We start from the raw sequence: 56,369 nt of genomic DNA, 5'->3' as shown, positions 1-56,369 counted from the left end.
TGGAGCAATGGCCGGCTGCTGCGTTCGAAAGGCTTTTTCTGGTTGGCCAGCAAGTACCAGGAAGCCGGCAGCTGGTCGCAGGCAGGCGGCATGATGCGCCATGGTTTGGCGGGTCGCTGGTGGCGTTTCGTGCCGCGTGAGCAGTGGCCGCAAGATGAAGAGAACCTCGAAGCGATCCTCAAGCAGTGGACGGTCGAGGCTGGCGACTGCCGCCAGGAGCTGGTGTTCATCGGTCAGAACATCGACTTCGCACGGTTATCCACAGAGCTTGAAGCATGTTTGCTGACGGATGAGGAGATGGAACCGGGTCCGATGGCCTGGTTGCGCCTGGAGGATCCGTTCGGCCCCTGGTATGAAGAGGCGGCAGCATGAAGGCGGCAACTCGGCTTGTGGATATCCGCCAGGCGTTCGGTGAGTCGCCGCAGGTGATGACCGAAATCCTTCAGGATGGCGTCAACCTGGCCGTGTGGCAGCGACGCTTGCCGGCGCAGGTCGAGGACTTCGCGGCCCTGGTGGTCAACCTTGGCCAGACGATGTCGGATGAGCGAGTGATGGAGGTGGATGAGCGGGAGGCACCGGTGTTGCATCGCTTGCTGCCCGAGGCGGCGGACCTGCACGGTTATGAAGGCTTCGTGGCTGACGTGTCGTGGCTGGTGGCGGCCTATACCTGCCTGCTGGGCGCGCGCCGCGTGGGCTTGCGGCTGAAGGTGCTCGACGGGGCGATGTGTCCGCGCTTTCATGTGGATCATGTCCCGCTGCGCCTGCTGACTACCTATGTGGGGGCGGGCAGTGAGTGGCTGGAAGAACGCGACATTGACCGCAATCGCTTGCAACTGGCGGAAGCACCTGTGGATAACATTCGGCGCTTGCAGGTGGGCGATGTGGCCTTGCTCAAGGGGGAGAAGTGGCTGGGTAACGAGGGCGCAGGGCTGGTGCACCGCTCGCCGCCGACGCCGCGGGGTGAGAAGCGGCTGTTGTTGAGCCTTGATTGGTTGGGTTGAGGGTTTTGCCCGCGAAGAGGCCAGTAAAGGCAACATACCTGCATCCACGATAGACTTGCTTCACGTCCACCTCGATCTCGAACCATGTTGCAGCACATTCCCACCTACGTCATCGCCGGCCCACTGGGCGCAGGCAAGACCAGCCTGATTCGCCACCTGCTCGGCCAGCGCCCGGAAAAACAGCGCTGGGCGGTGCTGGTCAATGAGTTCGGCCAGATCGGCCTCGACGCTGCCCTGCTCAGCACAGACGAGGACGGCGTCGCCATCGGTGAAGTCGCGGGCGGTTGCCTGTGTTGTATCAACGGGGCGCCGTTTCAGGTCGGCCTAGGGCGTCTGCTGCGCAAGGCCAGGCCCGACCGGCTGTTCATCGAGCCCTCCGGTCTCGGTCATCCCGTGCAATTGCTGGAGCAGTTGAAGCAAGCACCCTGGATCGGTGTGCTGGATGTACAGCCACTGCTGATGGTGCTGGATGCTGTGGCGCTGGCGCGGGGAGAACCGCTGCCCGACGCGCAACAGCAGGCAGTGGCGCAGGCGGGGTTGTTGATTTTCAACAAGTCAGGGGCTGTGGATGACGCTCAGCGGCTGTTGATAACTGCGCAATTTGGCGGAAGCAGGGCGGTCTGGACGGATCATGCTGTTCTCGCCCTGGACAAGCTGCCCATTCTGCCCACAGAGGTTTTCCCCCCGGCGAGTCTTTCCAGCCTGCCTGTGGACAAGACTCCAGTCAGCTTGGCTACCCTGTGGACAGATCCGCGCGAGCCCATCTGCCAGGCGCAGCAAGGTGAGGGCGGGTGGAGTGTTGGCTGGCGCTGGCACCCGAGCCAGCGCTTCGATGAGGCTGCATTGCGTGGCGTGCTCGCGCAATGGGCGTGGCGGCGGGCCAAAGGGGTTATCCACAGCGCTCAGGGTTGGCAATCTTTCAACGGCCTGGAGGGCGGTGTGCCTGAGTGGCGTTCGAGCGAATGGCGCAGGGACTCGCGCATCGAGCTGATCTTCGATCAGCCCCAGCCGTTGCAGCCCCTTCAGGCCGCCATCGAGCACTGTCGCGTAAACGGCTGATCAGTTGCGCCAGCGGTTGTGCTCCTGGCGCCATTGCTGCATTTCGATGACGTTGTCGGTGCGCGGCGGGGTCTTTATCTCGAACGGGTAGGGCGCCAGTTCGATCTGTACGGTATGGGCACCGAACTGGGTCACGGTGCCAGGGTGACGCTGTTCACCGGTGACGGTGAACTCGAAGGCATAGACCCGTGCCAGGCGCTTGCGGCCATTGGCATCGCGCACGAAGGCGATACGCTTGAGGGCCACGGCGTCGTCGAGCAGCTCCAGGTCGAGTTTCGCGCAATGCTGCTTGACCCGTTCCAGCGCCTTCTCACGCAAGCCATGGTTGTGCCACAGCCAGGCGCCAGCCGTCGCCAACAGCATCAGGACGAACAGGTTCTCCAGGGTCAACATTTGCATATGCTCCAGACAGGTGGCTTCAGCTTAACTGCGTCCCTGGCCTGTCGTACAGGTGGCTTTCGGGTTCATACTGCTCGACTTTCAGTTATCCACACAGCTTCGGAAATCTCCTGCATGAAACGTACACCGCACTTGCTCGCGATCCAGTCCCATGTGGTCTTTGGCCATGCCGGAAACAGCGCCGCGGTGTTTCCCATGCAGCGCATCGGCGTCAATGTCTGGCCGCTCAACACCGTGCAGTTCTCCAATCACACTCAGTATGGCCAGTGGGCTGGCGAAGTGCTTGCTCCGGCGCAAATTCCTGCGTTGGTGGAAGGCATTTCCAATATCGGCGAGCTGGGCCACTGCGATGCAGTGCTGTCGGGCTACCTGGGCAGTGCCGAACAGGGGCGGTCGATCCTGGCCGGCGTCGAGCGGATCAAGGCGGTCAACCCGCGAGCGTTGTACCTGTGCGACCCGGTGATGGGCCATGCCGAGAAGGGCTGCATCGTGCCCCAGGAGGTCAGCGACTTCCTGCTCAAGGAGGCGGCGTCGGTGGCCGACATCCTCTGCCCCAACCAGCTTGAGCTCGACAGTTTCTGTGGTCGGCATGCGCAGTCGCTGGAGGATTGCGTGGTCATGGCGCGCAGCCTGCTGGAGTACGGGCCGCAGGTGGTGCTGGTCAAGCACCTGGCGTACCCGGGGCGCGGCGAGGATGCTTTCGAGATGCTGTTGGTGACCCGCGAACAGAACTGGCACCTGCGCCGTCCGCTGCTGGCGTTTCCGCGCCAGCCAGTGGGGGTCGGTGACCTGACCTCGGGGCTGTTCCTGGCGCGGGTACTGCTGGGGGATTCGTGGCTGCGGGCCTTCGAGTTCACCGCGGCGGCGGTGCACGAAGTGCTGCTGGAAACCCAGGCCTGCGCCAGCTACGAGTTGCAGCTGGTGCGGGCGCAGGACCGTATCGCCCATCCGCGGGTGCGCTTCGAGGCACAGAGCCTAGATCACTCGGTCTTCAGGTCCTGATAGCGCTTCTCCAGCTCCTGGCGGATCTGGCGGCGCTGCTGGCCTTGCAGGAAACGGCGCTTCTCTTCGCTGTTCTGTGGCTGACGTGGCGGCACCGCAACCGGACGGCGATTGTCGTCGACCGCGACCATGGTGAAGAAGCAGCTGTTGGAGTGGCGAACGGAGCGCTCGCGAATGTTCTCGGTCACCACCTTGATGCCCACTTCCATGGAGGTGTTGCCGGTGTAGTTGACCGAGGCGAGGAAGGTCACCAGTTCGCCGACATGCACCGGCTCGCGGAAGATCACCTGATCCACCGACAGGGTCACGACGTAGGTGCCGGCATAGCGGCTGGCGCAGGCATAGGCCACTTCGTCGAGGTACTTGAGCAGGGTGCCGCCATGTACGTTGCCCGAGAAGTTGGCCATGTCCGGTGTCATCAGGACAGTCATGCTCAGCTGGGCGTTTCCAGGTTCCATAGTGTGCTCACGGTGAGGTTGCGCTGAAACGGGGCGGGTATCTGCAGACACTTCTGTTCCCCTCTGTTGAGGTTTCCCATCCTGGAAACGGACGTCGCTCGACGGTCCGTCGTCACGCCGATCATGCCATTACCCCGCGCGCTTTTGCCGATCTGTTTCTACATATTGCACCGGCGTTTGACGAGCGGACGCGATGTTACCCTGAGTACGCCCATGCAACATGGGTGTTCCACCCTTCAACACAATCTGTACTAGCTGCTCGATCGGGGATGCCTGGCAGAGGAGCGGTCTGCCCCCCGTGCGTAGAGAAAAGGAGTGCCACGCCATGCATGCCATCAGTTTCATCCAGGATCTGGCCGTGATCATGCTGGTCGCAGGGGTGGTAACCATTCTTTTCCACAGGCTGCGCCAACCGGTGGTGCTGGGCTACATCGTCGCCGGATTCATCATTGGCCCGCACACGCCGCCATTCGGCCTTATCCACGACGAAGACACCATCAAGACCCTGGCCGAGCTCGGGGTGATCTTCCTGATGTTCTGCCTGGGCCTGGAGTTCAGCCTGCGCAAGCTGTTCAAGGTGGGGGCGACTGCCTTCATCGCCGCCTTCCTCGAAATCGTGCTGATGATCTGGATCGGCTTCGAGATCGGCCGCTGGTTCGGCTGGAACACCATGGACTCGTTGTTCCTCGGCGCCATCCTGGCGATTTCCTCGACGACGATCATCGTCAAGGCGCTCAACGACCTGAAGATGAAGAACGAGCGGTTCGCGCAACTGATCTTCGGCGTGCTGATCGTCGAGGACATCCTTGGCATCGGCATCATTGCCCTGCTTTCAGGCATCGCTGTCAGCGGTTCGGTCAGTTCCGGCGAGGTGTTCTCCACCGTCGGCAAGCTGTCGCTGTTCATGATCGTGGCGTTGGTCATCGGCATTCTGCTGGTGCCGCGACTGCTGGCCTACGTGGCGAAGTTCGAGAGCAACGAGATGTTGCTGATTACCGTGCTGGGGCTGTGCTTCGGCTTCTGCCTGCTGGTGGTGAAGCTCGAGTACAGCATGGTGCTGGGCGCCTTCCTGATCGGTGCGATCATGGCCGAATCGCGCCAGTTGCTGAAGATCGAGCGCCTGATCGAACCGGTACGCGACCTGTTCAGTGCCATCTTCTTCGTCGCCATTGGCCTGATGATCGATCCGCAGGTGTTGATCGACTACGCCTGGCCGATCGTGGTGATCACCCTGGCTGTAGTGTTGGGCAAGATGCTCTCCTGCGGCATGGGCGCCTTCATTGCCGGTAACGATGGGCGCACCTCACTGCGTGTGGGGATGGGGCTTTCACAGATTGGCGAATTCTCCTTCATCATCGCTGCGTTGGGCATGACCTTGCAGGTTACCAGCGACTTCCTCTACCCGGTCGCAGTGGCGGTCTCGGCCATCACCACCTTGCTCACGCCTTACCTGATCCGCGCCGCGGACCCCCTGTCGATTCGCCTGGGCAAGGTGGTGCCGCAACGCCTGTCGCGGGTGTTGTCGTTGTATGGCGAGTGGTTGCGCAACATTCAGCCTCAAGGCGAGGGTGCGATGCTGGCGGCGATGATCCGGCGCATCCTGCTGCAAGTGGGGGTGAACCTGGCACTGGTGATCGCGATCTTCTTCAGCGGTGGTTACTTCGCGGTACGCATCGGCACGTGGCTGAGCGAATGGATCGGTGATGTGGGGCAGCAGAAGGCAGTGATCTGGGGCGCCGCATTGCTGTTGTCTCTGCCGTTCCTGATCGCCGCTTATCGCAAGCTCAAGGCGCTGTCGATGCTGTTGGCGGAGATGGGCGTCAAGCCGGAGATGGCCGGGCGTCACACCCAGCGCGTGCGCCGCGTGATTGCCGAAGTGATTCCGCTGTTGTCGCTGCTGGTGATCTTCCTGCTGCTGTCGGCACTGTCGGCGAGCATCCTGCCGACCAACGAGCTTTTGCTGGTCATCGCCGTGGTCGCGGCCGTGGTGGTTGCGCTGTTGTGGCGTTGGTTCGTGCGCGTGCATACGCGCATGCAGATCGCCCTGCTGGAAACGTTGGAGAACAGCCGCGATCACTCGCATTGAGGAGTAATCGCTCCCTGCGCAAGACTTCATGGTAGTCCGAGGGGATCAGGCGGTAACGATGTCGCCAGGCGCAGAAAGCCTGGCGATTCTACGAGTACTTAATGGCTATATGCCATTTTTTCGTGGTCGGGTTCAGCTTTCCAGCCAGACGTCCCGCGCCCAGTGCCACACCGACTCCCAGCTTTCCTCGGCAACGATCTCGTCATCGCCATCCCACAGCACCACCGTCCCGTCTTCCTCGACGCAGTAGTAATTGTCGCCGTCCTGGCAAAGGGGGATCAGGTCGCGTGGTACGCCGGCATCCCAGGCATTGGCGGCAACATCAGGCAGGTAGGTGTGCGACTGCGGGTCGGTGACAGTGACCGGTTCGAGGGATCCATAGACCACGTCACTGACGGTCAGCAGGAATTCTTTGAAAACGAACGGAATGTTGATGAACAGCTGTTCTTCGATTTCGACCAGTTGGTCTTCGTCGGGAAGCTCCAGGGGCACCGGTACTGGCTCATTGGCTTCACGGAGTTGTTCGATCACTTCTTCCACAGTTCACTTCCTCTTACCTTGATGACAACGCTGCGCGTTATACCCTAGTAGCCCAGTATGGCAAAAGCAAAAACCCCGGGACAGGCCCGGGGTTTTTCTGTGAAGCGCGTCAGAATCAGCCGTTCTGGCGGATACCGGCGAGCATCCAGGGCTGGTTCTCGCCCTGTGCACGCTCCATGTGCCAGCTTTCGCTGAAGGCCTCGCCCTGATCGAAGCGCGAGTTCTTCGATACGCCACGGAAGGTCAGGGTAGCGATGGTCTTGTCGGCACGGTCGTCGACGCCTTCCAGTTGCACATCGAGGTCGTCGATGTAGGTGGACTGGAAGCCATCACCTTGCTCGGCACGCTCACGCTTGAGGAACTCGAGCATTTGCGGGGTGACGAACTCGGCGATCTTGTCCATCTCGTTCGCATCCCAGTGCTGTTGCAGCGTCTGGAAGTGGTTGCGGGCAGCGGCCAGGAAGCTCTGCTCGTTGAACCAGGCCGGGGCGTTGATGACCGGCGCAGCGGCGACAGGTGCGGCCGAACCACCGAAGATCGATTGCGCAGGCTGTTGCGGCACTTCACGCTGGTAAGGGGCGTGACCGGCGGCTGCGGCAGCTTGCGGCTGCTGCTGGCGACGGCGCGCAGCGATGAAACGGAAGACCAGGAAGGCGATCAGGCCCATGATCAGGAAGTCGAGGATCTGCATGCCCTGGAAGCCATCGCCCATGAACATGGAGGCGAGCAGGCCACCGGCGGCGAGGCCGGCCAGTGGGCCCAGCCAGCGCGAAGCACCGCTGGCAGCGGCCGGAGCGCGGCCTGGAGCGGTCGGCGCGGCGGCAGGCGTGGTAGGGGAGGCCTGGCGGGTCTGGTGCATAGGCGCAGCGCCCGAGCTCTTGCCGCCGCCGAAGCGCTTGGCGTTGGCGTCGAGGCTCAGCGTCAGGCCGACGCAGAGCGCCAGTGCGATGCTAAGAAAACGTTGCATAAGATGGGATTTCCCGTTTTGTGGATTGCACGCGCGTCATGGTGCACATGATCTAGGAGACATGGCTAGCGCAAGAATGTTTCGAGCTTTTGCCTGAGCGTGTAGGCAGCGTCTGAATCTGGCGTCTGAAAGAGCATCGCGGGACGAGTCACGAGCGACTCGTCCTCAGAGCGCTTCCAGCTTGGCATACCCCAGCATCAGCCACTTGCTGCCTTCGTCGAAGTTCACCTGCACGCGTGCCTGTGCCCCGGACCCTTCGAAGTTGAGGATGACCCCTTCACCGAACACCGAGTGTTGCACGCGTTGGCCCAGGCTGAAGGCGGTCTGCGGGATGCTGGCGTTGGCGAACAGGCTGCTGGCCTGGGTCTGCGCACCGCCGAAAGGACGGCTGACCGAATTGGACAAGCGCACTTCCTGAACCAGGCCTGCCGGGATTTCCCGTACGAAACGCGACACCTTGTTGTACGTCTCGCTGCCATAGAGGCGCCGGGTCTCGGCGTAGGTCATGATCAGCTGGCGCATCGCGCGGGTGATCCCGACGTAGGCCAGGCGGCGCTCCTCTTCAAGACGACCAGGCTCTTCCAGGCTCATCTTGTGCGGGAACAGGCCTTCTTCCATGCCGACCAGGAACACGTAGGGGAATTCCAGGCCCTTGGCGCTGTGCAGGGTCATCAGCTGCACACTGTCTTCGTGCTCGTCTGCCTGGGCGTCGCCGGCTTCCAGCGAGGCGTGGCCGAGGAATGCCGACAGCGGCGAAAGGTCGGCGTCTTCTTCACTGGATTCGAAGTTGCGCGCAGCGCTGACCAGTTCCTCAAGGTTCTCTACCCGGGCCTGGCCTTTTTCACCCTTTTCTTCCTGGTGGTAGATGATCAGCCCGGACTGCTCGATGACGGTCTGGGTCATGGTGTGCAGCGGCATCTCCGTGACCTTGGTCGCAAGGTTCTCCATCAACTCGATGAAGCCGCCCAGGGCGCTGGCAGCACGGCCTTTGAGCGCTTTGGCGGCGAGCAGCTGGCACATCGCATCCCACATCGACAGCTGGCTGTGGCGGGCATGTTCGCGGATGGCTTCGACCGTCTTCTCGCCGATGCCGCGCGGCGGCACGTTGATCACCCGCTCGAGTGCAGCATCGTTGCCGCGGCCTTCGAGCAGACGCAGGTAGGCCATGGCGTTCTTGATTTCGGCGCGTTCGAAGAAGCGCTGGCCACCATAGATGCGGTAGGGGATGCGCTCACGCAGCAGGGCTTCTTCGAGCACTCGCGACTGGGCGTTGGAGCGATAGAGGATGGCGATGTCGCTGCGCGAATTGCCGTCCTTGATGATGCGCTCGATGCTTTCGACCACGTAGCGTGCTTCGTCGTGCTCGTTGTATGCCGCGTACAGGGTGAGGGGTTCGCCTTCGCCCAGGTCGGTCCACAGCTCCTTGCCCAGGCGCCCGCTGTTATTGGCGATGAGGGCGTTGGCAGCCTTGAGGATGCCACTGGTGGAGCGGTAGTTCTGCTCCAGGCGGATCAGCTCGGCGTCGGGGAAGTCGGCGGTGTATTGATGGATGTTCTCGATCTTCGCGCCGCGCCAGCCATAGATCGACTGGTCGTCGTCGCCCACCGCCATCAGGCTTTCGCCACCGCCGGCCAGCAGGCGCAGCCAGGCGTACTGCACGGCGTTGGTGTCCTGGAATTCGTCCACCAGCAGGTGGCGGAAGCGGCGCTGATAGTGCTCGAGCAGGCCGGGGTGGTCGCGCCACAGGTCGAGGGCGCGCAGCAGCAGTTCGGAGAAGTCGATGACCCCGGCGCGCTCGCAGGCCTGTTCGTAGGCTTCGTAGATGCCGCGCATGGTGGCCAGGAACAGGTCGCCGCTGGCCTGGATGTGCTGCGGGCGCAGGCCTTCGTCTTTTTGCCCGTTGATGAACCACTGGGCCTGGCGTGCCGGCCAGCGCTGCTCATCCAGCCCCATCTCGCGGATGACACGCTTGATCAGCCGCTGCTGATCGTCGCCGTCGAGGATCTGGAAATTCTGCGCCAGGCGCGCTTCCTGCCAGTGGGCGCGCAGCAGGCGGTGGGCCAGGCCGTGGAAGGTGCCGACCCACATGCCAGCCGGGTTGATGCCCAGCAACTGTTCGATACGGTGACGCATCTCCGCGGCGGCCTTGTTGGTGAAGGTCACCGACAGAATCGAATGCGGCGAGGCCTGCTCGACCTGGATCAGCCAGGCGATGCGGTGCACCAGCACGCGGGTCTTGCCGGAGCCGGCGCCAGCGAGCACCAGTTGACGCCCACGCGGGGCTGCTACGGCCTGGCGTTGGGCATCGTTGAGGGAGTTGAGCAGTAGGGAGAGGTCATCAGTGTGCATCCGGCCATTCTAGGTTGGCGCGGGGGCTGCGGGCAAATGCTCGGGCATTTGTGAAATCATGACATACAGCAGTTTGGCCTGGCCTTGCGCTTGTGTATGCTCCGTGCACGTTCGCGGCTGACCATTATAAGAACACTGCCATATGACCCAGAATTGCATGGTGATCGACGCATCACCCGAATCGACAAGGAGCGTTCGCAGGCAATTCGCAACCCAGCTCTCCATCGAGCGGACCCGCCTGCTTTACCAGGGCTCGTTGCTGCCCACCCTGTTCATGTTGCTCAACGGCCTGCTTTGCGCCTGGCTGCTGTGGAGTCCTGCCCGCTACCTGCTGGTCGGCGTGTGGATGGTCTGGTTGCTGGCGCTGGTGGCTTTGCGGGTGATCCAGGTGGCGGCTTTCGATGCGGCCACGCCGGCGCGCCAGGCCAAGCCGACCTGGTGGCGGATGTTCCTGGGTGGGTCGGCCTTCAGTGGCCTGACGCATGCCTGTGCTGCACTCGCGCTGGTGCCGGTGGACAGTTTCGTCCAGCAGGCCTGGGTATTCGGCCTGCTGGGCGCAGCGGCGCTGTCGGCGAGCGTCGCCTATGCGGTCAGCCTGCCGGCCTTTCTCAGCTTCGTGTTACCCGGCCTGTTGCCGCCGATCGGATTTCTGTTCTTCTATCAGGACGGATTGCAGCGCGGCTGGGGCTGGCTTGGCCTGATCCTGCTCGGCGCCCTGATGGTAGTGGCCTGGCAGGTCAATCGTCTGATCGAGCGCGGTCTGCTCCGACGCTTCCAGAACCAGGCACTGATCGAGCATCTGCAGGGTGCGCAACGCCATGGCGAGCAACTGAACCAGGCCCTGAGTGCAGAGATCCGCCACCGTCGTCATGCCGAAGAGCAATTGCGCCAGGCTCAGGCCGGCCTTGAGCTGCGGGTGAGCGAGCGAAGCCGTGAGCTGGCGCTTGCCACCCAGGCCCTGGGCGCCAGCGAGCAGCGCCTGGCCCTGGCGCTGGAGGCCAGCGAGCTGGGGCTTTGGGACTGGGACCTGCAAACCGACGAAGTCCATCACACTCAGTTGCATGCCTTGTTCGGCCTGGAGCCTGGACAAGTGCGCTCGGTGCTTGCCGACCTCAAGCCGCGCCTGCATCCCGACGATCTGCCGCTACTGCGGCGCACACTGGTCGAGCACCTCAAGGGCCGCAGCGGCGACTATCGCGTCGAATACCGGGTACGCCACACGCAAGGCCGCTGGTGCTGGATCGAGGATCGGGGGCGAGCGGTCGAGCGTGATGCCGACGGCAAGGTCCTGCGCATGCTGGGCACCCGCCGCGACATCACCGCACAGAAGGAGCAGGAAGAGCAGCAACGGCTGGCTGCCACCGTGTTCGAAGCGGCGAGTGAAGGCATCGCCATCCTCGACGCGCACTACCAGTTGCTGGCGGTCAACCAGCGGTTCTGCGATCTCACCGGTTACGGGCGCGAAGACCTGATCCTGCGTGACCTGCTGGAGCTGCCGTGCAGCCGCGACGCCCGCCGGCACAGCCAGTCGATTCTCCAGGCCCTTGAGCAGCAGGGGCGCTGGCAGGGCGAGCTGGTCGAGGCGCGCAGCAATGGCGAGCTTTACCCGCAATGGCTGCAGCTCAATGGCGTGCGCGATGGGCGGGGCAATATCAGCAATATCGTGGCGTTCTTCACGGACCTGTCGGCGCGCCGCGAGTCGGAGGAGCGCCTGCGCTACCTGGCCCACTACGATGACCTCACAGGCCTTGCCAACCGCGCACTGTTCCGCCTGCGCCTGCACGAGGCGGTGCAGCGTGTGCGCCTGAACGGCCGTAGCCTGGCGCTGCTGCATGTCGACCTGGACCGTTTCAAGCTGCTCAATGAAAGCCTGGGGCATGAGCTGGCCGACCAGTTACTGAAGAAAATGGCCCAGCGCCTGGCCAATGCGGTGCCGGAGGCCGACACCGTGGCGCGAATCTCCGGCGACGAGTTCGCCGTGCTGTTCGATGGCTACAGCAATCTTTCCAGCCTGGTGCGGGTCACCACACGGCTGCTCGACAAGCTGCGGGTGCCGCAGCGGGTGGGCGGTCATGAGGTGGTGATCAGTGCATCGGTGGGCATCAGTGTGTTGTCGGAGGCCACTTTCGACCTCAACGCCCTGGTCAGCCAGGCCGACATGGCCAAGCAGCATGCCAAGCACCTGGGGGGCGACAGTTTCCAGTTCTATACCGAAAGCCTGCGTGCCAGCACCCTGGAGCGCCTGCAACTGGAGAACGATCTGCGCAAGGCTCTCGACGAGAACCAGTTGCGAGTCTACTACCAGCCCAAGCTGTGCCTGCGTTCCGGCCGTCTGCATGCCGCCGAGGCGCTGGTGCGCTGGCAGCATCCGCAATGGGGCATGGTGCCGCCGGGCGAGTTCATCGGGCTGGCCGAAGAAACCGGGTTGATCGCGCCGATGGGTGAGTTCGTCCTGCGTCAGGCGTGCTGGCAGGCCTGCGAATGGCTGCGCCAGGGCAGAGAGATCCGTGTTTCGGTCAACCTGTCGGTCTACCAGTTGCGCCAGGGCAAGGTGGTCAGCCTGGTGCGCCAGATGCTGCAGGAGACCGGGCTGGCACCGCACCTGCTGGAGCTGGAACTGACCGAGAGCCAGTTGCTCGACAATGTCGAGCACATCATCGCCACCTTCCAGCAACTGCACGCATTGGGCGTGAAGCTGGCGATCGATGATTTCGGGACCGGCTACTCATCGCTGAGTTACCTCAAGCGCTTTCCGGTGGACTACGTGAAGATCGACCAGGCGTTCATTCGGGGTCTGCAGGAGGGCAGCCAGGATGCCGCGATCATCCGGGCGATTATCGCCATGGCCAAGAGCCTGGGGCTGGAGGTGGTGGCAGAGGGCGTGGAAACCCAGGAGCAGCTGGCATTCCTGCGTGAACAGGGGTGCGACGAGGCTCAGGGTTACCTGATCAGTCGACCGATCGATGCCGCAGCGTTCAAGGCGTTGCTGGAGCGCTCGCGGGGATGACCTGCGCCCCGGCGGCAAGTGCCGGGGCAGGGGATGGTCAGAGGTGCCAGTGTCGGCCCTGATGCGCCAGGAGGCTGTTGGCCTGCTCTGGCCCATTGCTGCCTGCCGGATAGGTCCGCGGTGCCTGGAAGTGTTCTTCCCAGCCCTTGAGGATAGGGTCGATCCAGGCCCACGCGGCCTCCACTTCGTCACGGCGCATGAACAGTGTCGAGTCACCATCCAGTACATCCAGCAGCAGGCGCTCGTAGGCTTCCCAGCGGCGGGTCTGGGCGAAGGCCTGAGCCAGGTTCAGGTCCAGCTCGACTGGCGCCAGGCGCATGCCGCGGCCGGGGCTCTTGGTCATCATGCGCAGGCTGATGTGCTCGTCGGGCTGCAACTGGATCAGCAACTGGTTGACCTGGCCGCCCGCGAACAACTCGTGGGGCACCGGTTTGAACTGGATGACGATCTGCGACGAGCGCCGTGCCATGCGCTTGCCGGTGCGCAGGTAGAACGGCACGCCGGCCCAGCGCCAGTTCTCGATATGGGCCTGCACGGCGACGAAGGTTTCGGTGTCGCTGTCGTTGTCGACATCTTTCTCGAAGTAGTAGGCCGGCACTTCCTGGCCGCCGATCTTGCCGGCGCTGTACTGGCCGCGCACGGTCTTGTCCTGCACGTCCTGGCCGGTGATCGGGCGCAGCGCACGAAGGATCTTCACCTTCTCGTCGCGGACCGCCTCGGCCTCGAACTGCGCCGGCGGCTCCATCGCCACCAGGCAGAGCAGTTGCAGCAGATGGTTCTGCAGCATGTCGCGGGTAGCGCCGGCGCGCTCGTAGTAGGCGCCGCGGTTCTCGACCCCGAGGGTTTCGCAGACGCTGATCTGCACATGATCGACCTGGCTGTTGCGCCATACAGGCTCCAGCAAGGCATTGGCGAAGCGCAGGGCCATGAGGTTCTGCACTGTCTCCTTGCCCAGGTAGTGATCGATGCGAAAGACCTGGGACTCGTCGAATACCGCGCCGATGGCTTCGTTGATCGCCGTGGCCGACTCCAGCGAATGGCCGATGGGTTTCTCCAGCACGATGCGCGCTTCGTTGTCGGCAAGGCCGGCCAGGCGCAGGTTGTTGGCGATGGACACGAACAGGTTGGGGGCGGTGGCGAGGTAGAAGATTCGGGTCAGGCCACCGGGCTCGCCAAGGTAGCGGGCCAGGCGTCCGAAATCGGCACCCTGGGAGGCGTCCATGGCGAAGTAGTCCAGGCGTGCCGAGAAGCGCTGCCAGACCTCCTCGTCGAAGTCGTTGCGGGAAATCTGCGCCCTGCAATGACGCTCGCTGAGCTTGAGGTAGTCGTTGCGCGGCAGGGGGCGGCGGGCCAGGGCGATGATCCGCACGGCGTTGTGCAGGCGACCCTCGCGGTAGAGCTGATAGAGCGCCGGCAGCAGCTTGTGCAGGGCCAGGTCGCCCGTGCCGCCGAAAACCAGAATGTCGCAAGGGATACTCAAGCCACCACTCTCCCATGTTCGTTTAGCTGGGCGGTCAGCCGGTCATGTAGTATAACTACAAGATAGCTACATCCCGGCCAGCCGATCATAACCGAGTCCAGCCTGTGAATCTGTTGCAACATATCGCTCAATCGCGCCACCTGCTGCGCAAATCGGAACTGAAAGTGGCCGACCACGTGCTGCTCGATCCGGCTGCCGTCATGCACAGCTCGATGGCCGATCTTGCCCACAGTGTTGGTATCAGCGAGCCGACCATCGTGCGTTTCTGCCGCGCCATCGGTTGTTCGGGCTTCCAGGACCTCAAGCTCAAGCTGGCGCAAAGCCTGGCGGCGGGCGCCAGCTTCGGCCAGTTCGCCATCCATGAAGACGACTCGGTCGCCGACTACAGCCTGAAGATTTTCGACACCACCTTGCACACGCTGATGGAAGTGCGCGAGCACCTCGACCCGCAGGCGCTGCAGCAGGCGGTGAGTGCCATGGCCCAGGCGCAGCGCGTGGAATTCTACGGCTTCGGGGCTTCCGGCGCGGTCGCCGCCGATGCCCAGCACAAGTTCTTCCGCCTGCTGCTCAGTGCCGCGGCCTATTCCGACCCGCACATGCAGGCGATGTCGGCGGTGACCCTCAAGCCGGGTGATGTCGCCGTGTGCATCTCGCAGTCGGGGCGCTCGAAGGATTTGCTGATCACCGCCAACCTGGTGCGTGAAAGCGGCGCCAACCTCATCACCCTGTGCCCCAGCCAGACGCCGCTGGCGGAACTGTCGACCGTCAACCTGGCGATCGATGTGCACGAAGACACCGAGATCTACACCCCGCTGACCTCGCGGATCGCCCACCTGGTGGTGATCGACGTGCTGGCCATGGGCGTGGCCATGGCGCGTGGGCCGAGCCTGGTCAACCACCTCAAGAGCGTCAAGCGCAGCTTGCGCAGCCTGCGTTTGTCGCCCAAGTCGATCAAGGCTACCGACGACTGATTGCACTGCTACCGCACCGGCCTCTTTGGGAGCGGGTTTAGCCGCGAAAGGGCCGGTACGGACAATGGAAATTCACGATTCTGTCACCATTTCTCAGCCAAACCGTAAAACCCCGAAGCCACCCTGAAACTCCCGCACTCGATCTGGGAGACAGGCAATGGCAAACGATCACTTCGGTTCGTACCAACCCAGCGCCAAAGCTCGCAAGCAGGCTGAAAAGGATCAGCGACGCATGGAATATCGTCGCGCGATCGAAAGCTACTGCGACCAGCGCCAACTCTTGCGCGATCTCGCCGACTACCCGGAGCTGCAAGACATCACGGTGTGGCAGGTGGCGTCGGCAGCTTCCCAGAAAATCGCTCCACAAGCCCGCTGATCTTCGCACGTTCGCTGCGAATGAATGCCAGGAACGCCAAGGCCACCGGCGATTGCCGCTTGGCCTTGGACTGCACCACGCACCAGCTGCGGTACAGCGGCAGCTCCTCGACAGGCAACTCCCTGAGCATCCCGGTGGCCAGTTCCATGTTCACTGCATGGCGAGTCAGCAGGGCGATACCCAAGCCTGCGATCACGCACTCGCGCTGGGCGTCGGCCGAGGCCACTTCCAGGGTCTGGGTGAAGTGCACGCGCTTGTCCTTGAAGTACTCCTCGCAGGCTTTGCGCGTGCCCGAGCCTTGTTCGCGGATGAGCAGGGTATGAGGCTCCAGGTCCTGCAGGCGCAAGCGTTCGAGCTTGCACAACGGGTGTTCCGGGGGCGCCACCGCGATGATCGGGTTATTCAGGAATGGCAGGAACTCCAGCCCCATGTCCTGCGGCACCATCGACATGATGATCAGGTCATCGCGGTTGTCGGACAGGCGTCGAATCGCCTGGGCGCGATTGACCACCGTGAGGGTGAGGTTGACCTCCGGGTGTCGTTGCTTGAAGGCGGCGAACAGGTGTGGCACGAAGTACTTCGCACTGGATTCGATCGCCAGCTTCAATTGCCCCTGCAGTGAGCCCTGCATGTCCGACAGCTGCATGTCGAGGTTTTCCAGGCGCCCGAAGATGTCGCGGCTGGCACGTTGCAGTGCCTCGGCCGCTTCGGTCAGGTAGAGCTTTTTGCCGACGTACTCGAACAGCGGCTGGCCGACCAGCTCTTCGAGCTGGCGGATCTGTAGACTTACGGCGGGTTGCGTAAGCGCCATCTCTTCCGCTGCGCGGCTGTACGAGCGCAAATCACACACTTCGTTAAAGATCTGTAGCTGACGTAAAGTCATACGCATCAAGGACTTACGCATTTATCCCCAGGCTCCGGCAAAACCTTGTTACCTCACTATAAGCTTTTGCTAATACAGCCTCTAACAAATATTGATTTTTGTTTATCAACCGGTAGCGCTAGTTTGAATGTGCGACTGGCCAGCGACGTCTGGTCACGCGCCGACCGGTGTAACCGGATCGTCTGTTCCTACGGCTTTGGGAAGACTCCAGTGATAAAAAAAATCCTGATCGCCAACCGGGGTGAAATCGCAGTTCGGATCGTGCGTGCCTGCGCCGAAATGGGCATTCGCTCTGTCGCGATCTTTTCCGACGCCGACCGTCACGCCTTGCACGTCAAGCGCGCCGACGAGGCCTACAGCATTGGTGCCGAGCCTCTGGCCGGTTACCTGAACCCGCGCAAGCTGGTGAACCTTGCTGTGGAAACCGGCTGTGACGCCCTGCATCCGGGCTACGGTTTCCTGTCGGAAAACGCAGAACTTGCAGAAATCTGCGCCGAACGTGGCATCAAGTTCATCGGTCCTGCTGCCGAGGTCATTCGCCGCATGGGCGACAAGACCGAAGCGCGCCGCACCATGATCCAGGCCGGTGTCCCGGTGACCCCAGGAACCGAAGGCAACGTGGCCGACATCCACGAGGCCCTGAGCGAAGGCGAGCGCATCGGTTATCCGGTGATGCTCAAGGCCACCTCCGGTGGTGGCGGGCGTGGTATTCGCCGCTGCAACAGCCGCGAGGAACTGGAACAGAACTTCCCCCGGGTGATTTCCGAAGCCACCAAGGCGTTCGGTTCCGCCGAGGTGTTTCTCGAGAAATGCATCGTCAACCCCAAACACATCGAGGCGCAGATTCTCGGTGACAGCTTCGGCAACGTGGTGCATCTGTTCGAGCGCGACTGCTCGATCCAGCGCCGCAACCAGAAGCTCATCGAAATCGCCCCGAGCCCGCAGCTGACGCCGGAACAGCGCGCCTACATCGGCGACCTGGCCGTACGCGCCGCCAAGGCGGTCAACTACGAGAACGCCGGTACCGTGGAGTTCCTGCTCGCCGATGGCGAGGTGTACTTCATGGAGATGAACACCCGGGTGCAGGTGGAACACACCATCACCGAGGAAATCACCGGCATCGATATCGTGCGTGAGCAGATTCGCATCGCCTCGGGCCTGCCGCTGTCGGTCAAACAGGAAGACATCCAGCATCGCGGCTACGCGTTGCAGTTCCGGATCAACGCCGAAGACCCGAAGAACAATTTCCTGCCCAGCTTCGGCAAGATCACCCGCTACTACGCCCCCGGGGGGCCGGGCGTACGTACCGACACGGCAATCTATACCGGCTACACCATTCCGCCGTTCTACGACTCCATGTGCCTGAAACTGGTGGTCTGGGCGCTGACCTGGGAAGAAGCCATGGACCGCGGCCTGCGAGCCCTGGATGACATGCGCCTGCAGGGGGTCAAGACCACCGCGGCGTACTACCAGGAAATCCTGCGCAACCCGGAATTCCGTAGCGGCCAGTTCAATACCAGCTTCGTGGAAAGCCATCCGGAACTGACCAACTACTCGATCAAGCGCAAACCCGAAGAGCTGGCCCTGGCCATCGCCGCCGCCATCGCCGCCCACGCAGGCCTGTGAGGAATTCAACAATGTCCAAGAAAATCCATGTAACCGACACGATCCTGCGCGACGCCCACCAGTCCCTGCTGGCCACCCGCATGCGCACCGAAGACATGCTGCCGATCTGCGAAAAGCTCGACAAGGTCGGCTACTGGTCGCTCGAAGTCTGGGGCGGTGCGACCTTCGACGCCTGCGTGCGCTTCCTCAAGGAAGACCCGTGGGAGCGCCTGCGCCAACTGCGTGCGGCACTGCCCAACACCCGTCTGCAGATGCTGCTGCGCGGCCAGAACCTGCTGGGCTACCGCCATTACAGCGATGATGTGGTCAAGGCTTTCGTGGCCAAGGCTGCGGTCAATGGTATCGACGTATTCCGCATCTTCGACGCCATGAACGATGTGCGTAACCTGCGCGTGGCCATCGAAGCGGTGAAGGCCGCCGGCAAGCACGCCCAGGGCACCATTGCCTACACCACCAGCCCCGTGCACACCATCGAGGCCTTCGTGAACCAGGCCAAGCAGATGGAAGCCATGGGTTGCGACTCGGTGGCGATCAAGGACATGGCCGGCCTGCTGACGCCGTACGCCACAGGCGAGCTGGTCAAGGCGCTGAAGGCCGAGCAGTCGCTGCCGGTGTTCATCCACTCCCACGACACCGCAGGCCTGGCGGCCATGTGCCAGCTCAAGGCGGTGGAAAACGGTGCCGACCACATCGACACCGCCATCTCCAGCTTCGCCTGGGGCACCAGCCACCCGGGCACCGAGTCGATGGTCGCCGCGCTCAAGGGCAGCGAGTTCGACACCGGGCTGGACCTGGAGCTGCTGCAGGAGATCGGCCTGTACTTCTACGCCGTGCGCAAGAAGTACCATCAGTTCGAGAGCGAGTTCACCGCCGTGGATACCCGCGTGCAGGTCAACCAGGTGCCGGGCGGGATGATTTCCAACCTGGCCAACCAGCTCAAGGAGCAGGGCGCCCTCAACCGCATGAACGAAGTGCTGGCGGAGATCCCGCGGGTACGTGAAGACCTCGGCTTCCCGCCGCTGGTGACCCCGACTTCGCAGATCGTAGGCACCCAGGCGTTCTTCAACGTACTGGCCGGTGAGCGCTACAAGACCATCACCAACGAGGTGAAGCTGTACCTGCAGGGCGGCTACGGCAAGGCGCCAGGTGTGGTCGACGAGAAGCTGCGCCGCCAGGCGATCGGCAGCGAAGAAGTCATCGATGTGCGTCCGGCCGACCTGCTCAAGCCGGAGATGGCCAAGCTGCGTGCCGAGATCGGCAGCCTGGCGCACAGCGAGGAAGACGTGCTGACCTTCGCCATGTTCCCGGACATCGGGCGCAAGTTCCTCGAAGAGCGTGAAGCCGGAACCCTCAAGCCCGAAGCCCTGCTGCCGATCCCGGAAGCCGGCGCTGCAACCTCCGTAGGCGGCGAGGGAGTACCGACCGAGTTCGTCATCGACGTGCACGGCGAGACCTACCGCGTCGACATCACCGGCGTGGGCGTCAAGGCCGAAGGCAAGCGTCACTTCTACCTGTCCATCGACGGCATGCCGGAAGAAGTGGTGTTCGAGCCGCTCAACGATTTCGTCGGCGGTGGCAGCAGCAAGCGCAAGCAGGCCAGTGCGCCAGGTCACGTCAGCACCACCATGCCGGGCAACATCGTCGATGTGCTGGTCAAGGAGGGCGATGTGGTGAAGGCGGGGCAAGCGGTGCTGATCACCGAGGCGATGAAGATGGAGACCGAAGTCCAGGCGGCCATCGCCGGCAAGGTCGTTGCCATTCATGTGGCCAAGGGCGACCGGGTAACCCCTGGCGAGATCCTGATCGAGATCGAAGGCTGAGCGACAGCCTTCGACTGACAAGCGGTTTACCTCATGGGGAGCGGTTGCTCCCCTTTTTTTGTGTTGGGTTTCAGGGCCCAATCGCGGGGCAAGCCCGCTCCCACAGGTACCCCGCTGTTTTCATGGGCAGCGGGGTACCTGTGGGAGCGGGCTTGCCCCGCGATTGCGTCAGGCCTGGCGGCACGCCTCCAGGGTCTTCACCTGCCCGTCAGGCCGCTGGTTCTCTTCGCTCAACCAGCGCTCGAACCCTGTCGCCACCGCTGGCCACTCCCCGTCGGTGATCGAATACCAAGCCGTGTCGCGGTTCTGGTCTTTCACCACCATGTGCTGGCGGAATACGCCTTCGAAGATGAAGCCGAACCGCTCTGCGGCGCGCTTGGAGCGCGCGTTGGCGTTGTTGCATTTCCATTCCAGGCGCCGGTTGCCCAGCTCGAAGCCGAGCTTGCTCAGCAGGTACACCGCCTCGGTGCCCTTGGGCGTACGCTGCATGGCCGCGCCAAAGGCGATATGGCCGATTTCGAAGCGTCCCTGCTCGGGGACGATCGACATGTAGCTGAGGATGCCCTGCACCTGCCCGTTGCGTTTGTCGATGACGCTATAGAACAGTGGGTCGCGGCTGGCTGCGTTGCCTTGCAGCCAGCGGTCGAAGGCGGCGCGCTCGGTAAAGGGGCCGTAGGGCAGGTAGTCCCACAGCACCGGGTCCGAACCCGGGCCTTGCAGGACCTCCCACAGGTCGTCGCCATGGCGCGCCGGGTCGAGTTTTTCCAGGCGGATGAAACGGCCATCGAGGGGGGAGGCGTCCGGTGTTGCGGCGGGTTTCCAGTTCAGGGTCATGGTCGGCCTACAGTGCTTTGCGAAATTGAATGAAGCCCGGGCGCTCGGCGACTTGCTCGTACAGGCTGATGGCCGTGGCGTTGGTCTCGTGGGTCAGCCAGTGCACCTTGATGCAGCCGGCGGCCTTGGCGGTGGCGTAGACGTGTTCGATCAGCTGGCGGCCGATGCCCAGGCCGCGCTGCTCGCCGTCGACGTAGAGGTCCTGCAGGTAGCAGGAGTTCTCGATGCTCCAGTTGGAACGATGATAGATGTAGTTGACCATCCCCACCGCCTTGCCATCGACCCAGGCCAAGGCCGAGTGGGTGGGTTCGCTGGGGTCGAGCAGGCGCTGCCAGGTCGTGGCGGTGACCTCGTCGGCGAGCGTGGTCTGGTAGAAGCGCAGGTAGGCCTGCCAGAGGGGCAGCCAGGCGGCGTGGTCTTCGAGAGTGACCGGGCGCAGGGTGACGTTGGACATGGTGGTTTCCTTCAGAGCGAACGCATCTGCGTCGCGAGTTGGTTGTCGAGCGGGTCGGGACTGCTGGCCAGGCCTTCGCGCACGCCCTGCACATCGTCGGCGCTGCGGTTCTGGCTGAGCTTGCGGGCACCCTGGATGCGGGTGATGGGCAGGCGGATGCCGACGATGGCGCGGAGCATGCCGTCGATGTAGTCGGCAGGAGCGTCAACGACTTTCCAGGGGGCGGCGCGGCTTTGTTCATGCAGGTCGGTCAGGCGGCTGACGATCTCCAGCAGGGGCACCGGGTCATGGATGACCTCGACCGGCCCATGGGCATGCACCGCGACGTAGTTCCACGTGGGTACCACTTTCGGGTTCTCCAGCTTGCTCGGGTAGTAGCCGGGGCTCACGTAGGCATCGGCACCCTGGAAAACCAGCAGGGCTTCGCCGCCTCGCTCCAGGTCCTGCCACTGCCGGTTGGCGCGTGCCAGATGGCCGTAGACCGTACCGAACTCGCCTTCGTGAGTGTCCACCAGCACTGGCAGGTGGGTCGCCAGCAGGCCGTGTTCGCCGTGGCTGACCAGCGTGGCAAGGCGCGTCTGCAGCATCTGCTGGTGCAGGCGTTGGAGGTCGTGTTCCTGGTGAGGCTTGGCGTTGTACATGGCGAAGTCCTTGTTTGATGACCCCATCCTAGGCAGGCTATTGGTTCTGGGTAAGAGCCATTTGCAGCCGATTTGACAGGTCCAATGCCATGAGTGAGCGTCCCCTCGTTTTGCCTTTCGACCCCGCCGGCATCGTGCTCGACCGCCGCCGTGGCCTAAGCCAGCAGCTCTACCAGGCGCTGCGCGCGCGAGTGCTGGACGGGCGGCTGAGCAGTGGCACGCGGCTGCCGGCCACCCGTGACCTGGCTTCGATGCTGGCGCTGTCGCGCAACAGCGTGGTGCGCGCCTACGACCAGTTGTACGCCGAAGGCTTCATCGAAAGCCGGGTCGGGGATGGCACTTACGTGAGCCAGCTGCCGAAACTATCCACACAGTTATCAACAAGGTTATCCCGGGGGTTATCAACAGAGTTATCCACATTTCTTCCTGATGATACTGAGGATTTATCCAGTTCAACGCGCTCGAGCGCACCCTTGGAGCGCTTGAAATCCCACCATCTTTCACCGCCCAGGACGGGCGCTCCGAGGGCTTTTCGGGTCGGTATTCCGGCGTTCGATCTGTTTCCGTTCGAGGTCTGGGCCAAGCTGCAAGCGGGTTTCTGGCGTGATCCCGATCCTGCGCTGCTCGGCTATGGCGACCCGGCCGGTGAGCCTGTGCTGCGCGAGCTGATCGCGGCCTACATGCGTCGCTCGCGAGGGCTTTCGTGCACCGCTGAACAAATTGTGATCACCAGTGGTGCACAGCAGGCCATCAGCCTTTGTGCACAGCTGCTGCTGCAGCCGGGCGAGGAGGTGGCTGTGGAAAACCCGGGCTATCGCGCCGCCGGGCATGCCTTTGCCCTGGCCGGGGCGAATGTGCGCGGTGTGGCGATAGACGACGAAGGGCTGGTATGCGAGCAGCTTGCCCGGTTGCGCGACTGCCGCCTGGCCTACGTGACGCCTGCGCACCAGTACCCGACCGGCGTCACCATGAGCCTGGCGCGACGCCTGTCGTTGCTGGCCTGGGCCGAACGTCAGGATGGCTGGATCATCGAGGACGACTACGACGGCGAATACCGCTACAGCGGTGCACCGCTGGCGCCCCTTGCGGCACTGGATCGCCAGCAGCGGGTGATCTACATCGGCACCTTCGGCAAGATCGCCTTCCCCGCCTTGCGCCTGGGTTACCTGGTGCTGCCGCCGCGGCTGGTGCAAGCCTTCAGCCAGGGGCGGGCATTGGCGGTGCGGCATTCCGAGGTCGGTACGCAGTGCGTGATGGCGCAGTTCATGGCCCAGGGGCACTTCCAGCGGCACATCCGCCGCATGCGTCGGGCGGCGCTGGCGCGGCGCAATGTGCTCAAGGCCGGCTGGCCGCTGGATGTGCCGGGGCTGGGCGCAATGCCGGAAGTGGCGGCGGGGCTGCATGTGAAAGTGGATGTGGATAACTTCGCGCGCGAGCAGATGCTGGTGGCCAGGGCTGAGGCGGTGGGGGTGGAGGTGCACCCACTGAGCGCCTACTGGCTGGAAGACAGCCAGGTGCCTGTGGATAAGCGTGCGGGGCTGGTGCTGGGGTTTGCGGCGGTGCCCGAGGCGGAGATCGCCGAGGCGCTGATGCGATTGCGCAGGGCTTGGCGGTAAGACGTTGGACCGGGCTGTCTGTTTCGCGGGCAAGCCCGCTCCTACAGGCTCTTTGTAGGAGCGGGCTTGCCCGCGAAGCAGGCGACTCAGGTGCCGGACTTGATCCGCGTCCAGGCCCGGGTCCTTGCCCGTTCGGCTTCCTTGCTCAGCGGCTTGAGGGTATACAGCGTGGTCATCGCTTCAGCCGTCGGATACAGGTTCGGGTTGTTGCGAATCTGCGGGCTGACCTTCTCGGTCGCGTCCTTGTTCGGGTTGGGGTAGCCGACGAAGTCGCTGATCGGCGCGATCACCTCGGGGCGCAGCAGGTAGTTGATGAAGGTGTGGGCGTCGTCCGGGTTCGCTGCATTTTTCGGAATGGCCAGCATGTCGAACCAGATCGGCGCGCCTTCCTTGGGCAGGCGCATGTCCACCACCACGCCATTCTTGGCTTCGCGCGCACGGTTGGCGGCCTGCGAGAAGCTGCCCGAGTAGCCCACTGCCACGCAGATGTCGCCGTTGGCGATATCGGCCATGTATTTCGAGGAGTGGAAGTAGGTGACGTGCGGGCGGATCTTCATCAGCAGCGCCTCGGCCTTCTTGTAGTCCTCAGGCTTGTCGCTGTTGGGCGACAGGCCCAGGTACTGCAGGGCCAGCGGCAGGATTTCCGACGGCGAGTCGAGCAGCGCCACGCCGCACTGCTTGAGCTTGGCGATGTTCTCTTCCTTGAAGATCAGGTCCCAGCTATCCACCGGAGCGTCGTCACCCAGCGCGGCCTTCACCTTGGCCGGGTTGAAGCCGATCAGGATGGTGCCGTACATGTAGGGCACCGCGAACTTGTTGCCCGGATCGTTGGCCTCGATCAGCTTCATCAGCGTTGGGTCCAGGTGCTGCCAGTTCGGCAGCTTGCTGCGGTCCAGGGGCTGGAAGACTCCGGCCTCGATCTGCTTGGCGAGGAACACGTTGGAGGGCACGACCACGTCATAGCCGGAGTTGCCGGTCAGCAGCTTGGCTTCCAGTGCTTCGTTGGTGTCGAAGATGTCGTAGATCAGCTTGACCTGGGCATCCTTCTGGAAATCGACCAGGGTCTGCGGGGTGATGTAGTCGAACCAGTTGTACACCCGCAGGGTGCGTTGTTCGGCATGGGCCTGAACGCCGCCGGCCAGCAGGCCGGCAGCAACGAGCGGGGCGAGCAGACGCTTGAGTGGACGCATGATCAGGCTCCTGGCTGGGCGCGCTGGAACCCTTCCAGCACATTGACTGCGTTGATGCCGATTTCCTCGACGGCATAACCGCCTTCCATCACGAACAGGGTCGGCTTGCCGAGCTGGGCGATGCGCTTGCCCATCTCCAGGTAGTCCGGGCTGTCGAGCTTGAACTGGGAGATCGGGTCGTCCTTGAAGGTGTCCACGCCGAGCGAGATCACCAGCACGTCGGCGTCGAAGTCGGCGATGCGCTGGCAGGCGTCTTCGAGGGCGGCACTCCAGGTGGCCCAGTCGCTACCTGCCGGCAGAGGATAGTTGACGTTGCAGCCCTCGCCCGCACCCTCGCCGGTTTCGTCGGCATAGCCGAGGAAGAACGGGAACTCGTCGGTCGGATCGCCGTGGATCGAGGCGAAGAACACGTCGTTACGGTCGTAGAAGATGTCCTGGGTGCCGTTGCCGTGGTGGTAGTCGACATCGAGGATCGCGACCTTGCGCCGGCCCTGGTCGAGGAAGGCCTGGGCAGCGATGGCGGCGTTGTTCAGGTAGCAGTAGCCGCCCATCACTTCGGCGGCGGCGTGGTGCCCTGGCGGACGGCACAGGGCAAAGGCGGCATGGGCGCCGTTCTGGATCGCGGCCTGCCCGGTCAGGGCGACTTGCGCGGCGCTGTAGGCGGCTTGCCAGGTGCCAGCGGTGATCGGCGCTCCACCGTCGAAGCTGTAGTAGCCCAGTTCGCCGTGCAGGCCGGTGGGTTTGATCTGGCGCAGGGTGCGTGCAGGCCAGGTGAACGGCAGCAGGTCGCCCTCCTGGTTCATGGCCGCCCAGCGCGCCCAGGCGCCTTCGAAGAAGTCCAGGTAGGCGGCGCTGTGGATGCGCAGCAGTGGCGCGCGGCCGAAGTCGTTCGGGCCCTGGATCGGGCCAAGCTTTTGCTGCTGAACGCGAGCGAGCACATGGTCGGCGCGCGAGGGCATCTCGAAACACGGCATCAGTTTGCCGTCGATCAGCTCGCAGCGGCCGTGGTGCAGGCGATGGTCATCGGAATAGATCGTCAGCATTTATTGTTCTCCGAAGGTGACTGGCGTGGGCCCATTGTGGTGGGCGGGCCAGGTGGGGAGAACGTTGCAAACGGCCAAAAGGGGATCGATATGGCCACTGGCGATGGCCGGATCGGGTCGTGCGGGGATATTTTCGGCCTCTTGCGCCCCGGCAGGGCCGCTGCCGACTACCCGCGAAAATGGCTGGGCGCTACGCCACTCCAGCGTTGAAACGCATGCCGGAAGCTTGCCGTCTCGCTGAACCCCAGGGTTTCGGCGATCCGGTAGATCGGCATCTGGTCTTCGGCGAGCAACTGCTTGGCCCGTTCGAAGCGCAGCTCATCGAGCAGCTGTTGATAACTGCTGCCCAGCGCCTGCAAGTGTCGACGCAAGGTGCGCGACGAGCAGTTCATCTGCCGCGCCAGCCCCTCGAGCCCAGGCGCCGCATCGAGCTGCTGCATCAGCAACTGGCGAATGCGCCCCAGCCAGGCTTGGCGGCCAGTGAACTCCAGGTTCAGGCGCCTGCAGCGTTCGGCCATGGCTTTGTGGGTGATGGGATCGGCCAGGGGCAGTGGCATGTCGAGCCAGCGCCGTTCGAAGGCAAAGGCGTTGTCTCGCGATTCGAAGCCCGTCGGGCAGGGGAATGCACCGGCGTAGAGCAGATGATAGGCGGGACGTGCGTGTTCGAAGCGTGCCGCCAGCAAGGGTAGCGGCCGGCCGAGCAGGTCATCGCAGATGACTTTCAGCGAGACCAGGCAGAATTCGGCATTGAACGCTGCCAGTGCCGGCTCCTCGCGATAATCGCTGGCGCTCAGCCAGACACGCTGGCCGTCGTCGACCAGGCGCAACTGGAAGATTGTTCCCAGCAGTGCCGGATAACGCAGTGCCAGGCGCAGGGCGTCACCCAAAGTGGCACTCGAGAGCAAGGCGTAACCGAGCATGCCGTAGCACGACACATGCATCCGCCGCCCCAGCTCCAGGCCGATCTCCTCGCGTCGGGCGACCGCATTGGCACACACCTGCAGTTCTTGCTGGGTGGTGATGCGCGCATCGGGATGGCCCAGGTCGGCCGGGCCTATGCCGCTGCCGGCGAGCAGTTGCGAGGCAGTGCAGCCCTCTTCCTGGAACACGTTGAGAATCAACGAAACCGCGTTGAGGGTGGTGAGGTGGCTGTGCAGCATGCTCGGCATCCCGTTGGGGTGAGGGGCATTATCGAGCAAGTAGTGTGCCGGGAAGTGTCTGCGAGTGCTGCGTATAAAAAAAGGGCCCGAAGCGTGCGCTCGGGCCCTTGAAAGGTTGAGAGGTGTCTAGTCCCTCGACCTGGTGAGACAGGTTGCAGCGGTCGGGTTACGCCTTCAGCGGAACCAGACGTGGAGCGATCATGTTTTCCGGACGCAGGATGTCGTTGAGCATCGCTTCGTCCAGCAGCTTCTCTTCGCGCACCAGTTCCAGAACACCGCGGCCGGTTTCCAGGGCGACGCGGGCGATACGGGTGGCGTTTTCGTAGCCGATGTACGGGTTCAGGGCGGTGACCAGGCCGATCGAGTGCTCGACCAGTTCACGGCAGCGCTGTTCGTTGGCGGTGATGCCGACGATGCAGTGCTCGCGCAGCATGTCCATGGCGCGTTGCAGCAGGCGAATCGAATCGAAGATCTTGTAGGCGATCAGCGGCTCCATCACGTTCAGCTGCAGCTGGCCACCTTCGGCGGCGACAGTCAGGGCCAGGTCGTTGCCCATGATGGCGAAGGCGACTTGGTTGACCGCTTCCGGGATCACCGGGTTGACCTTGCCTGGCATGATCGAGCTGCCTGGCTGGCGCGCCGGCAGGTTGATCTCGTTGATGCCGGTGCGTGGGCCGCTGGACAGCAGGCGCAGGTCGTTGCAGATCTTCGACAGCTTGACCGCGGTACGCTTGAGCATGCCGGAGAACAGCACGAAGGCGCCCATGTCGGAGGTGGCTTCGATCAGGTCGGCCGCCGGAACCAGTGGCTGGCCGCTGATGGCTGCCAGGCGTTGTACCGCCAGGGCCTGGTAGCCCGGGTCGGCGTTGATGCCGGTTCCGATGGCGGTGCCGCCCAGGTTGATTTCGGTGAGCAGTTCCGGTGCCAGCGAACGCAGACGGTTGAGGTCTTCGGTCATGGTGGTGGCGAAGGCGCGGAATTCCTGGCCCAGGGTCATCGGCACGGCGTCCTGCAGCTGGGTACGACCCATCTTCAGTACGTGGCTGAACTCTTCACCTTTGGCGGCGAACGCCTGGATCAGGCTGTCGAGGCTGGCCAGCAGGGCGTCGTGGCCCAGCAGCAGGCCCAGGCGGATGGCGGTCGGGTAGGCGTCGTTGGTCGACTGCGCCATGTTCACATCGTTGTTCGGGTGCAGGTACTGGTACTCACCCTTCTGGTGACCCATGGCCTCCAGTGCGATGTTGGCGATGACCTCGTTGGCGTTCATGTTGGTGGAAGTACCAGCACCACCCTGGATCATGTCCACCACGAACTGCTCGTGGAAGTCGCCACGGATCAGGCGGGCACAAGCCTCGCTGATGGCGGCGTGCTTGGCATCGCTCAGGTGCCCCAGCTCACGGTTGGCGTCAGCAGCGGCCTGCTTGACCATCGCCAGGCCGACTACCAGTTTCGGGTAGTGCGACAGCGGAACGCCTGAGAGGTGGAAGTTGTTGGCAGCGCGCAGAGTCTGGATGCCGTAGTAGGCATCGGCAGGGACTTCAAGGGTACCAAGCAGGTCTTTTTCGACGCGGAACGATGCAGCGGAGGACATGACGGATATCATCTCGATTTAAACCCGGCACCTGCCGGAATGCCGCCAATCCTAGGCTTCGGCAGATTTGTCGGCCAATGCTGTTAGGCGCTAACCTATGCACAAACGGCATACGGTTTGATGTGACGCCGATTGACAATCGAGCGTGTTCCATTTTGGTGCATGCCTGCGGAGCTTCTCGATGAATCTTGAAAGCAAGTGGCTGGAAGACTTCAGTGCCCTGGCCTCCACACGCAGTTTTTCCCAGGCGGCGGAGCGCCGTTTCGTGACGCAGCCGGCTTTCAGCCGACGCATCCGCAGCTTGGAAGCGGCATTGGGCCTGACCCTGGTGAACCGTTCCCGCACGCCCATCGAGCTGACCGAGGCTGGTCAGCTTTTTCTTGTCACAGCGCGTACCGTTGTCGACCAGTTGAGCGAAGTTCTCCGCCATTTGCATCACCTGGAAGGCGGACAGGGTGAGGTGGTCCAGGTGGCGGCGGCGCACTCGCTGGCGTCCGGCTTCTTCCCCCGTTGGGTGGCCCAGTTGCGCAACGACGGCCTGAACATCGCCACCCGCCTGGTGGCCACCAACGTGGGCGATGCGGTGCATGCCTTGAGGGAAGGTGGCTGCGACCTGATGCTGGCCTTCTACGACCCCGACGCTGCCTTGCAGATGGATGCCGAGATCTTCCCGTCGCTGCACATGGGCACCACCGAAATGTTGCCAGTCTGCGCCGTCGGTGCCGATGGCAAGCCGTTGTTCGACCTCGAAGGCGAGGGCAGCGTGCCGCTTCTGGCCTACAGCGCCGGGGCATTCCTCGGGCGATCCGTCAGCCTGCTGCTGCGTCAGCGCAACCTGCGCTACACCACGGTGTACGAAACGGCGATGGCCGACAGTCTCAAGAGCATGGCGCTCGAAGGCATGGGTATCGCCTGGGTGCCGCGCCTGTCGATGCGTGGCGAGCTGGAACGTGGCGAGCTGGCGATCTGCGGCCCCAGCCAGTGGCATGTGCCGCTGGAGATTCGCCTCTACCGCTGCGCCCTGGTGCGCAAGGCGAACGTGCGCCTGCTGTGGCGCAAGCTCGAAGGTGGCGCGCTGGCAGGCGCAGTTGACTCAAAAGTCAGTCAAAGCCCCGAAAAATAAGGCCGACAGTTGGTCGCCAGGGGTGCCAGCAATGCCTCGCGTTACGGTATACTGCGCGGCCCCTCGACCGGATCGATCCGGTCATGATCAGCAAACAAGCCACGCCGGTCGTCCCGCGTGGCTTGTTGTTTTTTGACGGCGCCCAAGGGCGCACAAGCGAAGAGGCTCGACGATGAGTGCACTGGTTGGCGTGATCATGGGCTCCAAGTCCGATTGGTCCACCCTTAGCCACACCGCCGATATGCTGGAAAAACTCGGCATTCCCTACGAGGTGAAGGTGGTGTCCGCCCACCGGACCCCGGACCTGCTGTTCCAGTACGCCGAAGAGGCCGAAGGCCGCGGCATCGAGGTGATCATCGCCGGCGCCGGTGGCGCTGCGCACCTGCCGGGCATGTGCGCCGCCAAGACGCACCTGCCGGTGCTGGGCGTGCCTGTGCAGTCGTCGATGCTGTCGGGCGTCGATTCGCTGTTGTCGATCGTACAGATGCCGGCCGGCATCCCGGTTGCCACCCTGGCCATCGGCAAGGCTGGCGCGATCAACGCCGCGCTGCTGTCGGCAAGCATCCTGGGTGCCAAGCATCCCCAGTACCATGCGGCGCTCAAGCAGTTCCGCACGGAGCAGACCGAAACCGTCCTGGACAACCCGGACCCCCGCCAGGCTTGAGGCTGACGACATGAAGATCGGTGTAATCGGTGGCGGCCAACTGGGTCGCATGCTGGCCTTGGCGGGCACTCCGCTGGGCATGAACTTCGCCTTCCTCGACCCGGCACCGGACGCCTGCGCCGCCCCCCTGGGCGAGCATCTGCGTGCCGACTACGGCGACCAGGACCACCTGCGCCAGCTGGCCGAGGAAGTCGACCTGGTGACTTTCGAGTTCGAGAGCGTCCCGGCGGAAACCGTGGCCTTCCTGTCGCAGTTCGTGCCGGTCTACCCAAGCGCCGAAGCCTTGCGCATCGCGCGCGATCGCCTGTTCGAGAAGAGCATGTTCCGCGACCTGGGGATTCCGACCCCGGCCTTCGCCGACATCCTTTCGCAGGACGACCTCGACGCGGCAGTGGCCAGCATCGGCCTGCCGGCCGTGCTCAAGACCCGCACCCTGGGTTATGACGGCAAGGGCCAGAAGGTCCTGCGCAAGCCAGAAGACGTGGTCGGCACCTTCGCCGAGCTGGGCAGCGTTCCTTGCCTGCTCGAAGGCTTCGTGCCGTTCACCGGCGAAGTCTCGCTGGTTGCCGTGCGGGCCCGCGATGGCGAGACGCGCTTCTATCCGCTGGTGCACAACACCCATGACAGCGGCATCCTGAAACTGTCGGTGGCAAGCGTCGCGCATCCGCTGCAGGCGCTGGCTGAAGATTACGTCGGCCGTGTGCTGCAAAAGCTCGACTACGTCGGCGTAATGGCGTTCGAGTTCTTCGAAGTCGACGGTGGCCTGAAGGCCAACGAAATCGCCCCGCGCGTGCACAACTCCGGGCACTGGACCATCGAAGGCGCCGAGTGCAGCCAGTTCGAGAACCACCTGCGGGCCGTCGCCGGCCTGCCGCTGGGCTCGACCGCCAAGGTGGGTGAGAGCGCGATGCTCAACTTCATCGGCGAAGTGCCTGCGGTCGCCAAGGTCGTGGCCATCGACGACTGCCATCTGCACCACTACGGCAAGGCGTTCAAGGCCGGCCGCAAGGTCGGTCACGCCACCCTGCGTTGCAAGGACATGGCCACGCTCAAGGCCAAGATCGCCGAGGTAGAGGCGTTGATCGCCGACTGATCGAACTTCTGCCTGGTGCAGGCCCTCTGAGATGGAACACGCCAAAGCGCTGTCTAGGCTTTGGCGTGTTCCATCTTCACTGCAGAGGGATTGCCATGGGCATCATCGGAACCATCTTCATCGGCCTGATCGTCGGCTTGCTGGCGCGCTTCCTGAAACCCGGGGACGACAGCATGGGCTGGATCATGACCATTCTGCTCGGCATCGCCGGCTCCCTGGTGGCGACCTATGGCGGGCAGGCCCTTGGCATCTACCAGGCCGGGCAGGCGGCGGGCTTCTTCGGTGCCCTGGTCGGCGCCATCGTGCTGCTGGTGATCTACGGATTCATCAAGAAGCGCTGAACACAGGCTAGAATGCGCGGCAATTCACCTGAGTTGCCGAGCATTGCCATGCGTGCGTTATTCCTTCTTCCCCTGTTGCTGGCCAGCACCCTGGCCCATGCCGAGCTGCCCGAGACCGACTGGCTGGAGTTGATGCCCAAGTCGGACCAGAAGGCTCTCGAGCAGATGCCCGAGATCGATCACAACTCCCCTGAAGCCATGGGCACCTTCACCGCCAAGGGCGGGCTGAAGCAGAGCAAGGGCTTGCCGGCGGTGATGTATTCGACCAAGACCGTGGCGGCCATGAACGGCAAGCAGATCCGCCTGGGTGGCTATCCGGTGCCGCTGGAGAGCGATGCCAAGGGCAACAGTACGTTGTTCTTCCTCGTGCCTTATCCGGGCGCCTGCATCCACGTGCCGCCGCCACCGCCGAACCAGCTGGTGCTGGTGCGCTATCCGAAAGGGTTGAAGATCGCCGATATCTACACGCCACTGTGGGTGACCGGCACGCTGAAGATCGAGAAGGTCAGCAATGACCTGGCCGATGCGGCGTACGCGCTGGACGCGGGGAAGGTGAGGGTGGTCGAGGACGCCGATCTTTGAGCCTGAACCGGTTCTTGCAGGGGCATAGTTCTCTTTGGGAGCAACTGTCTTGCTCAAAATCTAAAGGCCAGCCCAATCCCTCTGTGGGAGCGGGCTTGCCCGCGAACACGGGCATAGCCCGTGCCAGGCAGCGCGGTGTGGCGGTGTCCTGTTGAGTCAGAGCGCTTCGCGACCGATCACCAGCTGAAGCGCATGGCTGGCGCCAGGCTTGAGCTCCACCACGTCATCCCACACATTCGCCGTCTCCACGCACAGCATCCGCTGCCAGCCATCATCGGCCATGTCGGGAAGCTCGCGGGCGCGGTCGGTCCAGGGGTTCCAGATCACTGCACTGCGTGAGCCGGTGGCGTGCAAGGTGATGCGCCGCTTCCATTGCGGATCGACGATCGCCAGGCGCTCGGGTGCGTTCAGGTAGATGCGGTCGGTTTCGCCGGCAAAGCCCAGCTTGCCCTGCTGGGTGCGCTGTTCCCAGCCTTCCAGGGTCTCGATGTAGGGCAGCCCCTCGACGCCTTCCACCTGTACCTGGCGCACATCGCTGACGGCGAAATAGCTGTGCAGTGCCTGGCTGAGCGTGACGTTGGCGTCGCCCAGGTTGCGGCTGGAAAGCGAGACGTGCAGTTGTGCGCCCAGCTCGATCAGCAGACGCAGTTCGACCTTGTGCGGCCAGTCCGGCAGTTGGCCCTGGGCCTCGGGCAGGTCGAATTCGATTCGCAGGTTTTCACCGACTTCCTCGACGCCCAGCAACTGCCAGTCACGCCCGCGCACCAGGCCGTGGGCTGGCGCTTCGCTGCCGTGGTACATGGTCTTGACCGAATCGGGATTACGCTGGAAGTTGCTGAACCACGGCCAGCATACCGGCACACCGGCGCGTACTGACTTGCCCTGGCGGAAGATCGCCTGGTCACTGAGCCACAGCAGGGGTTCGTCACCGATGGGCTGGTAGCTGAGAATCTGCGCGCCCTGCTGGGCGATGAGGAGTTCGGCGTGCTGGCTGGTGATGCGCCAGCAATTGAGTTCGCCGTGTTGCTCGGTGTCGACCTTGAAGGTTGCCATGCGCTCGTCTCGTTGATTGCAGGTGAGGCCGTTGGACCTCGAAGCCTGCAACGAGTTTACCGCGCGCCGGGTTCAGCGACGAGGTACGGAGCGGGTGCGGCCACTGCCGTCGATGGCCACGAAGACGAACACCGCCTCGGTCACCTTGCGCCATTCACTGGACAGCGGGTCGTCGCTCCAGACCTCGACCATCATCTGGATCGAGCTGCGGCCGATCTCCAGGGTCTGCGTGTAGAACGACAGTTGCGCGCCCACGGCCACCGGCACCAGGAATGCCATGCGATCGATCGCTACGGTGGCCACACGGCCGCCAGCCACACGGCTGGCCATGGCCGTGCCGGCCAGGTCCATCTGGGCGACCAGCCAGCCGCCGAAAATATCGCCGAAGCCGTTGGTTTCACGCGGCAACGCGGTGATCTGAAGGGCCAGGTCGCCCTGCGGGATAGGATCTTCTTGTTCGAGCTCAATCATGCCGTGGGGCCTCTGACCCGTGACGCTTCGTTGGTTGGCGCGGTGACGGACGCCCTGAAAAACGATTCAGCCAGAAACATACTACGCTGATTTCGCTCCGGTTGGCGGCCAAAGGGAAACTCTGCGAAACCGCCTGCCCTTAATGACCGGCGTTTTCGCACAACATCCCATATCGTAAGCAACCTTTTCCTACGAACTCCTACAAAGAGCGCAGTATATAGACGGTATCGGCCAGCGACGACCGCACATTGATGAATATCTGTAGGGTTTTTGTACCTCTATGAGCGACGCGGGGCAATTTGTTATCTTCCCCATTCCCGCGCCAGAAGCCGCAGCACAAGCGGCCTGCCTTATAAGAGAACGTCCATGACCTCCGTGCCGAGCAGTATCGAGCAGCCCTCGCGGCCGCTGACCCGCAGTGACTACAAGACCCTCTCACTGTCCGCCCTGGGCGGAGCCCTGGAGTTCTACGACTTCATCATCTTCGTGTTCTTCGCCACGGTGGTGGGCAAGTTGTTCTTCCCCGCCGACATGCCCGAATGGCTGCGCCTGATGCAGACCTTCGGCATCTTCGCTGCAGGTTACCTGGCGCGGCCGCTGGGCGGCATCGTCATGGCGCACTTTGGTGACCTGCTCGGGCGCAAGAAGATGTTTACCCTGAGCATCTTCATGATGGCCTTGCCAACCCTGATCATGGGCCTGCTGCCGACCTACGCACAGATCGGCCTGTGGGCGCCGATCCTGCTGCTGCTGATGCGCGTGGTGCAAGGCGCCGCCATTGGCGGCGAGGTGCCGGGTGCCTGGGTGTTCGTCTCCGAACACGTACCGGAGCGCAATACCGGCTACGCCTGCGGCACCCTGACTGCCGGCCTGACCGCCGGCATCCTGCTGGGGTCGCTGGTGGCGACCCTGATCAATACCGTCTACAGCCCGGAAGAAGTGGCCGACTACGCCTGGCGGATCCCCTTCCTGCTCGGTGGCGTGTTCGGCCTGTTCGCGGTCTACCTGCGTCGTTGGCTGCACGAGACCCCGGTGTTCGCCGAGATGCAGCAGCGCAAGGCGCTGGCCGAAGAACTGCCGCTGCGCGCGGTGCTGCGCGACCACCGTGGCGCGATCATCCTGTCGATGCTGCTGACCTGGTTGCTGTCGGCGGGCATCGTGGTGGTGATCCTGATGACCCCGGCGCTGCTGCAGAGCCTCTACCATGTCAGCCCGACCGATTCGCTGAAGGCCAACAGCCTGGCCATCGTCCTGCTGAGCCTGGGTTGCATCGGCGCCGGCAGCCTGGCCGACCGCTTCGGTGCCGGGCGTGTGTTCGTGATCGGCAGCCTGGCGCTGCTGGCCTCCTCCTGGGCGTTCTACCACAGCCTGCCGACTCGCCCTGACCTGCTGTTCCCGCTGTATGCCATCACCGGCCTGTTCGTCGGCCTGGTCGGCGCGGTGCCCTATGTGATGGTCAAGGCCTTCCCGGCAGTGGTGCGCTTCAGCGGGCTGTCGTTCTCCTACAACGTCGCCTACGCGATTTTCGGCGGCTTGACCCCGATGGTGGTTACCGCCTTGCTCAAGTTCAGCCCCATGGCACCGGCCTACTATGTGGCTGGCCTGTGCGCTGTAGGGCTGCTGGTCGGGGTGTACCTGCTGATCAACAAGCGCTGAGTCGGTTTCTTGCGGCGCCCGGAAGGCCATCCTCGGCAACGATGATGGCCTTTCATCCATTTGTCACAATTAGGTCATATCGTGTTCATGCGGCCTGCCGATACTGGGCCCCGTTCCATCCAACACCCCCATATTCCTGCTAGGAGCAAGGCATGAAACTGAAGCGTTTGATGGCGGCCCTGACCTTTGCCGCCGCTGGCGTCGCTGCCGCCAACGCGGTCGCCGCTGTCGACCCTGCTATCCCGACTTACACCAAGACCACTGGCGTATCGGGCAACCTCTCCAGCGTCGGTTCCGACACCCTCGCGAACCTGATGACTCTGTGGGCCGAGGCCTACAAGAAGGAATATCCGAACGTAAACATCCAGATCCAGGCTGCCGGCTCGTCCACCGCACCGCCCGCGCTGACCGAAGGCACCGCCAACCTGGGCCCGATGAGCCGCAAGATGAAGGACGTCGAGCTGCAGGCCTTCGAGCAGAAGTACGGCTACAAGCCGACCGCCATCCCGGTCGCTGTCGACGCCCTGGCCGTGTTCGTGCACAAGGACAACCCGATCAAGGGCCTGACCATGGCTCAGGTCGACGCCATCTTCTCCTCCACCCGCCTGTGCGGTGGCAAGGCCGAGATCAAGACCTGGGGTGACGTCGGTGTGACCGGCGACCTGGCCAACAAGCCAATCCAGCTGTTCGGCCGTAACTCGGTATCGGGCACCTACGGCTACTTCAAGGAAGAAGCCCTGTGCAAAGGCGACTTCAAGCCTAACGTCAACGAACAGCCTGGCTCGGCCTCGGTGGTGCAGTCGATCAGCTCCTCGCTGAACGGTATCGGCTACTCGGGTATCGGTTACAAGACCGCCAGCGTCAAGACCGTAGCCCTGGCCAAGAAGGAAGGCGGCGAGTTCATCGAAGACAACGAAGCCAACGCCCTGAACGGCACCTACCCGCTGTCGCGCTTCCTGTACGTCTACGTCAACAAGGCACCGAACAAGCCTCTGGCCCCGCTGGAAGCCGAGTTCGTGAAGCTGGTCCTGTCGCAGGCAGGCCAGCAGGTCGTGGTGAAGGATGGCTACATCCCGCTGCCGGCCAAAGTGGTCGAGAAGACCCTGGGTGACCTGGGCCTGTCCCACAAGTAATACGCGATACCCGGAAGGGGACGGCATCCGCTGCCGCCCCTTCCACGACTTTCTCCAGTCCGAAGCCAGGCACCCTGAGCGGCGGGCTTTTTTGCGTCACTACACTGTCATGTTTCTGTCATACGGGACCGCTAGGGTGTGCGCATGAATGATCTGGCCAATTCCAAGATGACCCCGAATACCCCTCCCGTGCGCATTGATTTCAATACGCCCGAGCTGCAACGCAAGCGCCGCCTGCGCGCGTTGAAGGATCGCCTGACCCGCTGGTATGTCCTGGTGGGCGGGCTTGCCGTGCTGGCAGCCATCACCCTGATCTTCTTCTACCTGGCTTATGTGGTGCTGCCGCTGTTCCAGGGCGCCGAGCTGACCAGCAAGAAGGCCCTGGAGCCGACCTGGCTGCAGCAGGATGCCGGCAAGCCGCTGATGATCGCCCTCGAGGAGCAGAACCTCGTGGGCATGCGCGTTTCCGACAAGGGCCAGGCGCTGTTCTTCGACACCAAGACCGGTGCCGAACTCAAGCGGGTCGAGCTGCCGTTGCCCGCGGGCACCACGGTCAGTTCGATCGGTACCGACCAGCCGGGTAGCCCGCTGGTGGTGCTGGGGCTGTCCAATGGCCAGGCGCTGGTGTTCCACCACACCTACAAGATCACCTACCCGGACAACAAGAAGACCATCAATGCGGGTATCGATTACCCCTATGGCCAGGATCCGTTCGTCCTCGACGAACAGGGCCGTGCGCTGGAGCACGTGAGCGTCAACCTCAATGGCGACACCCTGCTGCTGGCGGGTTCCACCGGTGCGCAACTGCAGGTGATCGAGCTGTCGCGCACTGAAAACATGATGACCGGCGAGACCACCACCGAGCAGAATCGCATCGCGCTGCCGCAGATGACCGAAACGGTGAAGAACATCTTCATCGACCCACGCCAGCAGTGGCTGTACGTGGTCAACGGTCGTGCCACCGCCGATGTCTTCAGCCTGCGCGAGAAGAGCCTCAACGGTCGCTACAAGCTCCTCGAGGACGGCAACGCCGAAATCACCGCCAGTGGCCAGCTGGTCGGTGGCATCTCGCTGATCTTCGGTGACTCCAAGGGTGGCCTGAGCCAGTGGTTCATGGCCCGCGACCCGGATGGCGAATCGCGCTTCAAACTGATCCGCAGCTTCCAGCTGGGCAAGGCGCCGATCGCCCAGATCGATGCCGAGGAACGTCGCAAGGGCTTCATCGCCCTGGACGCCGAAGGCAAGCTTGGTGTGTTCCACAGCACCGCGCACCGCACCCTGCTGGTCGAGCCGGTCGCCGATAGCGCCGGCGTACTGGCCCTGTCGCCGCGTGCCAACCGCATCATGATCGAAGAAGGCGGCAAGCTGCTGCCGCTGAGCCTGCGCAACCCGCACCCTGAAGTGTCCTTCAGCGCGCTGTGGGGCAAGGTCTGGTACGAGAACTACGACGAGCCGAAGTACGTCTGGCAGTCCACCGCTTCCAACACCGACTTCGAGCCCAAGCTGAGCCTGTCGCCGCTGACCTTCGGTACGCTCAAGGCCGCGTTCTACGCGATGATCCTGGCAGCACCGCTGGCCATTGCCGCGGCCATCTACACCGCCTACTTCATGGCGCCGGGCATGCGCCGCAAGGTCAAGCCGGTGATCGAGCTGATGGAAGCGATGCCGACGGTGATCCTCGGCTTCTTCGCCGGCCTGTTCCTCGCGCCGTATCTTGAAGGCCACCTCCCGGGCGTGTTCAGCCTGCTGCTGATCCTGCCGATCGGCATCCTGGTGGCGGGCTTCTCCTGGAGCCGCCTGCCGGAGTCGATCCGCCAGCGCATCCCGGATGGCTGGGAGGCCGCGATTCTGATCCCGGTGATCCTGGCGATCGGCTGGTTCGCGCTGTACATGAGCCCGTTCCTGGAGAGCTGGTTCTTCGGCGGCGACATGCGCCTGTGGATCAGCCACGACCTGAAAATCACCTACGACCAGCGCAACGCCCTGGTGGTGGGTATCGCCATGGGCTTCGCGGTCATCCCGAACATCTACTCGATCGCCGAAGACGCCGTGTTCAGCGTGCCGCGCAGCCTCACGCTGGGCTCGCTGGCGCTGGGTGCGACGCCCTGGCAGACCCTGACCCGCGTGGTCATCCTCACCGCAAGCCCGGGCATCTTCTCGGCGCTGATGATCGGCATGGGCCGGGCGGTGGGCGAGACCATGATCGTGCTCATGGCCACCGGCAACACTCCGGTGATGGAGATGAACCTGTTCGAGGGCATGCGCACCCTGGCCGCCAACGTGGCCGTGGAAATGCCCGAATCGGAAGTCGGCGGCAGCCACTATCGTGTGCTGTTCCTCGCCGCCCTCGTGCTGCTGATGTTCACCTTCATCATGAACACCTTGGCCGAGCTGATTCGCCAGCGTCTGCGCAAGAAATACTCGTCGCTTTGATAGAAAGGTAGAGATCCGTGAAAAAGGATTCCCTCAAAGGCTGGTTCAAGAGCGGTGCGCCGGGCGTTTGGATCAGCGGTGGCGCGGTCGCCATGGCGGTGATCATGACCGTCGGCCTGCTCGCCGTGATCGCGGTGCGCGGCCTGGGCCACTTCTGGCCGGCCGACCTGATCCAGGCCACCTACAAGGTGCCCGGCCAGGCCGATCATGTGATCGTCGGCGAAGTGGTGCAGAAGGAAGAAGTTCCGCGCGAGCGCCTCAAGAGCGCTGGCCTGCCGGTACCTGACCAGGGCCCGGAGTTCATGACCCGCGAACTGGTCAAGGTCGGTAACCGCGACCTCAACGGCAGCGACTTCACCTGGCTGGTCGGTGACTGGCTGGTGGACCAGAGCAAGCCCACCGACCTGATCGCCCTGGAGCGCCGCGAGTGGGGCAACTTCTATGGTTACCTGGTCAGCGTCAAGGAAGAGGGCCGTGTGGTCGCCGAAGGCCCGAGCGCCTGGAACGAACTGCAAAACCGTCTCAAGCGCGCCAGCGACCTGAATGACCAACTGGTGTCGCTCGAGAAGAAAGACATCGGCTCGATCAACCACGGCCTGGAGCGCCTGCGCCTGCACAGCCGCAAGCTGGAACTGCAGGGCAAGCTGGATGCGGCTGCCCAGGCCGATATCGAATCTGAGCGTGCTGAGCTGAACAGCCGCTACAAGACCATCGAGGAGCGCCTGACCGGCCTGCACCAGGCTTTCGCCCGCGACAGCCTGGTGGCCCGCGACGCCAACGGCCGCCAGGTGGAGATCAACCTGAGCAAGGTGGTGCATGCCATCCAGCCTAACGGCATGTCGGCGATGACCAAGATGGGCGCCTACTTCAGCAAGGTCTGGGAGTTCCTCAGCGACGACCCGCGTGAAGCCAACACCGAAGGCGGTATCTTCCCGGCCATCTTCGGCACGGTGATGATGACCCTGATCATGGCCGTGATCGTCACCCCGTTCGGCGTGCTGGCGGCGGTCTACCTGCGCGAGTACGCCAGGCAAGGCCCGGTCACCCGGCTGATCCGCATCGCGGTGAACAACCTGGCCGGCGTGCCGGCAATCGTCTATGGCGTGTTCGGCCTGGGCTTCTTCGTCTACGTGCTGGGTGGCTCGATCGACCGGCTGTTCTTCCCCGAATCGCTGCCGGCGCCTACGCTGGGCACGCCTGGCCTGTTGTGGGCCTCGCTGACCCTGGCGCTGCTGGCGGTCCCGGTGGTGATCGTCGCCACCGAAGAAGGCCTGGCGCGGATTCCGCGTACGGTGCGCGAGGGCTCGCTGGCCCTGGGTGCGACCAAGGCCGAGACACTGTGGAAGATCGTTCTGCCGATGGCCAGCCCGGCGATGATGACCGGCATGATCCTCGCCGTGGCGCGCGCCGCAGGCGAGGTGGCGCCGCTGATGCTGGTGGGTGTAGTGAAACTGGCGCCGTCGCTGCCGGTGGACGGCAACTACCCTTACCTGCACCTCGACCAGAAGATCATGCACCTGGGCTTCCACATCTACGACGTCGGCTTCCAGAGCCCCAACGTCGAGGCCGCACGGCCGCTGGTCTACGCCACGGCGCTGCTGCTGGTGCTGGTGATCGCGACCCTCAACCTCTCGGCGGTGTGGATCCGTAACCACCTGCGCGAGAAGTACAAGGCGCTCGACAGCTGAATCTGATTGCAAGCGGGCCGCCCGCAGAGCGAGCGGCCCTGTGAAACGAATTGATAGCGTATGGAGTTGACCATGCAGCAAGAATCCCACTCCCACGGCATCGACATGTCGGCCCTGGGCCGCGACAAGCAGAGCCTGCGCCTGGCCGAAGAGACCGTGGCTATCGAAGTCCCGGGCCTGTCGCTGTTCTACGGCGACAAGCAGGCGCTGTTCGATGTGCAGATGAACATCCCCAAACAGCGCGTGACCGCCTTCATTGGCCCGTCCGGCTGCGGCAAGTCCACGCTGCTGCGCACCTTCAACCGCATGAACGACCTGGTCGATGGCTGCCGCGTGGAAGGTGCCATCAACCTGTACGGCAACAACATCTACCGCAAGGGCGAGGATGTGGCCGAGTTGCGCCGCCGGGTGGGCATGGTGTTCCAGAAGCCCAACCCTTTCCCCAAGACCATCTACGAGAACGTGGTCTATGGCCTGCGTATCCAGGGGATCAACAAGAAGCGCGTGCTCGACGAAGCGGTCGAGTGGGCGCTCAAGGGCGCGGCGTTGTGGGATGAGGTCAAGGACCGCCTGCACGACTCGGCGCTGGGGCTGTCCGGTGGTCAGCAGCAGCGTCTGGTGATCGCCCGTACCATCGCCGTGGAGCCTGAGGTGCTGTTGCTCGATGAGCCGTGCTCGGCACTGGACCCGATCTCCACGCTGAAGGTCGAAGAGCTGATCTACGAGCTGAAGTCCAAGTACACCATCGTCATCGTGACCCACAACATGCAGCAGGCGGCGCGCGTCTCCGACTACACCGCGTTCATGTACATGGGCAAGCTGATCGAATTCGGTGATACCGACACGCTCTTCACCAATCCGGCGAAGAAGCAGACCGAAGACTACATTACCGGGCGTTACGGCTAGCAGCGCGGCGATTCGGCGCCCCGACAAGCCCGCTCCTACAGGATTCAGGGACTAAAGAACGATGATCAACAAAGAAAGCCTTACCCATCACATCTCCCAGCAGTTCAACGCCGAACTCGAGGAAGTGCGCAGCCACCTGCTGGCGATGGGGGGCCTGGTCGAGAAGCAGGTCAACGATGCCGTGACCGCGCTGATCGAAGCCGATTCGGGCCTGGCCCAGCAGGTGCGTGAGGTCGATGAACAGATCAACCAGATGGAGCGCAACATCGACGAGGAGTGCGTACGCATCCTCGCCCGTCGCCAGCCGGCGGCGTCCGACCTGCGTCTGATCATCAGCATCTCCAAGTCGGTAATCGACCTGGAGCGCATCGGCGACGAATCGACCAAGATCGCTCGCCGCGCCATTCAGCTGTGCGAGGAAGGCGAGTCGCCCCGTGGCTACGTCGAGGTGCGCCACATCGGCGACCAGGTGCGCAACATGGTCCGTGATGCACTGGACGCCTTCGCCCGTTTCGACGCCGAGCTGGCACTGTCGGTGGCCCAGTACGACAAGACCATCGACCGCGAGTACAAGACCGCGCTGCGCGAGCTGGTCACCTACATGATGGAAGACCCTCGTTCGATCTCGCGGGTGTTGAGCGTCATCTGGGCCCTGCGCTCGCTGGAGCGTATCGGCGACCACGCCCGCAATATCTCGGAGCTGGTGATCTACCTGGTGCGTGGCACCGATGTTCGCCACATGGGCCTCAAGCGCATGAAGGCCGAGGTCCAGGGCGACACCTCCGGCGCTGCCGAAAAGGCTAATGTTCCGGACGAATCGGACGATAAGTAATATTGCTCCCGAGCATCAACGCCCGGCCTCGTCCGGGCGTTTTCGTTTGTGGCAGATACAGCAGGCACCCGCGAACAGTCTTGAAACGTCCCGGCGTGACCAGTGGTTTGGCAAATTGCCATCAGTCGGCGGTATGCTAGTCGGGATTCAAGAGGAGTATCGATGAGTAAAGTCAATGTGCTGGTCGTGGACGATGCGCCGTTCATCCGCGACCTGGTGAGGAAGTGCCTGCGCAATGCCTTCCCGGGCATGGTCATCGAAGACGCGGTCAATGGCCGCAAGGCCATGGCCATGCTGAGCAAGGAACGTTTCGACCTGGTCCTGTGCGACTGGGAGATGCCGGAGATGTCTGGCCTCGAGCTGCTGACCTGGTGCCGTCAGCAGGAAGAAATGAAAGCCCTGCAGTTCATCATGGTGACCAGCCGGGGTGACAAGGAGAACGTGATCCAGGCCATCCAGGCCGGAGTCTCCGACTTCGTCGGCAAGCCGTTCACCAATGAACAGCTGCTGACCAAGGTGAAGAAATCCCTGACCAAGATCGGCAAGCTCGAGGCTCTGGTGGCGGGCGCGCCGGCGCGAGTCAATTCGGCCTTTGCCAACGATTCGCTGAGCGCCCTGACGGGCGGCAAGCCCGAGGCTGTGAAGGTCGCGCCAACGCCTGCACCGACTGCGGCTGCCAAGCCGTTGATCAATGCACCGACGCCACAAAGCGCCGCTGCAGCCGCCCAGAGTGGGCGTGGCCAGGGGCAGTTGCGCCTGTCGAGCGGCATCCAGCCCTGCGTGATCAAGGCCCTGAGCCTCAAGGAAGCGCTGTTGGTGGTGCGCCGCAGTGCTGCGCTGCCGCAGGTGCTCGAAGGCGCGGTGCTCGACCTGGAGCAGGGCGAGAGCGCCGAGGTGGCGCGCTTGAACGGTTACCTGCACGCCATCGCTGCGCTCGAACCCAAGCCTGAGAGCGACTGGTTGCAACTGACGTTCAAGTTCGTCGATCAGGATGCTCAGAAGCTCGATTACCTGTCGCGATTGATCGCCCGCGGGACTGCGCAGAAGCACTTCACTCCGGGCGGTTGATCCGCTGTTCCACCTCCCTGCAGGAGCGGCACAAGGCCCCTCCTGCAGAAGTCGGGTCGGCCACCCGACCAACAGTCATTCCCCCGGTGTAACCCGCTGCTAGGCTCAAGACATAACAACTGTCAAAAAGCCACTATCATGCGCGCCTGCCTGCTGCTGTCCCTGCTCGTGGCTTCGGCACCGGGCATGGCCATGACCCTCTACAGCACCACCGACACCTTCGGCGTGGCGTCCTATTCCTATCAGCCCAGCCCTGGTGCACGGGCAATGGCGCTGCGCGAGCCGATGGTCGAACGTCTCGACGATCAAGTCCGCCTGCATCCCGAGGCACTGGTTGGCGGTGTGCGTTTTTCGGCGCGCAACGACCTGTTCGCACCCGTGGAGGTCGAGCTGCGTCTGGAAGGCCTGGTCAACGCGCGCGACGGCAATGCTCCGCGTCTCGTTCGACGTGTGCTGGCGCCGCGTTCCACGCAGGTGCTGAGCGTGGTGATGGCGCGTCCGGGCAACCAGCTGAAATACCGGGCCAAGCTACGCCATGCCATGGGCGACCCCGCTCAGCGCCCGCAGGCGTATCGCTACCCGTTCCCTTGGCGCGGCGGGCCGTTCCGGTTGAGCCAGGGGCCCAATGGGCGCTACAGCCATTTCGGCCCCAAGGGGCGCTACGCCATGGACATCGCCATGCCCGAAGGCACACCGATCATCGCCGCCAGGGGCGGGGTGGTGGTGAAGATGGAGAATCGTCAGACCGGACGCGGTAACAATCCTTCTGGCAACTTCGTACGCATCCTGCACGCAGACGGCACCATGGGTGTCTATCTGCACCTGATGCGTGGGTCAGTGGTGGTAGCCGAAGGGCAACGCGTGGCGCAGGGGGAGGTGCTGGGCAAGTCAGGCAACACCGGCAACAGCAGTGGGCCGCACCTGCATTTCGTGGTGCAGCGCAATGTGGGGCTGGCGCTGGAGTCGATTCCCTACCGCTTCGACCGTCCGATTGGCGGGTTGCCGGACTTCACGGCAGGGAATCCTTGAACAGCGCTGTCAATCGAGCTTCAGCACCTTGGCCAGGACGATCTTCGGCCCTTTCATCTTCTTGATGATGATGCGCAGGCCTTCGACTTCCAGCACTTCCTCTTCCTCGGGCACGCGCTTGAGCGACTCGTAGACCAGGCCGGCGAGGGTCTCGGCCTCGATATGGTCAAGGTCGATGCCCAGCAGGCGTTCGACCTTGAACAGCGGCGTGTCGCCCCGCACCAGCAGCTTGCCCGGCTGGTAGGCGAGGATGCCGCGTTCGGCCTTGCGGTGTTCGTCCTGGATATCGCCGACCAGTACTTCCAGCACGTCTTCCATGGTCAGGTAGCCGATCACCTTGCCATCGGCTTCCTCGACCAGCACGAAGTGCGCACCGCCCTTGCGGAACTGTTCGAGCAACTGCGACAGCGGCATGTGTCGCGATACGCGCTCCAACGGTCGGGCCAGGTCTTCCAGGTCGATGGTTTCAGGGAGGTGGTCCAGTTCGGCCAGCTCCAGCAGCAGGTCCTTGATGTGCAGCAGGCCGGTGAACTCTTCGCGCTCGGCGTCGTACACCGGGTAGCGGCTGAACTTGTGGCGGCGGAACATCGCCAGGATGTTCTTCAGCGGTGCCTTGGCGTCGAGCACCACCATGTCTTCACGGGAGTTGGCCCAGTCGACCACCTCCAGCTCGCCCATTTCCACCGCCGAGGCCAGCACGCGCATGCCTTGGTCGCTTGGGTCCTGGCCGCGGCTGGAGTGCAGGATCAGCTTGAGCTCTTCACGGCTGTAGTGGTGCTCATGGTGCGGCCCGGGCTCGCCCTGGCCGGCGATGCGCAGGATGGTGTTGGCGCTGGCGTTGAGCAGGTAGATCGCTGGATACATCAGCCAGTAGAACAGGTACAGCGGCACTGCCGTCCACAGCGAAAGCAGCTCGGGCTTGCGGATCGCCCAGGATTTGGGTGCCAGCTCCCCGACCACGATGTGCAGGTACGAGATCACGAAGAAGGCGACGAAGAACGACACGGCCTTGATCAGTTCCGGGCTGTCGACGCCCAGGTAGGCCAGCAGCGGTTCGAGCAGGTGGGCGAAGGCCGGCTCTCCGACCCAGCCCAGGCCCAGCGAGGCCAGGGTGATGCCCAATTGGCAGGCCGACAGGTAGGCGTCGAGCTGGTTGTGTACCTTGCGCAGGATGCTGCCGCGCCAGCCGTGCAGCTCGGCGATGGATTCGACGCGGGTAGAGCGCAGCTTGACCATGGCGAACTCGGCGGCAACGAAGAAGCCGTTGAGCACTACCAGGAACAGGGCAAAGAGAATCATGCCGAAATCGGCGAATACAGAGGCGAGGCTGATACCAGGGGAAGGGTCCATGATGGAGTTTTTACGGGGTCCGTCTTTGAAAGAGAGAGAAAAAAAGTGCCAGCTCTAGCTGGCACAGGGGATCCAATGTAGCGGCTGAAGCTGCAAAAGCAAAGGGGATGCTTTTTGCCGTGGGGATTCTCAGCTGCGATTTGCCGCCAATTGTGCCGGCGCAAAATGACAGGTGAACGTGCTGCCATGCCCCGGCACGCTGCTGATTTCAAGCTTGGCGCGATGGCGCATCAGCACATGCTTGACGATCGCCAGGCCCAGCCCGGTGCCGCCGGTGTTGGAGGCGCGGCTGGAGTCGACGCGGTAGAAGCGTTCGGTCAGGCGCGGCAGGTGCTTGGCGTCGATGCCCACCCCCGAGTCCTGCACGCTCAGGTGTGCCCCTTGCTCGTCGGCCCACCAGCGGATGCGAATGGTGCCTTCCTCCTGGGTGTACTTGACCGCATTGAACACCAGGTTGGAGAAGGCGCTGCGCAGTTCCGACTCGCTGCCTTTCAGGCGCAGGCCCGGCGCGGCTTCCAGTGAGATGTGCTGGCGCTTGGGCCCGGACAGCGCCTGCGCGTCGCCCTTGATCGACTGCAGCAGGGTATCCACCGCCACCGGCTGGTTGTCCGAGGGATAGTCGGTCGCTTCCAGCTTGGCCAGCAGCAACAGGTCGTTGAGCAGGGTCTGCATGCGCGAGCCTTGCTGGCTCATCTGCTGCAGCGCACGGGCCCAGCGTGGGTTCACGTCTTCGACGTTGTCCAGCAGGGTTTCGAGGTAGCCGGTGATCACCGTCAGCGGGGTGCGCAGTTCGTGGGAGACGTTGGCGACGAAGTCCTTGCGCATCTGTTCGAGCTGGTGGATGCGGGTCACGTCGCGCACCAGCATCAGGTGCTCGTTGTTGCCGTAGCGGGTGATGTGCAGTTGCACGCGCAGGCGGTCATTGATCGGCGAGGGGATTTCCAGCGGTTCGACGTAGTTTTCCGCTTCGAAGTATTCCTTGAAGCGCGGATGACGGACCAGGTTGGTGACCGGTTGTCCGCCATCCTGGGGCGTCTTGAAGCCCAGCAGGGTTTCGGCGGCGCGGTTCCACCACTCCAGGTTGCCATCGCTGTCGAGCATGATCACCGCATCGCGCAGGGCAGCGGTGGACTCCTGAACCCGGTCGATCACCGCTTGCAGGCGCCCGCGGACACGCTGGTCGCGGCGCTGCAGGTGATAGATGCTGTCGAACACTTCGCCCCACAGCCCGTAGCCGTCCGGCGGCGCTTCGTCGGGCTGGTGGTTGCGCAGCCATTCGTGCAGGCGCAGCAACTGCTTGAGGGTCCAGCCCAGGTAGAGCGCCAGGCCAACCGCCAGGCTCCAGCCGTATTGTCCGCTGACCAGCCCGCCGAGCAGACAGACGCTGATCAGCAGGAGCAGGTGGCGAATCAGGGTCGCGTGCCAGTTCGGGTTCAATTCACAGTCCTTGTACAGCGGCTTGCAGCGAAGCGTGCGGGCGTGTCAGCTCTTGGTCGAGAAACGGTAGCCGGTGCCGCGGACGGTTTGTACCAGATTTTCGTAGGCCTCACCCAGTGCCTTGCGCAGACGACGGATGTGCACGTCGACGGTGCGCTCCTCGACATAGACGTTGCCGCCCCAGACCTGGTCGAGCAGCTGGCCACGGGTGTAGGCGCGCTCCTGGTGGGTCATGAAGAACTGCAGCAGGCGGTACTCGGTCGGGCCCATCTCGGCGGGTTTGCCGTCGATGGTCACGCGGTGGCTGATCGGGTCGAGCAGCAGGCCGCCGACTTCGATCGGTGCCTCGCTGTCGCTCGGGCCGGTGCGGCGCAGCACGGCCTTGAGGCGGGCCACCAGCTCGCGGGGCGAGAACGGCTTGGTGATGTAGTCGTCGGCGCCGACTTCCAGGCCCTGGATCTTGTTGTCCTCTTCGCCCTTGGCGGTGAGCATGATGATCGGGATGTCCCCGGTCAGCTCGTCGCGCTTGAGGCGGCGTGCCAGTTCGATGCCGGAGGTGCCGGGCAGCATCCAGTCCAGCAGGATCAGGTCCGGCTTGCGGTCGACGATGATGGCGTGGGCCTGCTGGGAGTTCTCTGCCTCGAGGCAGTCGTAGCCGGCCATTTCCAATGCAACGGCGATCATCTCGCGAATAGGCGCTTCGTCGTCGACGATCAGAATGTTCCTGCCAACCATGCTCAAAACTCTCCCATCTATGGTGTCTTGGCCCGCATTAGATAACGGAATTATTGCAGCTGTGTGACAAGGCGTTGGCCGTTCTGGCGACATTGCGTGACTGGGCTAGGCTTCACAGGGCCGCTGCGGCGGTGTTCTCCCTCCTTCCCCCCCGACACGATGGTGATTCCAATGACACGACATACGCTGAGCTGGATGGCCCTTTTCGCTGCGCTGGCATTGCCGGGGGTGGCGTCGGCGCACCATGCGATGGAGAAGGACGGCATGTGGGTCGACCATGCCGGCATGACCCTGTACACCTTCGACAAGGATGCCGGAGGCAAGTCGATGTGCAACGGTGAATGCGCAACCAACTGGCCGCCGCTGCTGGTCAAGGCCGAGGATGAAGCTGCCAAGGACAAGTGGACGGTGATCGAGCGGGATGATGGCAAGAAGCAGTGGGCTTACGACGGCAAGCCGCTGTACACCTTCATCAAGGACAAGAAAGCCGGAGACAAGACCGGTGATGGCGTGAAGGACGTCTGGCATATCGCCAAACCCTGAAGCGTGCGCGGATTTTGTGGGTGCAACTGTCTTGCTCAAAAATCTGAGGCCTGCCCAATCCCCTGTGGGAGCGGGTTTACCCGCGAAAAAGACACCGCGCTGCATGGCACGGGCTACGCCCGTGTTCGCGGGACAAGCCCGCTCCCACAGGGATTGGGCAGGCCTCAGATTTTGAGCAAGACAGTTGCTCTTGCCCTCAGCGCAGCGCGTAATCCAGCACCACGCCGATGAAGATCAACAGCCCCGCCCAGTGATTGTGCAGGAACGCCTTGAAGCAGGCATCGCGATCCAGCGTACGGGTCGACCAGAACTCCCAGGCGAAGCAGGCCAGGGCGCCCAGCAGCCCCAGGTGGAACCAGCCCCCCAGTTCGAAGCGATTGCCGGCCAGCAACAGGCAGCCGAGCGACAGCACCTGCAAGGTCAGGATGATCACCCGATCGGCCTCGCCGAACAGGATCGCCGTGGATTTCACGCCGATCTTCAGGTCGTCGTCGCGATCGACCATCGCATAGTAGGTGTCGAAGGCTACCGTCCACAGCAGGTTGGCGATGTACAGCAGCCAGGCCGCTGCTGGCAGCTCACCTCCCGCGGCCGTGAAGGCCATGGGAATGCCCCATGAATAGGCGGCACCCAGCACCACCTGCGGGTAGTAGGTGTAGCGCTTCATGAACGGGTAGCAGAACGCCAGGGCAACGCCGCCAAACGAAAGCCACACGGTGCTGGCGTTGGTGCACAGCACCAGCAGGAAACTTATTCCGGTCAGCACCACGAACAGCATCACCGCCTCGCGCGGCTTTACCCGGCCGCTGGCCAGGGGGCGGTCGGCGGTGCGCTTGACGTGGCCATCGACCTTGCGGTCGGCGAAGTCATTGATCGCGCAGCCCGCCGCGCGCATCAACGCTACTCCGAGGCCGAAGATCAGCACGTTGGCCAGGGTTGGTGCACCCTTGGCAGCGATCCACACCGCCGCCAGCGTGGGCCACAGCAACAGGTAGATGCCGATGGGGCGATCCAGGCGGCTGAGCTGGACGAAGTCCCAGGCCCTGGGATGCAGGCGGTTGAGCGACTTGAGCAGGTGCAGGTACATCAGGACGATACCTCCTTGTCCGCCTGCCACATCGCGGGCAGGAATACCTCGGCGACCAGCAGGTCCAGGCCATCGCGCTCGAAGCGCGAGCGGCGGCCCCAGAGGTTGGCGCTGGCCACTTCCGTCGGCAACCACGCCTGTGGGTACGTGCACACCTCGATGGGATGGCGAATGAACGCCTGGTCGCAGAACAGCAGTTCGCCGAGCGAGCGGCTGCCCAGGGTTTCCAGGTCGAGGCCGCCGCGCTCCAAGGCCTCGCGGCTGGCGACGCTGCGGGCAAATACCCAGGGCCGGTCATGGCCACGCAGATAGACTTCACGCACCCAGCCCTGCGCGCCTGGCGCAAGATCCAGGGCAAGGCATTCGTCGTCACGCAGTGGCTGCCAGCCTTCGAACAGCGGCGTCACGCAGAAGTGGTCGTGGGAGAGGCGGGTCAGGCGACGAGTCAGGGAGCCTTCGTCGAACAGCCAGTCGAGGGTGCGCTGGTCGAGGTCGCTCGCCAGCTGTGGATACGCCAGCCACGCGACAGCGGCTGCTTGCGGGGATTCGTACGACACGTCGGTATGCTTGTTACATCCAGAGAGGCGGCGAGCTTAGCATGATTGCCGGGTTTGCTTGCATACTGCCAGCCGGGCCAGTACAAAGCCCGTCATGAATTGCGCGGTGAGTCCTTCGCGGCAAAGGGCCATCAGCAGCAACACAACGCCTGACCGAGGAACCCTGATGAAGAAGTGGCAATGCATTGTCTGTGGGCTGATCTACGACGAAGCCGAGGGCTGGCCGGACGACGGGATCGCTCCGGGCACCCGTTGGGAAGACGTGCCGGAAGACTGGCTGTGCCCCGACTGCGGTGTAGGCAAGAGCGACTTCGAAATGATCGCCATCGGCTGATCGACGACCCCCTGCAAGAGGAAGCACGACATGACGTCCCCCGTGGTGATCATCGGCACAGGCCTTGCGGGCTACAACCTGGCCCGGGAGTTTCGCAAGCTCGACGCTGACACGCCGCTGTTGCTGATCACTGCCGACGACGGTCGCTCTTATTCCAAGCCCATGCTTTCCACCGGCTTTGCCAAGCACAAGGACGCCGACGGTCTGTGCATGGCCGAGCCGGGAGCCATGGCCGAGCAGCTCAAGGCCGAGATTCGTACCCATACCCGCATCAGCGGCATCGATCCTGGCCACAAGCGCCTGTGGATCGGCGAGGAGGCGGTGCCCTACCGCGACCTGGTGCTGGCTTTGGGCGCGCAGACGGTACAGGTGCCGGTCGAGGGCGACGGCGCCGAGCTGGTTTTTCCGATCAACGACCTGGAAGACTACGCGCGCTTTCGTGCCGCCGCTGTCGGCAAGCGGCGCGTGCTGCTGCTCGGTGCCGGGCTGATCGGCTGCGAGTTTGCCAACGACCTCACGTTGGGTGGCTACCAGTGCGACGTGGTGGCGCCCTGTGAGCAGGTGATGCCGACCCTACTGCACCCCGCCGCCGCCAAGGCGGTGCAGGCAGGCCTGGAAGCCTTGGGTGTGCGTTTCCACCTGGGGCCGGTGCTGACTCGTCTGCAACGCTCGGGCGATGGCCTGGAGGCTCACTTGTCCGATGGCCGAACGATTGCCTGCGACCTGGTGGTCTCGGCCGTCGGCCTGCGACCGCGTACAGACCTTGCCGCCGCTGCCGGGCTGCAGGTCAATCGTGGCGTGGTGGTGGATCGCCAGCTGCGCACCTCCCACGCCAACATCTTCGCCCTGGGCGACTGCGCCGAAGTGGAGGGCATCAACCTGCTCTACGTCATGCCGCTGATGGCCTGCGCCCGCGCGCTGGCGCAGACGCTGGTCGGCAACACCACGGCTGTGAGCTACGGTCCGATGCCTGTCACGGTAAAGACGCCCGCGTGTCCGCTGGTGGTTTCGCCACCCCCGATGGGCCGGGAGGGCACCTGGCAGGTCGAAGGGCAGGGCAGCGACCTGAAAGTGCTGTGCTACGGCGCTGATGGCCAATTGCTGGGTTATGCCCTAACGGGCTCGGCGGTGATGGAAAAGCTGGCGCTGAATCGGCAGCTTCCGCCGCTTATGGCCTGAATGCCGTTCGAACTGTCGCATTTGGCCTGTCCTTGGCGCGACAATGGCCGCCCAGACACTGGCGCGGCCTCGGTGAGCGTGCCATTCTCACTTCCGTCTGCCGCAGATTAGAGCCTGCGGCGCCTTGGGCGCTGCTTTCGCAGGTAGCACGGCATAACAACAAAAATCCCGTCAAAGAGGCTTCACTATGCGTAAACCAGAACTCGCCGCCGTCATCGCCGAAAAGGCCGATCTGACCAAGGAAAAGGCCAATCAGGTGCTGAACGCGATTCTCGACAGCATCACTGGCGCGCTCGACAAGGATACCGTCACCCTGGTCGGGTTCGGCACCTTCGAGAAGCGTCACCGCGGCGCGCGCACCGGCAAGAACCCACAGACCGGTCAACCGGTGAAGATCAAGGCCAGCAACACTGTTGCCTTCAAACCTGGCAAGAACCTGCGTGACAGCGTCAACGCTCCCGCCAAGCCAGCCAAGAAAGGCAAGTGATCGATTCCTGACACCCCAGTGTCATCCGAACGGGCGCCCCAGGGCGCCCGTTGTGCTTTCTGACGTATGGAAACAATGTGGCGAGCTGGCGTAAAAAGTTTAAGAAAGGGATAAACTGCGCGCTTCAGTCATATTTCAATCGAGGCGCGTTGATGAAGTTTCGCTTTCTTCTCTGGGCCATGGGTCTGCTGATGGCCAGGGCCAGCCGCAACAACCCGGCTTTCCAGCAGCAACTGCGCGACAAGGACCTGGTGTTCCAGATGCAGACCTTGGACGGCAAGGTGGCCCGGCATTTCACGGTGAGTGGTGAGCGCATCAGCAGCAAGGGTGGCCTGCACCCACAGCCGGCCTTTGCCATTGCCTTCAAGGATGCCGCGTTCGGCTTTGCCACCCTGCAGGCTGGCAACAAGCAGTTGGCGTTCATGCAGGGGATTCAGGACAAGAACATCCAGATCAAGGGCAACCCGGCACTGGTGATCTGGTTCCAGGGGCTGATGAAGTACCTCAAACCTCGCAAGAAGAAGGGCTGATTCGGCCTGTGCAGGAACGGGAAACCCCGCTCCTGCCAGTCAGTGCGGCGCCTGGAACTGCGATGCCAGTTCGCGCAGCAACGCTTCGGCTTCCAGTACCTTGCTGACTACGTCCTCCGCCTTGTCGCGCGTCAGCCCCAGGCGTTCGAGCAGCGCATCCGGAATCTCTTCCTGCGGCCCTGAACCGATGCCCCGCGAACGCAGCAGCGACGTGGCCAGGCACACGAGGTTCGGGTAGGCCGAATACTCGCCTTCATAGCTTGGGTCATGCTGGAAGCGCAGCGCTGCAGACAGCTCGTCCGGCATGTCCCACAGTTTCATCAGCCAGGCGCCGATCTGCTCGCGGCTGATGCCCAGCAGGTGCTGCTCGACATAGCTGTGGTACAGGTGCGGGTTGACCTCAAGATGACGACAGATCAGCGAGAAATGCGGCGGGAACACGTGGGCCAGCAGCAGATAGCCGAAGTTGTGCAGCAGCCCCGCCAGGTAGGTGAGGCCGGCTTCGGGGCGTTCGGCGCGCGGCATGGCGCGGGTCAGGCCTTCGATCACTGCGGCCGTGTAGATCGACTGCTGCCAGTAAGGCGTGGCTTGTTGCGGGTGATCTTTCGGCAGGCTCAGGGTCTTGCCCAGGGCCAGGCCCAGCGCCAGGTTGATCACCAGGTCGAAGCCCAGCACGCGAACGATGGCATCTTCCACCGAGCGGATCTTGCCGGGTGACGCGTAGTAGGGCGATGCAGCCCAACTGACTACCTGGGCGGCCAGTGCCGGGTCCGTTTCGACCACGCCGGTGATGTCGTCGACGCTGGCGTTGGGGTCGACGCGCAGCTTGATGATCTTCTGCGCGGTATCGGCCAGCGGCGGGATCTCGATGGTCTGCTCCAGGCGCTGCTGGATGCGTCGGGCAGTGAAGGCCTGGACCGCGTTGGAGATTTCCTTGGTGTCGTCGTGGGGGCGGTCGAGGTTGCGCTGGATACTTTCGACTTCAAGGCCAAAGCTGCCTGCAGTGGCCTTGCTCAGCATGCGCTTGAAATTGTCGCGGTCGATCTCGAGCAGCAGGCCCACCTCGCCGGACTGGATCAGCAGCGAGTCGGCGTCCAGCAGCCGCTCATCGTACAGGCACGGCGAACTGGTCAGGGCCGGGATAGCCGGCAACGCCTTGAGCTGGTGCTTGTCGAGCATCTTCTTCAGACGCTCCAGCGGCACGGCCTTGAGTGTGCGACCGGTCAGCTCTTCCAGGCGCTTCAGGTCCAGCAGGTGGCTCTGGGGGAACAGCACCATGAGCGCGCCGACTTCGTCGTCCAGCAGAACGGCCTGGACGCGCGATTTCGCGGGCAGCCGCGGGTGTTCGGACACCTCGCGATAGACTACGCCGAGCTTTTCCAGCAGCAGTCGGATGACCGACGGAGCGTGCGGGGTTGCGGTGTCCAAGGCCACTTCAGTCATGGTCTGTTTCCAAAGGTGTCTTTTTAAACGCGAAGTATAACCATCCTGAGCCCCGAACTGGGGCACGAATGGGACCGGCGTCACACTTGGCCGTATTGTTGGCCGTGACGCAGCCACCGATCCAGCAGCGGGCTGACATGATCGGGCCAGCGTGCCAGCAATGCCTGTGCGGCGTCGCGTACCGCGGGCAGCAGGTCGGCGTCACGCATCAGGTCGGCGACCTTGAATTGCAGCAGGCCGGTCTGGCGGGTGCCGAGCATTTCGCCGGGGCCGCGCAGCTCGAGATCCTTCTCGGCGATGATGAAGCCATCGTTGGTCTCACGCATGATCCCTAAGCGTTCGCGGCCGATCTGCGACAGTGGCGGGTGATAGAGCAGCACGCAATGGCTGACTGCGCTGCCCCGACCGACCCGGCCACGCAACTGGTGAAGCTGGGCCAGGCCCAGGCGCTCAGGGTTTTCGATGATCATCAGGCTGGCGTTGGGCACGTCCACCCCCACTTCGATCACCGTGGTGGCCACCAGCAGTTGCAGATGGCCGGCCTTGAATTCGGCCATCACTGCGGCTTTTTCCGCAGGCTTCATGCGCCCGTGGATCAGGCCCACACGCAGCTCGCCGAGCGCGCTGCCAAGCTCTTCGAACGTACTCTCGGCGGCCTGGCAGGTCAGTTCTTCGGATTCTTCGATCAGGGTGCACACCCAGTAGGCCTGCCGCCCTTCGGCGCAGGCAGCGCGGACCCGCTCGACCACCTCGAAGCGGCGGCTGTCGGCCACCAGCACGGTATTGACCGGCGTTCGACCAGGCGGCAGCTCATCAAGAATGGAGGTGTCGAGGTCGGCGTAGGCGCTCATGGCAAGGGTACGCGGGATGGGAGTGGCGGTCATGATCAACTGGTGCGGGCACAGTGTGCCGTTCACGCCCTTCTTGCGCAGGGCCAGCCGTTGCTGCACGCCGAAACGGTGCTGCTCGTCGATGATCGCCAGGGCCAGGTGGCGAAACTTCACTTCTTCCTGGAACAGCGCATGGGTGCCGACCACCATGGGGGCGCCGCCGGCGATCTGCTCCAGCGCACTGGCGCGGGCCTTGCCCTTGAGCTTGCCGGCCAGCCAGGCGACTTCTATGCCCAAGGGTTCGAGCCAGCGCTTGAAGGTGATGTAGTGCTGTTCGGCGAGGATCTCGGTAGGCGCCATCAGCGCGACCTGGTAACCGGCCTCCAACGCCTGCAGCGCTGCCAGCGCAGCAACCACGGTCTTGCCGGCACCCACGTCACCTTGCACCAGGCGCATCATCGGTTCTGGCTGGCTGAGGTCGTAGGCGATCTCGTTGCCGACCCGCTGCTGGGCACCGGTGGGGCTGAATCCGAGGTTGGCCAGGTATTGTCCGGGCAGGCGGCTGGCCTTGGGCAGCACCGGGGCTCGCAGGGCGCGCAGGCTCTCACGCAGGCGCTGCTGGGAGAGCTGGTGCGTGAGCAGTTCCTCGAACGCGAGGCGGTGCTGGGCCCAGTGCTGGCCTTCGGCAAGCTCGTCGAGGTCGGCGTCGGCGGGTGGGTTGTGCAGATAGCGAATGGCGTCGTCCAGTGGCGCCAGGTGATAGTCGCGGGCCAGCTCATCCGGCAGCCAGTCGGGCAGGCTACGCGGGCCGAGCTTGCTCAGGCTGAGCTGGCAGAGCAGGCGCAGACGCTGCTGGGTGAGGCCTTCGGTGGTCGGGTAGATCGGGGTGAGCGTCTGCTCGACCGGCGGTGGCGGCTCGTCGCCGTTGAGCGCGCGGTATTCCGGATGATAGATCTCAAGGCCAGAGGCGCCGGGGCGTGCTTCACCGTAGCAGCGTAGGTGGGTGCCACGCTTGAGGCCTTCTTTCTGCGCGTTGCTGAAGTGATAGAAGCGCAGGCTCAGCACGCCCGTGCCGTCGCCCAGGCGCACTACCAAGCTGCGGCGCTTGCCCATGGTCACGTCGGCACCGCTGACCACGCCTTCGATCACGGCATCCTGACCCGGACGCAGGGCGCCGATCGGTACGACGCGGGTGCGATCCTGATAGCGCAGTGGCAGGTGGAACAGCAAGT

52 protein-coding genes (2 of these 52 only partly in view) are annotated in these 56,369 nt (G+C 63.5%); 29 read left to right on the top strand and 23 right to left on the bottom strand.

What is annotated here, in order from left to right; translation table 11 throughout:
• From zigA to ACK3BK_RS25205, 3 genes are all read left to right on the top strand, one after another.
• Positions 1-372 carry the 3' portion of a zinc metallochaperone GTPase ZigA gene (zigA, locus tag ACK3BK_RS25215; RefSeq protein ID WP_411383513.1) on the top strand. The gene continues 837 nt to the left of window position 1, outside the view, so the window shows 372 of its 1,209 coding nt (coding positions 838-1,209); its start codon lies beyond the left edge, outside the window; its stop codon occupies positions 370-372.
• A complete protein-coding gene (locus ACK3BK_RS25210) occupies positions 369-1,001 on the top strand; it encodes a DUF1826 domain-containing protein (RefSeq protein ID WP_411383512.1) in 633 nt (210 codons plus the stop codon). The genes zigA and ACK3BK_RS25210 overlap by 4 nt, the downstream gene beginning before the upstream one ends.
• Before the next feature lie 84 nt (positions 1,002-1,085).
• Positions 1,086-2,060 carry a CobW family GTP-binding protein gene (locus ACK3BK_RS25205; RefSeq protein WP_411383511.1) on the top strand — a complete coding sequence of 325 codons (975 nt, stop codon included), beginning with the start codon at positions 1,086-1,088 and terminating at the stop codon, positions 2,058-2,060.
• On the opposite strand, the gene ACK3BK_RS25200 is transcribed toward ACK3BK_RS25205, so the two are convergent.
• Positions 2,061-2,453, bottom strand: a complete 393-nt coding sequence (locus ACK3BK_RS25200) for a DUF3301 domain-containing protein (protein ID WP_054892985.1) — start codon at positions 2,451-2,453, stop codon at positions 2,061-2,063.
• A gap of 120 nt (positions 2,454-2,573) precedes the next feature.
• Here ACK3BK_RS25200 and pdxY point away from each other — a divergent pair, with 120 nt between their 5' ends.
• A complete protein-coding gene (gene pdxY, locus ACK3BK_RS25195; protein ID WP_411383510.1) occupies positions 2,574-3,461 on the top strand; it encodes a pyridoxal kinase PdxY in 888 nt (295 codons plus the stop codon).
• On the opposite strand, the gene ACK3BK_RS25190 is transcribed toward pdxY, so the two are convergent.
• Complete coding sequence (locus ACK3BK_RS25190; RefSeq protein ID WP_054892983.1) at positions 3,440-3,919, bottom strand: acyl-CoA thioesterase; 480 nt, start codon at positions 3,917-3,919, stop codon at positions 3,440-3,442. The two genes, pdxY and ACK3BK_RS25190, sit on opposite strands and share 22 nt — an antisense overlap.
• A gap of 325 nt (positions 3,920-4,244) precedes the next feature.
• On the opposite strand from ACK3BK_RS25190, the gene ACK3BK_RS25185 reads away from it, so the two are divergent.
• Positions 4,245-6,005, top strand: a complete 1,761-nt coding sequence (locus ACK3BK_RS25185; protein ID WP_186670145.1) for a cation:proton antiporter — start codon at positions 4,245-4,247, stop codon at positions 6,003-6,005.
• Between the two features lie 132 nt (positions 6,006-6,137).
• Here the strand turns inward: ACK3BK_RS25185 and ACK3BK_RS25180 are convergent, their stop codons facing one another.
• The 3 genes from ACK3BK_RS25180 to uvrD all read right to left on the bottom strand — a co-directional run bounded on the left by ACK3BK_RS25180 (position 6,138) and on the right by uvrD (position 9,861).
• On the bottom strand, positions 6,138-6,545 hold the full coding sequence (locus tag ACK3BK_RS25180; protein WP_186670143.1) for an SMI1/KNR4 family protein: 408 nt from the start codon (positions 6,543-6,545) through the stop codon (positions 6,138-6,140).
• Between the two features lie 115 nt (positions 6,546-6,660).
• Entirely contained in the window at positions 6,661-7,512 is an 852-nt protein-coding gene (locus ACK3BK_RS25175) for a Tim44 domain-containing protein (RefSeq protein ID WP_186710115.1), read from the bottom strand.
• A gap of 165 nt (positions 7,513-7,677) precedes the next feature.
• The gene (gene uvrD / locus ACK3BK_RS25170) at positions 7,678-9,861 is read right to left on the bottom strand and encodes a DNA helicase II (RefSeq protein ID WP_186670132.1); all 2,184 of its coding nucleotides are present in this window, start codon (positions 9,859-9,861) and stop codon (positions 7,678-7,680) included.
• A 142-nt stretch (positions 9,862-10,003) separates the two neighbouring features.
• Between uvrD and ACK3BK_RS25165 the strand changes: the two genes are divergently transcribed.
• A complete protein-coding gene (locus tag ACK3BK_RS25165; RefSeq protein ID WP_411383509.1) occupies positions 10,004-12,868 on the top strand; it encodes an EAL domain-containing protein in 2,865 nt (954 codons plus the stop codon).
• 37 nt (positions 12,869-12,905) lie between these two features.
• Here ACK3BK_RS25165 and zwf read toward each other — a convergent pair whose 3' ends face one another.
• Positions 12,906-14,348, bottom strand: a complete 1,443-nt coding sequence (zwf, locus tag ACK3BK_RS25160) for a glucose-6-phosphate dehydrogenase (RefSeq protein ID WP_186670130.1) — start codon at positions 14,346-14,348, stop codon at positions 12,906-12,908.
• 104 nt (positions 14,349-14,452) lie between these two features.
• Between zwf and hexR the strand changes: the two genes are divergently transcribed.
• A complete protein-coding gene (gene hexR / locus ACK3BK_RS25155; protein WP_003253273.1) occupies positions 14,453-15,319 on the top strand; it encodes a transcriptional regulator HexR in 867 nt (288 codons plus the stop codon).
• A 157-nt stretch (positions 15,320-15,476) separates the two neighbouring features.
• Entirely contained in the window at positions 15,477-15,695 is a 219-nt protein-coding gene (locus ACK3BK_RS25150) for a PA3496 family putative envelope integrity protein (protein WP_238348354.1), read from the top strand.
• On the opposite strand, the gene ACK3BK_RS25145 is transcribed toward ACK3BK_RS25150, so the two are convergent.
• Complete coding sequence (locus tag ACK3BK_RS25145; RefSeq protein WP_186710112.1) at positions 15,637-16,599, bottom strand: LysR family transcriptional regulator; 963 nt, start codon at positions 16,597-16,599, stop codon at positions 15,637-15,639. The two genes, ACK3BK_RS25150 and ACK3BK_RS25145, sit on opposite strands and share 59 nt — an antisense overlap.
• A gap of 189 nt (positions 16,600-16,788) precedes the next feature.
• Between ACK3BK_RS25145 and ACK3BK_RS25140 the strand changes: the two genes are divergently transcribed.
• Together ACK3BK_RS25140 and oadA are read left to right on the top strand one after the other, a co-directional pair.
• Positions 16,789-18,204 (top strand): acetyl-CoA carboxylase biotin carboxylase subunit, encoded by a 1,416-nt coding sequence (locus ACK3BK_RS25140; protein ID WP_054892975.1) that lies wholly within the window; start codon positions 16,789-16,791, stop codon positions 18,202-18,204.
• Positions 18,205-18,215: 11 nt separating this feature from the next.
• Complete coding sequence (gene oadA, locus ACK3BK_RS25135) at positions 18,216-20,024, top strand: sodium-extruding oxaloacetate decarboxylase subunit alpha (RefSeq protein WP_186670126.1); 1,809 nt, start codon at positions 18,216-18,218, stop codon at positions 20,022-20,024.
• Positions 20,025-20,192: 168 nt separating this feature from the next.
• Here the strand turns inward: oadA and ACK3BK_RS25130 are convergent, their stop codons facing one another.
• The 3 genes from ACK3BK_RS25130 to ACK3BK_RS25120 are packed head-to-tail and all read right to left on the bottom strand — an operon-like array spanning position 20,193 to position 21,953.
• Positions 20,193-20,858 (bottom strand): GNAT family N-acetyltransferase, encoded by a 666-nt coding sequence (locus ACK3BK_RS25130; protein WP_186670124.1) that lies wholly within the window; start codon positions 20,856-20,858, stop codon positions 20,193-20,195.
• 7 nt (positions 20,859-20,865) lie between these two features.
• Complete coding sequence (locus tag ACK3BK_RS25125; protein WP_186670122.1) at positions 20,866-21,312, bottom strand: GNAT family N-acetyltransferase; 447 nt, start codon at positions 21,310-21,312, stop codon at positions 20,866-20,868.
• Between the two features lie 11 nt (positions 21,313-21,323).
• On the bottom strand, positions 21,324-21,953 hold the full coding sequence (locus ACK3BK_RS25120; RefSeq protein ID WP_411383508.1) for an FMN-binding negative transcriptional regulator: 630 nt from the start codon (positions 21,951-21,953) through the stop codon (positions 21,324-21,326).
• Between the two features lie 89 nt (positions 21,954-22,042).
• Here ACK3BK_RS25120 and ACK3BK_RS25115 point away from each other — a divergent pair, with 89 nt between their 5' ends.
• Positions 22,043-23,569, top strand: coding sequence for a PLP-dependent aminotransferase family protein (locus tag ACK3BK_RS25115; RefSeq protein WP_411383507.1), 1,527 nt, complete (start codon positions 22,043-22,045; stop codon positions 23,567-23,569).
• 86 nt (positions 23,570-23,655) lie between these two features.
• On the opposite strand, the gene ACK3BK_RS25110 is transcribed toward ACK3BK_RS25115, so the two are convergent.
• From ACK3BK_RS25110 to aspA, 4 genes are all read right to left on the bottom strand, one after another.
• Positions 23,656-24,759, bottom strand: a complete 1,104-nt coding sequence (locus ACK3BK_RS25110) for a polyamine ABC transporter substrate-binding protein (protein ID WP_186670116.1) — start codon at positions 24,757-24,759, stop codon at positions 23,656-23,658.
• Positions 24,760-24,761: 2 nt separating this feature from the next.
• Complete coding sequence (locus ACK3BK_RS25105) at positions 24,762-25,802, bottom strand: histone deacetylase family protein (RefSeq protein ID WP_411383506.1); 1,041 nt, start codon at positions 25,800-25,802, stop codon at positions 24,762-24,764.
• 167 nt (positions 25,803-25,969) lie between these two features.
• Positions 25,970-26,962 carry an AraC family transcriptional regulator gene (locus ACK3BK_RS25100; protein WP_186710103.1) on the bottom strand — a complete coding sequence of 331 codons (993 nt, stop codon included), beginning with the start codon at positions 26,960-26,962 and terminating at the stop codon, positions 25,970-25,972.
• 166 nt (positions 26,963-27,128) lie between these two features.
• Positions 27,129-28,553 (bottom strand): aspartate ammonia-lyase, encoded by a 1,425-nt coding sequence (gene aspA, locus ACK3BK_RS25095; protein WP_054892966.1) that lies wholly within the window; start codon positions 28,551-28,553, stop codon positions 27,129-27,131.
• 181 nt (positions 28,554-28,734) lie between these two features.
• Between aspA and ACK3BK_RS25090 the strand changes: the two genes are divergently transcribed.
• The 5 genes from ACK3BK_RS25090 (at position 28,735) to ACK3BK_RS25070 (ending at position 32,356) form a co-directional block, all read left to right on the top strand.
• Complete coding sequence (locus ACK3BK_RS25090) at positions 28,735-29,676, top strand: LysR substrate-binding domain-containing protein (RefSeq protein ID WP_186670112.1); 942 nt, start codon at positions 28,735-28,737, stop codon at positions 29,674-29,676.
• A gap of 172 nt (positions 29,677-29,848) precedes the next feature.
• Positions 29,849-30,340 carry a 5-(carboxyamino)imidazole ribonucleotide mutase gene (gene purE / locus ACK3BK_RS25085; protein WP_186670110.1) on the top strand — a complete coding sequence of 164 codons (492 nt, stop codon included), beginning with the start codon at positions 29,849-29,851 and terminating at the stop codon, positions 30,338-30,340.
• Between the two features lie 10 nt (positions 30,341-30,350).
• Positions 30,351-31,433 (top strand): 5-(carboxyamino)imidazole ribonucleotide synthase, encoded by a 1,083-nt coding sequence (locus ACK3BK_RS25080; RefSeq protein WP_186670108.1) that lies wholly within the window; start codon positions 30,351-30,353, stop codon positions 31,431-31,433.
• Positions 31,434-31,528: 95 nt separating this feature from the next.
• On the top strand, positions 31,529-31,774 hold the full coding sequence (locus ACK3BK_RS25075; protein WP_054892962.1) for a GlsB/YeaQ/YmgE family stress response membrane protein: 246 nt from the start codon (positions 31,529-31,531) through the stop codon (positions 31,772-31,774).
• A 48-nt stretch (positions 31,775-31,822) separates the two neighbouring features.
• Complete coding sequence (locus ACK3BK_RS25070; RefSeq protein WP_186710101.1) at positions 31,823-32,356, top strand: DUF3299 domain-containing protein; 534 nt, start codon at positions 31,823-31,825, stop codon at positions 32,354-32,356.
• A gap of 156 nt (positions 32,357-32,512) precedes the next feature.
• Here ACK3BK_RS25070 and ACK3BK_RS25065 read toward each other — a convergent pair whose 3' ends face one another.
• Positions 32,513-33,409, bottom strand: a complete 897-nt coding sequence (locus tag ACK3BK_RS25065; RefSeq protein ID WP_186670104.1) for a D-hexose-6-phosphate mutarotase — start codon at positions 33,407-33,409, stop codon at positions 32,513-32,515.
• Positions 33,410-33,481: 72 nt separating this feature from the next.
• The gene (locus ACK3BK_RS25060) at positions 33,482-33,880 is read right to left on the bottom strand and encodes an acyl-CoA thioesterase (protein ID WP_003253317.1); all 399 of its coding nucleotides are present in this window, start codon (positions 33,878-33,880) and stop codon (positions 33,482-33,484) included.
• Between the two features lie 366 nt (positions 33,881-34,246).
• On the opposite strand from ACK3BK_RS25060, the gene ACK3BK_RS25055 reads away from it, so the two are divergent.
• The 8 genes from ACK3BK_RS25055 to ACK3BK_RS25020 all read left to right on the top strand — a co-directional run bounded on the left by ACK3BK_RS25055 (position 34,247) and on the right by ACK3BK_RS25020 (position 44,625).
• Positions 34,247-35,536, top strand: coding sequence for an MFS transporter (locus ACK3BK_RS25055; RefSeq protein WP_186670102.1), 1,290 nt, complete (start codon positions 34,247-34,249; stop codon positions 35,534-35,536).
• A 152-nt stretch (positions 35,537-35,688) separates the two neighbouring features.
• The gene (locus ACK3BK_RS25050; RefSeq protein ID WP_054892958.1) at positions 35,689-36,669 is read left to right on the top strand and encodes a phosphate ABC transporter substrate-binding protein PstS; all 981 of its coding nucleotides are present in this window, start codon (positions 35,689-35,691) and stop codon (positions 36,667-36,669) included.
• A 144-nt stretch (positions 36,670-36,813) separates the two neighbouring features.
• Positions 36,814-39,102, top strand: a complete 2,289-nt coding sequence (locus ACK3BK_RS25045) for an ABC transporter permease subunit (protein ID WP_186670100.1) — start codon at positions 36,814-36,816, stop codon at positions 39,100-39,102.
• Positions 39,103-39,119: 17 nt separating this feature from the next.
• Positions 39,120-40,790, top strand: a complete 1,671-nt coding sequence (gene pstA, locus ACK3BK_RS25040) for a phosphate ABC transporter permease PstA (protein WP_411383505.1) — start codon at positions 39,120-39,122, stop codon at positions 40,788-40,790.
• Positions 40,791-40,862: 72 nt separating this feature from the next.
• Positions 40,863-41,696, top strand: coding sequence for a phosphate ABC transporter ATP-binding protein PstB (gene pstB, locus ACK3BK_RS25035; RefSeq protein ID WP_054892955.1), 834 nt, complete (start codon positions 40,863-40,865; stop codon positions 41,694-41,696).
• Positions 41,697-41,757: 61 nt separating this feature from the next.
• Entirely contained in the window at positions 41,758-42,528 is a 771-nt protein-coding gene (gene phoU / locus ACK3BK_RS25030) for a phosphate signaling complex protein PhoU (RefSeq protein WP_186670095.1), read from the top strand.
• A 162-nt stretch (positions 42,529-42,690) separates the two neighbouring features.
• A complete protein-coding gene (locus ACK3BK_RS25025; protein WP_186670093.1) occupies positions 42,691-43,596 on the top strand; it encodes a response regulator in 906 nt (301 codons plus the stop codon).
• Positions 43,597-43,734: 138 nt separating this feature from the next.
• On the top strand, positions 43,735-44,625 hold the full coding sequence (locus tag ACK3BK_RS25020) for a M23 family metallopeptidase (RefSeq protein ID WP_288377714.1): 891 nt from the start codon (positions 43,735-43,737) through the stop codon (positions 44,623-44,625).
• Between the two features lie 9 nt (positions 44,626-44,634).
• Here the strand turns inward: ACK3BK_RS25020 and ACK3BK_RS25015 are convergent, their stop codons facing one another.
• From ACK3BK_RS25015 to phoB, 3 genes are all read right to left on the bottom strand, one after another.
• A complete protein-coding gene (locus tag ACK3BK_RS25015; RefSeq protein ID WP_186670089.1) occupies positions 44,635-45,975 on the bottom strand; it encodes a hemolysin family protein in 1,341 nt (446 codons plus the stop codon).
• Positions 45,976-46,104: 129 nt separating this feature from the next.
• The gene (gene phoR / locus ACK3BK_RS25010) at positions 46,105-47,412 is read right to left on the bottom strand and encodes a phosphate regulon sensor histidine kinase PhoR (protein ID WP_288377715.1); all 1,308 of its coding nucleotides are present in this window, start codon (positions 47,410-47,412) and stop codon (positions 46,105-46,107) included.
• A gap of 45 nt (positions 47,413-47,457) precedes the next feature.
• Positions 47,458-48,147, bottom strand: coding sequence for a phosphate regulon transcriptional regulator PhoB (phoB, locus tag ACK3BK_RS25005; protein ID WP_003253341.1), 690 nt, complete (start codon positions 48,145-48,147; stop codon positions 47,458-47,460).
• Between the two features lie 171 nt (positions 48,148-48,318).
• On the opposite strand from phoB, the gene ACK3BK_RS25000 reads away from it, so the two are divergent.
• The gene (locus ACK3BK_RS25000; protein ID WP_186710929.1) at positions 48,319-48,690 is read left to right on the top strand and encodes a hypothetical protein; all 372 of its coding nucleotides are present in this window, start codon (positions 48,319-48,321) and stop codon (positions 48,688-48,690) included.
• 196 nt (positions 48,691-48,886) lie between these two features.
• Here the strand turns inward: ACK3BK_RS25000 and ubiA are convergent, their stop codons facing one another.
• Both ubiA and ACK3BK_RS24990 read right to left on the bottom strand, forming a co-directional pair.
• A complete protein-coding gene (gene ubiA / locus ACK3BK_RS24995) occupies positions 48,887-49,777 on the bottom strand; it encodes a 4-hydroxybenzoate octaprenyltransferase (protein ID WP_186670083.1) in 891 nt (296 codons plus the stop codon).
• Complete coding sequence (locus ACK3BK_RS24990) at positions 49,777-50,334, bottom strand: chorismate--pyruvate lyase family protein (protein WP_411383504.1); 558 nt, start codon at positions 50,332-50,334, stop codon at positions 49,777-49,779. The genes ubiA and ACK3BK_RS24990 overlap by 1 nt, the downstream gene beginning before the upstream one ends.
• Positions 50,335-50,500: 166 nt before the next feature.
• Between ACK3BK_RS24990 and ACK3BK_RS24985 the strand changes: the two genes are divergently transcribed.
• The 4 genes from ACK3BK_RS24985 to ACK3BK_RS24970 all read left to right on the top strand — a co-directional run bounded on the left by ACK3BK_RS24985 (position 50,501) and on the right by ACK3BK_RS24970 (position 52,864).
• Complete coding sequence (locus ACK3BK_RS24985; protein WP_011536423.1) at positions 50,501-50,668, top strand: rubredoxin; 168 nt, start codon at positions 50,501-50,503, stop codon at positions 50,666-50,668.
• A gap of 30 nt (positions 50,669-50,698) precedes the next feature.
• Positions 50,699-51,847 carry an NAD(P)/FAD-dependent oxidoreductase gene (locus tag ACK3BK_RS24980; RefSeq protein WP_186670079.1) on the top strand — a complete coding sequence of 383 codons (1,149 nt, stop codon included), beginning with the start codon at positions 50,699-50,701 and terminating at the stop codon, positions 51,845-51,847.
• Between the two features lie 187 nt (positions 51,848-52,034).
• Complete coding sequence (locus ACK3BK_RS24975) at positions 52,035-52,334, top strand: HU family DNA-binding protein (protein WP_016394014.1); 300 nt, start codon at positions 52,035-52,037, stop codon at positions 52,332-52,334.
• Between the two features lie 152 nt (positions 52,335-52,486).
• Positions 52,487-52,864, top strand: a complete 378-nt coding sequence (locus tag ACK3BK_RS24970) for a helicase (RefSeq protein ID WP_186670077.1) — start codon at positions 52,487-52,489, stop codon at positions 52,862-52,864.
• A gap of 39 nt (positions 52,865-52,903) precedes the next feature.
• Here the strand turns inward: ACK3BK_RS24970 and ACK3BK_RS24965 are convergent, their stop codons facing one another.
• Positions 52,904-54,307, bottom strand: a complete 1,404-nt coding sequence (locus ACK3BK_RS24965; protein WP_288377718.1) for an aminoacyl-tRNA deacylase and HDOD domain-containing protein — start codon at positions 54,305-54,307, stop codon at positions 52,904-52,906.
• 80 nt (positions 54,308-54,387) lie between these two features.
• Positions 54,388-56,369, bottom strand: the 3' portion of a protein-coding gene (gene recG / locus ACK3BK_RS24960) for an ATP-dependent DNA helicase RecG (RefSeq protein WP_411383503.1). Its footprint extends 97 nt past the window's final position; 1,982 of the gene's 2,079 nt are visible here — the last part of the coding sequence; its start codon lies beyond the right edge, outside the window; its stop codon occupies positions 54,388-54,390.

Source organism: Pseudomonas sp. L7 (assembly GCF_046605565.1).
Taxonomy (GTDB): Bacteria; Pseudomonadota; Gammaproteobacteria; order Pseudomonadales; family Pseudomonadaceae; genus Aquipseudomonas; species Aquipseudomonas wayambapalatensis.
This window is presented reverse-complemented; position numbering and strand designations above follow the sequence as displayed.

Coding starts and splice junctions, on each gene's coding strand:
- pstB (WP_054892955.1), top strand. CDS start 40,863: ATGCAGCAAGAATCCCACTCCCACGGCATCGACATGTCGGCCCTGGGC.
- ACK3BK_RS25050 (WP_054892958.1), top strand. CDS start 35,689: ATGAAACTGAAGCGTTTGATGGCGGCCCTGACCTTTGCCGCCGCTGGC.
- ACK3BK_RS25080 (WP_186670108.1), top strand. CDS start 30,351: ATGAAGATCGGTGTAATCGGTGGCGGCCAACTGGGTCGCATGCTGGCC.
- ACK3BK_RS25110 (WP_186670116.1), bottom strand. CDS start 24,759: ATGCGTCCACTCAAGCGTCTGCTCGCCCCGCTCGTTGCTGCCGGCCTG.
- ACK3BK_RS25145 (WP_186710112.1), bottom strand. CDS start 16,599: ATGCGTAAGTCCTTGATGCGTATGACTTTACGTCAGCTACAGATCTTT.
- ACK3BK_RS24975 (WP_016394014.1), top strand. CDS start 52,035: ATGCGTAAACCAGAACTCGCCGCCGTCATCGCCGAAAAGGCCGATCTG.
- ACK3BK_RS25175 (WP_186710115.1), bottom strand. CDS start 7,512: ATGCAACGTTTTCTTAGCATCGCACTGGCGCTCTGCGTCGGCCTGACG.
- purE (WP_186670110.1), top strand. CDS start 29,849: ATGAGTGCACTGGTTGGCGTGATCATGGGCTCCAAGTCCGATTGGTCC.
- ACK3BK_RS25210 (WP_411383512.1), top strand. CDS start 369: ATGAAGGCGGCAACTCGGCTTGTGGATATCCGCCAGGCGTTCGGTGAG.
- ACK3BK_RS24980 (WP_186670079.1), top strand. CDS start 50,699: ATGACGTCCCCCGTGGTGATCATCGGCACAGGCCTTGCGGGCTACAAC.
- ACK3BK_RS25000 (WP_186710929.1), top strand. CDS start 48,319: ATGACACGACATACGCTGAGCTGGATGGCCCTTTTCGCTGCGCTGGCA.
- ACK3BK_RS25100 (WP_186710103.1), bottom strand. CDS start 26,962: ATGCTGCACAGCCACCTCACCACCCTCAACGCGGTTTCGTTGATTCTC.
- pdxY (WP_411383510.1), top strand. CDS start 2,574: ATGAAACGTACACCGCACTTGCTCGCGATCCAGTCCCATGTGGTCTTT.
- ACK3BK_RS25065 (WP_186670104.1), bottom strand. CDS start 33,409: ATGGCAACCTTCAAGGTCGACACCGAGCAACACGGCGAACTCAATTGC.
- ACK3BK_RS24985 (WP_011536423.1), top strand. CDS start 50,501: ATGAAGAAGTGGCAATGCATTGTCTGTGGGCTGATCTACGACGAAGCC.
- ACK3BK_RS25125 (WP_186670122.1), bottom strand. CDS start 21,312: ATGTCCAACGTCACCCTGCGCCCGGTCACTCTCGAAGACCACGCCGCC.
- ACK3BK_RS25020 (WP_288377714.1), top strand. CDS start 43,735: ATGCGCGCCTGCCTGCTGCTGTCCCTGCTCGTGGCTTCGGCACCGGGC.
- ACK3BK_RS25130 (WP_186670124.1), bottom strand. CDS start 20,858: ATGACCCTGAACTGGAAACCCGCCGCAACACCGGACGCCTCCCCCCTC.
- ACK3BK_RS25205 (WP_411383511.1), top strand. CDS start 1,086: ATGTTGCAGCACATTCCCACCTACGTCATCGCCGGCCCACTGGGCGCA.
- ACK3BK_RS25060 (WP_003253317.1), bottom strand. CDS start 33,880: ATGATTGAGCTCGAACAAGAAGATCCTATCCCGCAGGGCGACCTGGCC.
- phoU (WP_186670095.1), top strand. CDS start 41,758: ATGATCAACAAAGAAAGCCTTACCCATCACATCTCCCAGCAGTTCAAC.
- ubiA (WP_186670083.1), bottom strand. CDS start 49,777: ATGTACCTGCACCTGCTCAAGTCGCTCAACCGCCTGCATCCCAGGGCC.
- ACK3BK_RS25120 (WP_411383508.1), bottom strand. CDS start 21,953: ATGTACAACGCCAAGCCTCACCAGGAACACGACCTCCAACGCCTGCAC.
- ACK3BK_RS25025 (WP_186670093.1), top strand. CDS start 42,691: ATGAGTAAAGTCAATGTGCTGGTCGTGGACGATGCGCCGTTCATCCGC.
- ACK3BK_RS24970 (WP_186670077.1), top strand. CDS start 52,487: ATGAAGTTTCGCTTTCTTCTCTGGGCCATGGGTCTGCTGATGGCCAGG.
- ACK3BK_RS25165 (WP_411383509.1), top strand. CDS start 10,004: ATGACCCAGAATTGCATGGTGATCGACGCATCACCCGAATCGACAAGG.
- ACK3BK_RS25200 (WP_054892985.1), bottom strand. CDS start 2,453: ATGTTGACCCTGGAGAACCTGTTCGTCCTGATGCTGTTGGCGACGGCT.
- ACK3BK_RS25090 (WP_186670112.1), top strand. CDS start 28,735: ATGAATCTTGAAAGCAAGTGGCTGGAAGACTTCAGTGCCCTGGCCTCC.
- ACK3BK_RS25075 (WP_054892962.1), top strand. CDS start 31,529: ATGGGCATCATCGGAACCATCTTCATCGGCCTGATCGTCGGCTTGCTG.
- ACK3BK_RS25015 (WP_186670089.1), bottom strand. CDS start 45,975: ATGGACCCTTCCCCTGGTATCAGCCTCGCCTCTGTATTCGCCGATTTC.
- ACK3BK_RS25070 (WP_186710101.1), top strand. CDS start 31,823: ATGCGTGCGTTATTCCTTCTTCCCCTGTTGCTGGCCAGCACCCTGGCC.
- oadA (WP_186670126.1), top strand. CDS start 18,216: ATGTCCAAGAAAATCCATGTAACCGACACGATCCTGCGCGACGCCCAC.
- ACK3BK_RS25105 (WP_411383506.1), bottom strand. CDS start 25,802: ATGCTGACGATCTATTCCGATGACCATCGCCTGCACCACGGCCGCTGC.
- ACK3BK_RS25055 (WP_186670102.1), top strand. CDS start 34,247: ATGACCTCCGTGCCGAGCAGTATCGAGCAGCCCTCGCGGCCGCTGACC.
- ACK3BK_RS24965 (WP_288377718.1), bottom strand. CDS start 54,307: ATGACTGAAGTGGCCTTGGACACCGCAACCCCGCACGCTCCGTCGGTC.
- ACK3BK_RS25150 (WP_238348354.1), top strand. CDS start 15,477: ATGGCAAACGATCACTTCGGTTCGTACCAACCCAGCGCCAAAGCTCGC.
- ACK3BK_RS25045 (WP_186670100.1), top strand. CDS start 36,814: ATGAATGATCTGGCCAATTCCAAGATGACCCCGAATACCCCTCCCGTG.
- aspA (WP_054892966.1), bottom strand. CDS start 28,553: ATGTCCTCCGCTGCATCGTTCCGCGTCGAAAAAGACCTGCTTGGTACC.
- ACK3BK_RS25115 (WP_411383507.1), top strand. CDS start 22,043: ATGAGTGAGCGTCCCCTCGTTTTGCCTTTCGACCCCGCCGGCATCGTG.
- uvrD (WP_186670132.1), bottom strand. CDS start 9,861: ATGCACACTGATGACCTCTCCCTACTGCTCAACTCCCTCAACGATGCC.
- ACK3BK_RS25185 (WP_186670145.1), top strand. CDS start 4,245: ATGCATGCCATCAGTTTCATCCAGGATCTGGCCGTGATCATGCTGGTC.
- ACK3BK_RS25190 (WP_054892983.1), bottom strand. CDS start 3,919: ATGGAACCTGGAAACGCCCAGCTGAGCATGACTGTCCTGATGACACCG.
- phoB (WP_003253341.1), bottom strand. CDS start 48,147: ATGGTTGGCAGGAACATTCTGATCGTCGACGACGAAGCGCCTATTCGC.